Genomic DNA, 56965 nt, shown 5'->3' with positions numbered 1-56965 from the left:
AGCTTGTTATCTACCTTAATATAATCCTGCCCTACAGAAAAGCCCAGGCGGTATGTAATGCGGCTGAAATAATTGGTAGAAGCTTTAGGGTTGAATTGTCCACCTGCCTTTAATTTCCAGTTATCCTGCACCTGGTCAGGTTGGCCAAAAAATCGGTACTCACTCCATTTGCTGGTAGTATAATCCACACCCAGCAGGTAACCTCTTCCATCTGTTTCATAAGAGTTATAAACAAAACCTGCAGTGTAAGAAGAAGGATAGATCACCTGTCCTTTTATATCGTTTTGTTTATATACACTGTCTATTTGAATCGTTTCCCCGGCATTTCCCAGGGTAAATGTCTGGCGGGTCACATCCTGCGATCCCTTTATGGTTTGCTTCCAGTTGCCCGAAGCGCCCAGGCGTAAATAACGATTGCCTTTGAATTTAACGAGGTATTGAACACCGGCATCATAAAAAAGGCTGCCGAAGGAATAATTGGTGCTATGCTCTGAAGCTTTATAATGAACAGAATCATTGGCCAGTGCCCTGCGTGTATTTAATTCTTTCGTTCCAAAAAGGTAACCTGCATTGACACCAATACTAAAGTTGCCAAAACCTACACCAGTGCCGATTGAAGGAAGAAAGGTTCCACCCGATCCGCTGAAAACGGTCAATGCACTGTCAATGGGAAGATTGGTAACGGGATCCAATAAACGCTCATTGCGGTTGATCTTATAGCTTACTCTTGACAAAGGACGCAAGCCAAAGCTCAGTCCCCAGTTTCTTCGAAGAGGTAAGCCCACGCTTAGATAAGAAAAGTAAGCATCCGAAGATGTAAAGCTTTGAGGAGTATTAGGTGCAGAGATGGTACGATTCTCCAGGTTGAGGCCTGCATCCAGTATAACCCTTCCATATTGCAATTTGCTTGAGGTCTTTTCCTTCAATGCATAAAAGCTGGAATAAGATGCTGGATTGCTGAAGTTAACAGAGATGACATCGGCATAACCGGCGGATATACCTCCCATGCCTCTTGTAGTCATATTACTGTTGGGAAAAAGGTCGCCTAATCCATAACGTGAATAAGGAGAGTTGCTTTGCGCAGATCCCATTAATGGCGAAAGAAAAAGAACAGAGACCAATGCCTTCAAACCCACTGCCGAACTCTTAAGCATTATTGATTTGGCTAATTGCATACAGACCTTTAAAAATTAATTCAGGGTCTGCAAATATCTTATTTTTCAAATGGGGCTCAAATATTCGTATATCACCCCCGGTTAAAAGCACGTTAAAGTTCCCATACCTTTTTTCATATAATTCAATCATTCCATCAATCTCGGCAGCCATGCCCAAAACCACGCCAGACTGGAGGTTTGTCTTCGTATCATATCCAATTAAAGGCACATTCCAATCAGCTTCCACCAATGGCAGGCGCGCAGTGAATTGGTGCATAGCCCTGAACCGCATCTCCATTCCCGGCGATATGGAGCCACCCAGGAATTCATGATGCTGGTTAATAAAATTGAATGTGATGCAAGATCCTAATCCAATGGCAAGGTTGTTTTGCTTGGGAAATAAATAAACTGATGCGGCACAGATAGCTAACCTGTCTGCACCAACAGTCTCCGGCTTACCCACTGGAATGGTGAAGGGAATTTTGGAAACATTACTCAGCTTATGATACCTGGTAGTTGTTGCCAATAGTTGCTCAATTGAAGGATCGTGATTAATGACAGAGGAAAGAATAGACCTTTCGGGCTTGAATTGTTCAATGAGCTGCTTTAAATGGTCATGCACATTAGCATCCAGAATGGTCACTTCTTTCAGCCTGTCTTCTTGAAAGAAGGCTGCTTTCAGACGCGTATTTCCAAAGTCCAGGCAAATAGTATTCATGTAAGGTATCTGCGAAATGAGTTAATCTTAGTTAAGCGCCTAAATTAGGAAGAATGGCGCATCATTAAAAGCAAATGAATAAGTGGCAACCGAAAACTGGTTATTCAAAGTTGAAGGAGGAAAGGTTTTTAAAGTGCCCGTTCAGTTTCACTTTTTCTTTCAGTGACTCCATTTGAGCCACCATAGGAATGACACGGGTGAGGTGACGCTTAAGGTATTCCTGCCGTTGTCTTTCATGCATTAATCCCAGCAATTCGTACTCTTCCTGCAATGACATGCCTACATGATGGGCGATATCATATATGTTTAATTCTTCATCAGGTTTATTAAAATCCTTTTCCACCTTGAGCATCTTAAATAATTCCCTGATGCTGTTCACTACCCTGCGCATCACTTCCGCACTGCCTGTTTCGTTATTTGGCGGATAATTGACAATAGCCCCGCTGTACAATTTATCAGGCACTTCCTTGATAACTTCCAACACACGAAATACTTTATCTCCGCGGGTCTTGATGTCCATCTCGCCATTCTCGTCCACATGGGAAATTTCGGTTATGCCTACCAGTGTGCCATAATCCTGCATGCGGTTATCTATTACCGAAGGAATACCGAAGAACTTTTTTTCCTTATAGCATTCCTGTATCAATTGCTTGTACCGGGGCTCAAAAATGTGCAGGTTGAGCTGCTCACCCGGGTATACTACAATGCCAAGCGGAAATATGGGAATAAAGTTCGTCATGCTTTTGGACTGCAAATTTGATGCAAAAAGGCGAAAGATTCATGCTGGAATTGAATGCTAAGAAACCCATATTTCATTCCCTGTCTTTTGCATTCCCAAGTGCTGAGCCTTCTTTATTTTCCCAAAGCTCCTGTAATCGGGCATATTTTAAAAAAGTATAAAAGGCTGTCATGCGTGCCGCAGTATATCCTTGCCAGCCATCAAGGAAGCCCAGTTGCACAATGTAATGCATAAAAAAACCCAGTGCAGGTGAAACCCTTGTCTTTATAAATCCAGAGCGCTTTCCCTGCGCAAAATATTTCTCTGCATTGAGCAGGGCATACTGCACCATCTTATAGCTATAATCTGCCATGTCTTTCATAGTGTGGTGAAGAATACTTCCCTTTAGTTTTCTGATGCTGGTATCCTTAGGGAATAGCAATTCTTCGTGCACCACTGCATCATTCCAATTCACCTGCTTTCGGTTGAATAACCTGATATGATGATCTCCTCCCCACTCGCCCCATTTTAAATGACGGTTACCCAGGAAATTTTTAAAGGGCACATCAAAAACCTCCTTCTCATTTTGAAGATCCAATGCTTCTAATTCCTGTTGCAACTTTTCATCCAATGACTCATCCGCATCCAGGCTTAATATCCAGTCATGTTTTGCCAGGGCTACGGCCTCCCTTTTTGTTTTTCCAAAACCAAGCCATGGCCCCTGGTGTAGGTGCACACCTGCATCCTGAAGCAAGGCTACAGTGCCATCTGTGCTGCCATTATCATATACAACAATATCATCAGTTACTGATCGTACTGATTGCAGCAGCCGGTCAATGGCATTGACCTCATTTTTACAAACAACAACTATAGAGATCTTATTAGCCATCAAGGTCCGATTGATTCAGCCATTTCCACCACCATAGTGGTAAAAAGGAAAAAATAAATACACCAAACTGAGCTTCTATGCTCATATCGAAAACAAAACTGAAAACTACTATTGCATTTAAACAATACCAAAAAACAGCATCATGCTTTATGGGTATAAAAAAAGGAATAGCCAGGATTAGAATCAAAAAAATAATCGCTGCCCAGCCTGCCACGCCTCCAAATACAAGCAGTTCACTGCAGGGAAGAAAGCGTTCACCTGTACCTAGCATTGGCGAGTGTGTAGCATACCAGTGATGCACTTCGCCCTTCAGGTCGCCTGCACCCACACCCATTGGTGCTTCTTGTAGTATCTGCCATCCGGCCTTTAATGACAATACCCTTGCACCATCATTTGAACCAGGCAAATAATTTCCCGAGCGCACATTATTGAGGTCATAAAGAATGTATTTGATCCTGTTTTGAAAGGTGGGAACTGCAAACCATGCAACCAATGGAATAATAACGATCAATGATAATAAAGAAAGAGATATCCATTTTTCCCTTTGCTGCACTAGCCACCAGGCGGCATACATCACCAGCAGGATATACAGGCAGGCAAGTCCCATCCTGGCAGCCAGCAGGTGGAGGTAAAAGGCAAAGAATATTGCCAATGTCCCGAATAGTATCTTTTGTGTTTTAACTGAACTCTTTTGCCAAAGCAGCAGGGAAAGCAAAACTGCAGCACTAACCAGCCAGCTAAATCTTATATGATCATTCTCTAGCGGTGTAGCCATTAATTTGGCCTTTAAATAATCCTGGTTCCAGTCGGTGCTTTTCAAAAAATATTCAGTGGCACTCCAGGTGCATCCCAAAAATAGAAGTGTCAAAAAAGTATAAGCAACAACCAGCCATTGTTGTTTACTAAGCTGCCACCTGCCTGCGAATGCAATGGGAAAAAACAATAGTGGTAATTTAATTTGCATCACCGCCATCCATTCCTGCAGATCACTGCTCCACAGTGCTGAAACAAGTGGAACAAAAAACAACACCGAGAGTAAAACCAAATAGGTAGTACGGGTAAAAGATTGAAGTTGAACTTTCCAGTCTTTGTGTACAATGGTTAGCACCAAAAACAATCCCATGCTGATTGAGAGGGTGGCCCGCGAAATGAACAAGCCTGCCAGCATGAATAGCATGGCCAAAAAGATGCCTTTCTCTCTCCAACTGTTCTCTATAGGATTACCCATATTTTTGTACAGATAAGCTTGAGTGGTTTTGATTCAATGTTCTGCAAGATGCAGGATAAAAACGATATTACTTCATGTGGCAACAATGGCTCGCAGAATTGAAACAGGGAGATATAAAGGCTTTGGCCCGCAGCATATCATTGGTGGAGAATGGCGGCGCAGGTTATGAACAACTGCTGGAAGCCCTGCCCTATAATGACAAGGCCAGCGTCATTGGTATTACAGGTCCCCCGGGTGCGGGTAAGAGCACATTGGTGGACGCATTGATCGGGCATTTGGTAGGCAATGGCAAAAAAGTGGCGGTGCTTTGCGTTGACCCCTCTTCCCCTTTCAACCTTGGCGCTGTCCTGGGCGACCGCATACGCATGAGCAACTGGTACACCCATCCCAATGTATACATCCGTTCATTGGCCACAAGGGGTTCTATGGGTGGATTGAATCCGCGTATCATTGAGATCACCGAACTCGTGAAAGCTGCGGGTTATGATTATGTGATCGTAGAAACGGTTGGTGTAGGGCAAAGCGAAATTGAAGTAGCAGGCCTGGCAGATACGACTGTGGTAGTTATGGTGCCTGAGGGAGGAGACGAGATCCAGACCATGAAGGCAGGCCTGATGGAGATAGCTGATATTTTTGTAGTGAATAAAAGCGACCGCCCTGATGCAGATGCCTTCGTAAAGAACCTGCGGCTGATGCTGGCACCTGCCTTTCATACACATAAACACGAAATACCCATCATAAAAACAGTGGCCAGTTCAGGGGAAGGCATCGCAGCATTATATGATGCTATAAAGGGCAATGCGGAACATGAGAAAGTAAATGAAAAGAAGATTTGGCTTCTTACTGAAAAGGCCTGGCACCTGATACAACAAAAAAGAATGCAGGATATTTCTAAATATGACCTGTATAAAGAAATAGAAACAGGAACTAAACCATTTAACCTTTACCGGTTTGTAGAAAGCAAGGCATAAGTACCGATTATGAGCAGACAAAAAGATCTGTCACGCCTGAGTGACTGGCATGTAAAAACTAAAGACCCACACTATATTCACTATTATTTTTTGATCAGGGATATCCAGGATGCGGTAAACAAATATGCCAAAGGCAACTTCCTTGATCTTGGGTGTGGCAACAAACCATATGAGGGTCTTTATAAACCCGTAACATCAACACAGACAGGCTGTGATGTAATGCAAAGTGATAAGAATCGTGTAGATGTCATTTGTCCTGCTACCTGTTTAGATTTTCCGGATAATCATTTTGATTCCATCCTGTGTACGCAGGTATTAGAACATGTTTATGAACATGATAAAATGATGAGTGAAATATACAGGGTGCTCAAACCGGGTGGCAATATTATACTTACAGTTCCTTTTGCCTGGGAACTTCATGAAGAACCATACGATTTCTTCAGGTATACAAAACATGCCTTACAGCAACTATTTGAACTTAATGGGTTTAACGTTGACCATATCAAACCCAATGGCGGTAAATGGGCTGCAGTTTACCAATTACGAACCAACATGCTTTATCACTCCTTTAGAAAGAAAACCTTTCTGAATAAACTTAAGAAGATCCTTTTCATTGAATTGAGGCTGACCCAACTGAGGAACCATTTTGCTATCTGGCTGGATAAAAAATACAGGGATGAGATCTTTACGCTCAATTATATCGTGGTGGCGCATAAACCATCATGATGGGAGCTCCTCATTGCGAAACACCAGGTTCTCCCCTGCTATTTCCAGCGAGAAGTTGAAAGAATTCACTGCATTCAATAAAGACCTGCTGCAGCCTTTTTTCATACGGTCATGCACTTCCACTATCAGCACCCTTGTCTTTGGCAACCAGTTTTGATACCCCGAAGAGAATATTTCTTTCTCAGATCCTTCCACATCCAGTTTCAAAAGGTCAATATGTTTCCATCCCTGTTGAAGCATGATATCTTCAATACTTAATGCGGGGACTGAACCACTTATTTTCTTTTCAACCTCTTCTACTACAAATCCATTGTTACCCTTTCCTGTATCTTTTACTACAAGGTCAGCAGACCTCCACCAAATTCCCGAGTTAACAGCGGTGATGTTCTTATAAAGGGAAGTGTTTTTCTGCAGGAGAGAGAAATTTTCCCTGTCAGGCTCCAATGTGATAATGGACGCCTCAGGAAAACGTGTGGCAAAATAGGCGGCAGTTAAACCAATATTTCCACCTCCGTCAATGATATAACGGGGCGTAAAATCCATCTGTACATTATAGGTTTCTCTTAAGATCACTTCTTCAAATGTGGCAAAATCATAGGCATTACTTCTCATGCTAAATGGATATTTCAGCCTGGAAACCCTAAACCCCTCATACCTGTTCGACTTGATCCTCCGGTACATATTCAAAGCCTCACCCAGTGGCAAATATTTCTTAAGCAGGGAAAAACGTGACATCTTGCAAAAAAACTACTTTAGTTTTGAAACTTTGTATTTGAATCATGCCCTCTATTTTTTTTATCTCATTAATGAACGGTTTACCCTGGGGAGGCAGTGAAGAATTGTGGTACAGGTCAGCCTTATATGCTGCACAAAAAGGATGGAAAGTTGGTTGTGCCGTATACCATTGGAAAGAAAAAGAACAGAAGTTACAACTACTGGAAAAGGCCGGGTGTTCCATTTACTGGTTTCCTAATGAGGGCAGAAAAAAGGAAAAACTTGCTGATAAGATTCAATATAAACTTACAAAGTACAGGTTAAAACGCTTTATAAAATCCCTGCCGGTAAAAGACTATGATATGGTTGTGATCAACCAGGGCGGCTTTGAGATACATACTCGGGAATGGAGAAATTACTGGAAGTATTTGGATCGCTATGCTTTGCTGTTTCATAATTACAGCAAGAACGAGCAATGGGGCAGCTCTAAAAAAAAGGCTCTTGAAAACTGGGTCGGTAAAGCATACATTAACCTGTTTGCTTCTGAACAGATCAGGATCACCATGCAACAACAACTTGGCATTTCCATCACTAATAGCGCTACACTGATCAATCCTATTACCATTTCACCACCTGCAAATATTACCCCTTTTCCTACGAAAACTGGTGAATATATATTTGCCATGTTTGCTGCATTGGAAACAAACAGGAAAGCGCAGGACAACCTGGTCAAAGCATTATCCAGCGACAAATGGAAGAAAAGGCCATGGCAATTGCGGTTATATGGTGAAGGCAAGGACAGGACTGAATTGGAAAAACTGGTTAGGGAAAATAAGTTAGGCAATAAAGTATTTTTAAAAGGTCATACAAATAATATAACTCAGGAAATAATAGCTGCTCATCTCATCCTGCAGATAACTCATCAAGATGCCATGCCCATTACGGTAGTAGAAGCCCTGGCCTTCAGCAGGCCCGTTATAGTAAGTGAAGTAGGTGATATGCCAGTATGGATCATAGAAGAGATCAATGGTTATATAAGCAAGGATGCTTCCATTGAATCTATTGATGCAACACTGGAAAAAGCCTGGAATGATAGAGATAGGTGGCCTGAAATGGGTAAGAAAAGCTTTGAAATATTTAAAGAAAAATACCCTGCTGCTTTAGAAGAATCTTTTTTAAAACAATTAGGTTTTTAACCTTTTTCATTCTTCCTCCACCAGCGATATCCCATTATACCTACCATAGCTAAGGGAGTAAAGGCAAGATAGAGTATGCCTGCATTCAATCCGCGGGCTGGCTTTTCACCCAATTGTTCTGCGGTGCGTGTACAAACAGAACATTGCGCCTGTACCGTTGCAGATATTAAAAACAGGCAAAAGGATAAGATCAGGATTAAACGATACTTTTTCATGGCCTTAAGAGTAAGGCTGCAAGTTACAACCAAAAGTAAAATCCTCTTACAACCCTATGAAATCAACGGTTCCTTAACAGATTAAAGCTTATTATCATATTCATGGCTTTTCACTACGTGTATTTACCTTGACATGGCTGTTGTTTCTTCCTATTTTGCAATGGTTTCCCAAAGGCCATGCGTCCATATCCTATCATAACTGCTTTTGTCCTGCTGGGCGTGACACTGAACGCTCAAACCTCCATTAGTGGGGTTGTCAATAGTTATCATAAGGTTATTGATATTATTCCGGCCAAAGCCTGTGTACGTGTAGATAATGTTTCAGGACTTGCCTTTAATGACAGGGTCATGATCATACAGATGAAAGGAGCTACTGTTAGTACCACCAATACCACTGCATTTGGAACGGTCAGTTCATTGAACAACGCCGGCAACTACGAGATCGGCACCATCTGCTCTGTAAGGGGCGATTCAATATTTCTGTTCAAGCAGTTATTGCGTTCCTATACAGTTACAGATAAGGTACAATTGGTACGAATACCTCAATATAACAATGCCATAGTGGCTGACAGTTTAAAAGCATTGCCTTGGGATAGTACAACTGGTAAAGGTGGCGTGCTGGCCCTCTGGGTATCTGATAACCTGGTATTGAATGCGCCAATTTCAGCTTCGTCCTCAGGATATGCCGGTGGCCGTTATCTAACCAGCAATGGAACCTGCTCAAACTTTGCTGCACCGAATGGTTATTATTATAATGCCACTACACTCTCCCCACAGGATGGTGCCTACAAGGGTGAGTCAGTGGCAGATTTGGCAATAACCTATAGTGGTGGCAAAGGTGCGGTGGCCAATGGTGGAGGTGGTGGCAATAACCATAATAATGGAGGAGGTGGCGGGGCCAATAGCAGTGCAGGGGGTAGTGGAGGTGGCAATTCCAGTGCTTCAGGCTGCAGCACTGCCAATCCTGGCAAGGGAGGTTATGCATTGAGTAATAGCAGCGGGGCTAAACTTTTCCTTGGAGGAGGCGGTGGTGCAGGCCATGCTAATTCAGGCTTTTTCTCTACTGGAGGAGGTAATGGAGGCGGTATAGTATTCATACAAACCAATACACTTTATTCAAATGGTTATAAGATCCTTGCCAATGGACAGGATGGTGGAAACACTTTAGGAGATGGGGCCTCAGGGGGCGGAGGAGGCGGGTCCATTATTTTAAATATCAATAATTACGCTGATCCTGTTACTATAGAAGCCATTGGTGGTAATGGTGGTTCGGAAAACGATGATAATACCTCCGGCAAATGCTATGGAGAAGGAGGGGGAGGCAGTGGTGGTATTATTTATTTCAAAGGTTCTACCCCTGCAGGGATCAGTACTGTAACAGGCGGAGCTAAAGGCAATAAGCTCAATTCTCTGAACTGTGGTACAATAACAGCTGGCACAGCAGGCACGGCTGGCACAACCGTTACCAATTATTCTTTTGCAGAATCTTCTACGCTTTCGGGAGCATGTGGAACTGTTCTCGCTGTAGGGCTTTTGAATTTTTCCTGCAGAACTTCAGGGAATGATGTGATCGTTGAATGGAAGATAGCAACTGATGCTACCAGTATTAAATCATCACTGCAGCGTAACTCGAACAACAGTACATGGTCGGACATTCAATCTTTTGGAAATCCTCCTGAATCAGGTCAATATAGAGTTGAGGATAGGGATCTTCCGGAAGGCTTTTACCAATACCGTATAAAACTATTGTCAGCCAATGGTTCGGTTATCTTTTCAAATATCAGTACTGTTAATATTGCTAATAATAGCTCTCTAATTCTTTTCCCTAACCCGGTCCGCAGCCTGCTTACCATTGTACATCCTTTTGAAGCCGGAACTGAACTCAGTATCATGGATGCCATGGGGAAGCAGGTATTGAATAAAAAGATCCTGTCTTCAATGCCCAGGATCAGGCTGGATATATCCTTTTTATCCCCTGGTGTGTATAGGATGGCAACTGGCAAAACCTCCTCTTGTTTTGTTGTGCAGTAGTCAAAAAAAATCCCGCCGAAGCGGGATGTAGTATTATAAAGCCTGTGCGCTCATTCTTTTCTGTTGTTTCTTTCTCTCTTCTTCATCCAGTATCACTTTGCGCATACGGATGTTGTTGGGTGTAACTTCAATGCACTCATCCTGTTGAATGTATTCCATACATTCTTCCAGGGTCATTAACCTTTTAGGGGGAAGTGTTACAGTACCATCGCTACCAGAGGCACGCATGTTGGTAAGTTTCTTTCCCTCATTTGGATTCACTACCAGGTCGCCAGGCTTATTGTTTTCACCAATGATCATTCCACGATAAACTTCTTCTCCCGGGTCTACAAAAAAGAACCCGCGATCCTGTAATTTATCAATAGAATAAGCTGTGGTACTTCCGGCTTCCTTAGCTACCAAAACACCATTATTACGGCCGGGAATAGCGCCTTTCCAGGGTTTGTATTCGCTGAAACGGTGGTTCATTACTGCTTCGCCTGCAGTGTTGGTCAGCATGTTTGTACGTAATCCCAACAAACCTCTTGAAGGAATATCAAACTCCAGGTGTTGCATATCACCTTTTGTTTCCATTACGTGCATTTCACCTTTGCGGCGTGTAACCAGGTCAATTACTTTAGAAGCATATTCCTGGGGCACATCAACTACAAGGGTCTCAAAAGGCTCGCATTTCTTGCCATCAATTTCTTTAGTGATCACCTGTGGCTGTCCAATAGTAAGCTCATAACCTTCACGACGCATGGTTTCTATCAATACACCTAAGTGCAGGATACCACGGCCATAAACCATAAAGCTATCGGCACTGTCCGTATCATACACACGGAGCGCCAGGTTCTTTTCAGTTTCCTTCATCAGGCGGTCACGAAGGTGGCGGGAGGTAACAAATTTACCGTCCTTACCAAAGAATGGAGAGTTGTTAATGCTGAACTGCATGTTCATGGTAGGTTCATCTACGCTGATCACAGGCAGTGCTTCAGGATTATCAAAATCAGCAATGGTATCACCAATGTTGAAATCTTCAAGACCAACTACGGCACAAAGATCTCCGGCAACAACTTCTGTCACCTTCTTCTTTCCCATGCCTTCAAAAACGTATAATTCTTTTACTCTTGACTTACGAACGCCGTTTTCCTGGACCAAAGAAAAAGGCTGGTTTTCTTTAATGGTGCCACGGGCAACTTTTCCAATGGCAATACGGCCAAGGAAGGAAGAATAGTCCAGTGAAGTGATCTGCATCTGCAGGGTGCCATCACCCACTTTTGGAGCAGGTACATATTTAAGGATACCATCCAGCAATGGAGTGATTCCTTCTACTTCGGTTAATGAATCATTAAACCAGCCATTCTTTCCGGAACCATAAAAGGTTGGGAAATCAAGCTGCTCTTCTGTTGCATCAAGGTTGAAGAATAATTCAAATACAGCATCATGCACTTCATCAGGACGGCAATTAGGCTTATCAACCTTATTGATCACCACGATAGGTTTCAGATTCAGGTGCAGGGCTTTTTGCAACACGAAACGTGTTTGCGGCATTGGACCTTCAAATGCATCCACCAGCAATATAACACCATCAGCCATCTTCAATACCCTTTCCACTTCACCACCAAAGTCGGCGTGACCTGGAGTATCGATCACATTGATCTTAACTCCTTTGTACATAACGGCGGCATTCTTACTGAAAATGGTAATACCTCGCTCACGCTCCAGGTCATTACTATCCATGATAAGGTCACCAGTTTCCTGGTTGTCGCGAAAGGTTTTCGTTGCGTGTAGGATCTTGTCCACCAGGGTTGTTTTTCCGTGGTCAACGTGGGCAATGATCGCAATATTTCTGATGTCCATAGTTTAGTTGTAAGTTGAAAGAATGTCAGCCTTAACAAGGAATTAAGGCAAAGGCCACCTTCCAAAGCTTCCCCTAAGGGGCGGCAAAGGTACGGCAAAAGGGCGGGGCTACCCAGCCAAAAACCGGACTTTACAAAAACTTTTTGATGATATTTATGAGAATAGTCAGCAGCAAACTAAAAAGGATCATGGTGGTTATTGGGAAATAAAACCTGCTGTTTTCCTTTTCAACCCGTATATCCCCGGGCAAATGGCCTATCCAGTGCATCTTATCATGAAAGAAATAAATTATTACTCCAACTAATATGATCAATGCTCCGAATACTATGATGTATTTCCCGCTATTGCTATCCATACTTTAGCAATTTACAAAGTATATAGCCTGCCAAATTGAAATACATTTGGATATGAGGCTGATCATTACTCTTTTTCTTACCCTGCTTATCTCTTCTTCTCTTTTTGCCCAAAGCTGGAAGATCAGCACCAATGGGAAAACCCTGTTAAAGGCAAATGTTGAAAATGAAGAGAAGAACAAGATTAGTCTGAAAACATTAAACCTCTCCAAAAAAGGATTGAGCCTTTGCTATACTGAAGGAAAGGACCAGAAAAAAGGCTGGGAACGGGTCATCGCTGTTTATGATTCAACGGACAAAGAGCTGAAAGTACAAAAAGGAAACAGTTTACAATTAAGCAGGGACAGCCTTCGATCCTATTTCAAAAATTCCCCACAGATAAGAATCTATACCTGGGCACTCCCAACAGATCCTAAGCTCAAAGCACTGGTCAGGGTCAGAAGGATCCACCTGGCAACTATAAGCCAGTAGTATAGCTGTTTCTTGTTTATCGTTTATAGTTTCTTATTCTATAGGTCAAACATATAATAACACAAACTTTTACCTTACCTGGCAATATGTTATCCTGGCTTTCTCACCAGGCTACAGACTTAGGATTCATCTTGTCAACTTTTCAACTTGTTAACAACCTCCTGGTTTACTTTTGCCATCCATGCCGCGTCACTTCCTTTATATTATCAACCCCATTTCCGGTACTAAAAGCAAATCAGGGTTGGAAAACCTGATCCGTAAAAAAACCACGGCAACTGGATTTCCTTTTGCCATTTTTCCCTCCGTTGAAGGAGGAGATTATTCTTTCCTTGACGATTATATCAGGGAACAGAAAGTAACAGATATCATTATAGCAGGCGGGGATGGCACCATCAACCAGGCAATCAATTCCCTGCGCAAATGGAAACTTCCCTTTGGGATCATTCCCTGTGGCTCAGGGAATGGCCTGGCATTAACGGCAGGAATACCTAAATCGGCTGAGAAAGCAATTGATATTGTTTTCACAGGAGAACGGCAATGGACAGATGCCTTCACCATCAATGGAAAATTCGCCTGTATGCTTTGCGGCCTTGGCTTCGACGCACAGGTGGCCCACGATTTTGCGAATGACCCTAACCGTGGGCTCACCACCTATATCAAGCAAACTGTGAAGAATTTTCTCACTTCCAAATCTTACACTTTCGGCATCCGCACCAAGGGCAGAACATTCATCACAGATGCCTTCTTTATTTCTGTGGCCAACAGCAACCAGTTTGGAAACAATTTTAAGATAGCTCCCAAAGCCAGCCTTACTGATGGCATGCTGGATATAGTTATCATGACCAAACAAAATAAACTGAGCATGCTCGTCCAGGCCCTGAAGCAGGTTTCGGGATTTAATGAAGTGCAGGAAACCGCCCTGGTTGATGCGCAAAGCAGTGTGATTTATTTCCAGGCGCCTTCGCTTACCATCAATAATGCACTCGATGCTCCGCTTCATATTGATGGCGACCCGGTAGAAACAGAAAAGCAATTAAAATTCCAGGTACTTCCTTCCTGTTTCCAGTTATTGGTCAACAAGAGCTAAAAAGCATTCCTCCTTAATTCAAGCTCCATGATCATCAATAAGCAGCTCATTTAATGCAGCACTCATGCAAAACCTAGCCTGCATTATGTATGCTCCATATTATACCCTTTGCTTACCCATTGCGTGAAAAGAACGGGGATACTACGGATTTAGCATACTGCAGGCAGCAGGGATAACAGTAACTACCTGGGAGGAAATAGTCATAACCTTGAATTGTTTACTGGGTTACTACAATTGTTTCAGCCAGATGGAAAGAAGAATAGATAAATGAATAGGCTGAAGTGCGGATTGATATCCAGAAGGATAAAGTAGAACTACAATGTTTAAGTGTTAGTAGGGAATACTAATGTGATGCCTGGTTGCGGTTAAAACTGAGTTCCTGCTTTGGCTTTTCAACATTTAGCTTTGACTTGCCCAGGGAGTCTGTATTAAACAAATTGAGTAGTTTATCAAAACTCTCAACATTGTAAGAAGATTTGAGCGAGGCAGCAATATCAAGTTTCTCCCGTTGCGTGAGGTGAAAATTCAATGCAGCTTTATCCTCTTCTTTTTTAGGTATGTATTGAAAAGTGACCTTATGTATAGGAAATCCATTATTGTCCATGAAGTAAGTGGACATATCACCCTGGAAATATTCCATCATCTTATACCAGTTGTTCTGCAACAGGAATAAAGGTTTCACCGCATTTTCGGTAAGGTTATCATATTCATTTGGATGCTCCCATCCCCCGTCCATTCGGTCGCGGATCTGGATGACCACTACCCCTCTTGTATTTAGCTTTATCCATGAACGCATATGCGCAAGAAAACGAAGGGCTGTTGAAACACCATAGTTATCACGCAGTCCACCATCCATCACATCAATTACCGGGTTCGAAGGCAACCATACATTAGGCAACACTACAGGAAATGTTGCATTCATGCGCAATGCGGTCAGTATACGCAGGTTGTATGGGTTTTGTTTGGCAAAGAAGGTAGTGAAATCTACCGCATCAGGGGTCATCATACCTTCGGTAGAATCCTTTGGCGGTTCCATCATAAACCGTAATGGCTGAGTACTGATCAACATCATCTTGGCATCGCGGGTAATTACATTGTGATAGAACATCAATGGAATATTGGCCGCGGTTTCATCTGCCACATAGTCTTTCAGGCTTTTATTCAATACGCCACGCGTGTTATCATTCAGCGCCATCTCAAAAGCATAACCCCGATCGCGCAGGTAGGTATTATCGCCTATGGTAAATTTTTGCTCCGGGGCAAACAGGTCGCGGGCAATAAAAGAAGTAAAAGTTGGATTCAGCAGGTCGTCTGCTATGTTATCAACGTATTGATCTGATTGCAGGTTGATCTTTTTATCATACAGGCGTTCACGGTAAAGCTCCCGGAAATAGGTAGCACCAATCATCCCTCCCGAGGCACCTGTAATCAGGAAAGTTTTTTTCATCAGGGAGCCACCAGTGAGGCTATCAAGTTCCTGCATGACATTCATGGTAAAGGTGGCGCTGCGCGTGCCGCCACCACTGGTAGCAATCAATACCAGTAAAGGTTTTGTTTCATCCTGCTTTTGCTTCCAGCGATACATCACCTGCTCCATGTTCTTCATATCTGCCTCTATGGCCTTCGGATTGCTTAATTGCTCCAGGCTTTCCCTGGTGTACAATGGTGCTTCCTTGCGGTTGTTATAGTTCAACCCGTATGCCTTGTTGCGGGGATCAATCCATTCAAAACGATACAAAATATTGAGCATGAAAATAAAAATGATGAGTGCAGGCACACTCCAGCTCTGGAAGAAATAAACAAGAGAACCAATGACACCGATCAAAATGGCACAAAATAAAGTGATGCTGGCACCGGCCGGCAACTGGAAAAATTTTGAGTCAAGAAAAAAACCAATAAGGATAAGGAAAACGTAAGCGATCAGCAAACTGACTACCGCAGCGAAGTGGTGTCGCTTAAAGATCTTCTCCATCAGCTCATGTGAATAGTGAGATACATCCCGGCAACGGCGCACCCTGAAAAAAGAATCCAGGAACCATTCGGAATGAAGTAATGACAAATTGCTGGCTGCGATATTTTCAGGCTGAAGGTGTGCAAAATAATTACGGGCACTATTAAAGGCTGGCTGTAGTTTTTTAAATATGGTCTTATCAGCCCTGAAAAAATATAGGAAGGATATGGAAAGGATCAGGAGTAAACCCGCAAGAAAACCGGTGAACAGGAATACTATTTCTACATTAGGTATCAGTTCTTTATAATGAGCATATTGATAAGCCTTCAATAAATAAAAGACCAGGAATCCAAGTGGAATAGCTGCATTATTGATGCAATATTTCAAAAAAGGGAACTGGGTGGCTGCAAGGAATGTAAAATGCCGGCTGAATAAAATAAAAGTGGTAATGTTCCAACACATGATGAATACAGCAATGGACATCCCCATGATGCCAGCACCAATAGCATTGACATCACCCAGGTATTCAGGGCTCAGGAACAGTGCTTCTGTACCGAAGCTTTTCATAAAGCTTCCGTTAACGACGCTGAACAGTAATAACCAAAATATCAGCAGTACCTGGTATTTTCTAAAATGCAGGAAAAGGAGTTGTACGGGTAACGAATAAAAAACTCCCCTGAGGTAATCGAAGAAAGAATAGGTTGTTTTCAAATCACCTGTAAAATACTACTAAATAAGGTGAGGGTCAACGCCTTGGGCCAATTTAGTATTTTCTTTAGGCTTCAATATGTAATAAGTCATAACCAGTGAAAGCAATAGTAGTAAAGCCACAAACTGGTGCAATTGTGCATTCCACTCAAACAGGCCCCAGTGCTGGGGTACTTTTTTAGGACTGGTCAATACCGCAGCTATTCCTAATATTACCTGGCCCAGGACTAAAATAAGCGGTAGCCATTTGATGGAATCAAAAATGCCACTGGATCTTTCTTTCATTGCTTTTATAGTCCATATAATGATAAAGATAAATATCAGGTAGGCCAGGTTACGGTGAATAAAGTGGATGGTAATAGGGTTATTAATGATGGCAGAGAAAAAAGAAAAACTTCTGCCGCCATAGTTTGACATGTTTGGTGGGAAATAATCACCATTGATATCAGGCCACGTAGGTGCGTAGCTTGCACCTTTCAGTCCTGCCATAAAGGCACCATAGATCAACTGCAAAACCAACAGCCCGATGATAAAGACCATGGATTTGCGGAGTGTAGGTGAAAATATTCTTTGCCCGGGTGGCACCAGCAACTGCAAGGCAAACCAAAACGTATATACCAACAGTACCAATGCAGCCATAAAATGAATAGCAAGGCGTATATGGCTTACATAAAGGTTTTCATCATTAAGCCCGCTCATGACCATTACCCAACCTATCAATCCCTGCAAACCACCCAGTAAAAAGAGGATCACCATTGGCCTGATCATGTTTTTTGAAAAACGCTTTTGGATTATGAATACTAAAAAGGGGATAAGGAATACCACTCCAATCAATCTTCCCCAAAGGCGATGCATCCATTCCCAGAAAAATATGGATTTGAAATCCTCCAGCGTAAAATAGGAATGCAAGTGCTTATACTGGGCTATCTCTTTATAATGGTTGAAGGCCTCCATCCATTGTTTTTCATTCATAGGGGGAATGGTTCCAAGGATAGGTTTCCATTCAGTGATCGAGAGGCCTGAATCAGTGAGACGCGTAATACCTCCTAAAATGATCTGTACAATGATCATTATTACACCAACCAACAACCAGATAGCAACTGGCCTGGAGCGGTTAACAGCGGTTCTTTCCATTGGTGTGCAAAGGTAAGCCCGGCTATGAATCCATAGAAGGTAAAAGTTTTTTTGATAAGGCTTTTAATAATTCGTAGCTTTTAATATCCTCTATTTTTTTCATTTAAAACACTGTTATGGAAAGTAAAGACCTGAACTTTAAAACCCACCGGCGGGGCTTTCTTGGCACCCTGGCCACAGGTGCGGTAGCGTTGGGAGTAGGCACTATGGCCACTCCGCTGCAAGCGCTGGCAAAAAATGATTTTCAAGACACTCCCATTGCTGATGATGACCCGGATGCCTGGTTCAACAAGATCAAGGGCAAACACAGGATCGTTTTTGATGCTACCCGACCTCATGAGATCATGCCTTTTGTGTGGCCACTGGTATTTTTAAACACAAATGAAGCAACAGGAAGTAAGGACAACAGCGTAGTAGTAGTACTGCGGCACGATGCTATACCTTACGCTTTTGAAGACCGCATCTGGGCCAAGTACAATTTTGGAGAAGTTTTCAAGGCTGGTGAAATAGGCCCTGCATTCAAGGCTGCAGATTATAAAACCGCCGCTGCCAGCCGCAATCCTTTCTGGAAACCCAAGGCAGGAGACTTCCAGGTGCCTGGTATAGGGGCAGTGCCCATAGGTATTAATGAGCTACAGGAAAAAGGGGTGATGTTCTGTGTTTGCAATGCTGCTATGACGGTTTATAGTACAGCGCTTGCTTCAAACCTAAACATGAAACCTGAAGACGTGAAAAAAGACTGGCTAAGCGGGCTCATTCCAGGCATAGAAGTAGTGCCTTCAGGAGTATGGGCAGTGGGAAGGGCGCAGGAACATGGTTGCGCTTATTGCTTTGCAGGATAAAGTTTACAAGGAGCCTGGAGACAGAATCCTTCTACCCTCTTATTTCTTATTTACTTTCTTTTCTGACATTTCTTTCTCCCGGCTCTTTTTGATCTCTTCAAACGGCCCATATTTATGCTGTCGCTCTGAAAAAGGATCAGCATAAGGACCAAATGGATAATCCAGGGGCTTTTTACTGATATTCTTCCAATCTCCCGGGAAACTTTTTACAGGCCTGTTTTGAGAGGCTACATAGGCGGCCACATCCCAGGCATCTTCATCACTTAATTGTGGATTCTTCCAGTCGGCAATGCCAAAAGGCATATTGAATTTTATAAATCCTGCCAGTCGTGACAGTGAATACATGCCCGCCATTGCATTAAAACTATGGTCGCCCCATAATGGCGGGTAAATGAAGGCCGTTGAATCGTTATTGTATACACCACTGCCATTTTCTCCATGGCACCGAACACAGTTAGCTGAAAATACCCGTACCCCTCTTGCTGGATCTGCCGCCCTGGCAAGAAAAGGAAGGTCGCCTGTGGCTGCCCCTCTTGGTTTGAAACCCTTAGGCACATCTTTGCCTATCCATTCCAGGTAGGCCACATAAGCGCGCATTTCTGGCCCGGCACTATCTATAGCCTGACCATTGAGACTGCGTAACAGGCAATCATTCACCCTGAACTCTATGGACTCTACTCTTCCACTTCTTTCCCTGTACTTAGGATAGGTGGATGCAACAGCGGAAAATGGATTGGCAAAATTCCTGGTACCCGCATCCAAATGACAATTCTGGCAATTCATGCCATTAGAAACCGTATTTACAATCCCCCTGGGACCCAGGTATCTTGACGTATTGACAACAAGCTCCCTGCCATACCGGATAAGGTCTCCCACAGAATCCGAAGGGATCTCCTCTTCGCGAGGCGGCGTCCAAAGTTCATTTTCCGGAAAAGGATCACGTGCTGATTGAACGATGGTTTTATGAGGGGCTAATAAAAACCTGCCAAGAACAATACCCAGGAAAACGACTCCAAGTAAAACAGGAAACCATGCTGTTCGTAAATATTTCATAATAGCCTACCCTTTAAATTTACGAAATACATAGCGGTCCTGTATTCTATGGAAAAAGAAAATGCTGGCAGTCAGCATTTTGTATGTATTTGTCTTTTATTTTTGAACAAACAGAACCAATTGTTGCAGGCATATTACCAGGAAGAACTGATTGAGGCGGGATGTGATGAAGCTGGCAGGGGATGCCTCGCCGGGCCGGTTTACGCTGCCGCAGTTATTCTACCCAGGGATTTTTACCACCCCTTGTTAAATGATTCCAAACAATTGACAGAAGAAGAGCGCTACGAACTGAGACCCTATATCCAGGAGCGAGCCCTGGCCTGGGCAGTGGCTGATCTTTGCAACAAGCAGATAGATAAACTGAACATCCTGAAAGCATCCTTTAAAAGCATGCACCTGGCCGTAAAGCAATTAAATATACAGCCACAACTGCTCTTGATCGATGGCAACCGGTTTACTCCCTACAAAAAGATCCCTCATCAATGCATCATCCAGGGCGATGAATTGTATGCTTCCATTGCGGCAGCAAGCATTCTTGCCAAGACCTACAGGGATGATTATATGAAGACATTGCATAAAAAGTTCCCGAAGTACAACTGGGCGCAGAATAAGGGTTATGCAACTAAAGAACACCAGGCCGCATTGGACCAATATGGACCATGCAGGTACCATCGCCAAACCTTCAGGCTGGATTACACGCAGCCTGAAATTATGGAAGAAAGCATATTGTAATTAAACCAAAGCAGCGTTTCCCCATCTTATAAGTGTCTTTTTCATGTGTTCCTACCCTATTGGTTAAGGGTTTAATGATCTGCCGTAAAAGTATGGTTGAAGGTTAACAAAGCACCGTTTGTAGTACAAGCGGTGCTTGTTGTTTAAAGCGAACCTGGAAGTTGATACGTAGAAATGGTGACAGGTTAACAAGGAGAGGAAATTCAGTCGGTAGCCAGTAGTCATTAGGCTGAACTAAGTATCCTCAATAATCCTTTCCAATCAACTTAATCTTAGTTCCCTCTCCTTCATCATTCGAAATTCCTTGTTGGACATTCGATTTTCCCTAGGCTTCCCATGCTCCTGCTCCTTCACGTATTACCTCTGCCTCTCCTTTTGAGAAATCTATGATGGTAGAGGGCACCATTCCACCAATGCCGCCATCAATTACCAGGTCCACCAGTTTTTCAAACTTTTCCTGGATGATCTCCGGGTCTGTATATTCTTCTACGTACTCACCAGGGAGTGTGGCACTTAATATAGGATGTCCCAACTCTTTTACTATGCACCTGGCAATAGTATTGTCTGGCACACGTATACCTACGGTATCTTTTTTGGTCTTCAATATTTTAGGCACATCCTTGCTTGCTTCCAGGATGAAGGTATAAGGTCCCGGAAGGTGTTGCTTCAGGGTCCGGTATACAGAAGTTGTCAATTGTTTGGCATACTGGCTCAGGTCACTGAGGTCATAACACACAAAGGACAGATTGGCCTTTTGTGGTTGCACACCCTTTATCTGGCAGATTCGTTCTATAGCCTTGTGCTGGTATATATCGCACCCCAATCCATAAATAGTATCTGTAGGATATATAATAATACCTCCATTTTTCAAAACCTCAACTACCTGGCGTATCAGTCGTTCAGGTGGATTTTTCGGATGAATATGTATAAGCATACTATAGAAATAAAGGTGAAGCTAAAGCGAATATTACAGGCTATGCATGCAAATTTTAAACCTTACCTGTTCATAGTAAAGCTTCATATTGCATAAAAAAAGAAGACCGCGGTCTTCTTTCCTATTCTATTTTTTTATGATCATGCAATATTCCAAACTTCGTTACCCCTTAATAATTTATCAAGGTCAGCCACCTTCTTATCTTTTGCATGTTGAATTTGCTGCGTCAGCATATCCTCGTAAGTTGGCCTGATAGCCTGGTAGAATACACCGAAAGGCCTTGGCAGGTGATGTTCCAGTTTAGGATCATCAAACATGCGTGTCAGTATTTGTGCTTTATAAAGATCGCTTTCATCATGCACCCACAGTTCATCTACACTATGCCCTTCATTCAGGTTGACCACTATGAGGTTAAAACCATCAAGCTTAATACCTTTTTCTTTATTGGCACCAAAGACCAGTGGTTGACCATGCTCCAGGAATAAAGATTCATTTGCCTTGCTTGACTTTTCAGTAAAGACCTCGAAAGCGCCATCATTGAAAATGTTACAGTTTTGGTAGATCTCTAGGAAAGATGCCCCATGGTGAGCATGCGAACGGCTTAGCATGGTTTGTAAATGTTTGGGATCCCTGTCCATGCTCCGGGCAATAAAGGTGGCATCCGCACCCATAGCAAGCGCCAATGGATTAAAGGGATGATCAATACTTCCGTAGGGAGTGGATTTGGTGATCTTATTCTCTTCTGATGTTGGCGAATATTGTCCTTTGGTAAGACCATAGATCTGGTTATTGAACAACAATATGTTCACATCAAAATTCCTTCTCAGTAAATGAATGGTATGATTGCCGCCGATGCTAAGACTGTCCCCATCTCCTGTCACGATCCACACACTTAAATCCGGACGTGCCGCTTTTAGACCGCTGGCAATAGCCGTGGCCCTGCCATGGATAGAGTGCATACCAAAAACGTTCATGTAATAAGGGAAGCGCGATGAACAGCCTATTCCGGATATGATAGCAAAGTTTTCGCGGGGAATACCCAGTGTTGGCATCACTTTTTGCACTTGTGCCAATATTGAATAATCACCACATCCCGGGCACCAGCGTACCTCCTGGTCAGTGGCAAAATCCTTTGGTGTCAATGTTATGTTCGGCGCGGGAGCGGTAGTAGTTTCCATAATAAAAATAATTTTCAATGCTCAATATTCAACTCTCAATTTTCAAGTTTGGGAACCGACTTATTTTTTATTGCTGTTCCTATGCTTTTTGATTTGATCGCAATTAATTCTTCAGTTTCCTGGTAGATATCCTGGAGCTTACTAACAGGTTTAATCAATTCTTTTTTAATGATGATCTTCAAAGCCGTTCTGCATTCTTTTAACTCTTTAACGCAAATTCCAAGTTTATGAATGAAATCAGCTCTTGATTCAGCAGCCTGGGCTTCTCCATAATTAAATGTTGGCGAATGACACGACTTGATCAATTGGCTAGCTATATAATTTCCTGACCTGGTATTGGGTAAAGCTTCTACAACATCTATCATACGGCATGTAAAATCAACTAACCTGTCTTCAAGATCATATTTTCTCTCCATCCTTGAGCATTGAATATTGAAAATTGATTATTGAGCATTCCTAAGATAAGATTTCATTGCTCATTCACCAACTCCTCCCAGTATTCCGCCGCTCTTCTTGTATGAGGGATAACAATCGTTCCGCCAACAATGTTGGCTACTGCAAAGATCTCGTACATCTGTTCCGTGGTAACGCCAAGCTCATGGGATTTACCAAGGTGGTATTTTATACAATCATCACAACGAAGAACCATGCTTGCCACTAATCCCAGCATTTCCTTTGTTTTTTTGTCCAGGGCACCATCCTCGTACGTATTGGTATCCAGGTTCCACAGCCGCTTCATCACCAGGTTATTCTTGCTGAGTATCACATCATTCATCTTTTCCCTGTAGTCATTGAATTCCTCTACCAGTTTGGACATGCTGTCAAATTTAATCTTCCTGCAAAAATAACAAATGCAGAAGTGGGAAAGAAGCTTTGCATGTTAAGGCGGGATTTTTGTATAAATTCAATTAAAAATTTAACGCTTTATGAAAAAATCCTTGCTGGTGATCATTGGTTTTGTAGGAATTATCTCTATTTCACTTGCTTTTACTCCGCATGAGGACCCTACTTACAAAAACCTCAAGGTGCTTCCGAAGAATATCAACAAAGAGCAACTGGACAGCGTCATGCATCATTTTACCGGTTCATTGGGTGTCAAATGCACTTATTGTCACATGCGCAATGAAGAAACCAAAACCTGGAACTTTGCTTCGGATGAGAACAAACATAAGTTGGTAGCAAGGGATATGATGAAAATGATGGAAAAGATAAACGATAAGTATTTTGATGTGACGGGAGCCAAACATGACCTGAATGCAAAATTGATGGTCACCTGCTACACCTGCCATCATGGTTCAACTGAACCTGCTACAAAAACTCCCAAAAGGGAAGAGCCACCAAGGCGTGATAATGATTCTACAAGAAATAACCAGCAATAATATGGAAGGCAATTTTGATTTTGGAATGATCGGTATTGGGGTAATGGGCAGCAACCTGCTGCTGAACATGGCAGATCACGGTTATGCAGTGATAGGTTTTGACTTGAAGCAGGAAAGAGCAGACAAGCTCGTGGAAGCTGCAAAGCCAGGCACCACTGTGAAGGGCACTATTGATATCAAAGAAATGGTAAGTGCACTCAAAAAGCCTCGCAAGATCATGATGCTGGTGCCTGCAGGCAAACCCGTAGATGATGTGATAGAAAACCTGTTACCTTACCTCGAAAAGGGAGATATTGTTATTGATGGAGGAAACTCCTATTTCAAGGACACCCTAAAAAGGATCAGTTACCTGCAACCAAAAGAAATACATTTCTTTGGTATGGGCGTTTCCGGTGGTGAGGCCGGTGCCCGGTATGGCCCGAGTATGATGCCAGGGGGCGACCAGGAAGCCTATCAATACCTGAAACCTATTCTTGAAGCTATTGCTGCCAAATCAGGTAATGTTCCCTGTGTAGCCTACATGGGCAATAATGCAGCAGGCCATTATGTGAAGATGGTGCACAATGGCATTGAGTATGCCATGATGCAAATGATCAGCGAAGTATATGATCTGCTGCACCGGGCTGGCAATATGGACAACAAAGACCTTCACCAGTTATTTTTAAAATGGAATGAAGGCGAACTCCATTCCTTCCTGGTAGAGATCACAGCTGAAATTTTTAAAACCGGGGATGCAGAAACCGACAATCCCAACGACTTATTGGTAGATATGATCCTTGACCAGGCAGGTTCCAAAGGAACAGGCAAATGGACCTCGCAGGAAGCCATGGATCTGCCTGTTTCCATTCCCACCATAGACATGGCTGTGGCTATGCGGGACCTATCTGTTTATAAAGATCAGAGGACAAAAGCCGCACAGATCTTTAAGCCGCAGATCGGCACTATAGCATTAAACGAATCCTTTCTCACAGAATTGGAAGAAGCACTGGCTTTTTGTTTTACCATTGCTTATGCACAAGGGCTTAGCATGCTGGCCAAAGCTTCAGTGCAGTGGGAAATGAACATTCCTTTACCATCCGTGATACAGGTTTGGAAAGCAGGCTGCATCATCCGTTCTGCGCTACTTGGCAACTTTACAGATGCTTACCAGAAAGAACCTGCACTACCCAATCTTTTATTGGATGCAGACATAGCTATACTTTTAAAAAACAGGGAATCGAGTATCCGTAGCATAATTGCTGCTGCAGTTCAGGCCAAAATTCCGGTAGCAGGCATGAGTAGTGCTTTAGCATATTATGATGCCTACCTGAGTGATCGCCTTCCCGTAAACCTGATACAGGCACAACGTGATTTCTTTGGTGCACATACCTATAAGCGCATAGATAAGGAAGGAGTATTCCATACTGAATGGCAGCAGGAAGAATAGTCTTTCTTTAAAAATAATTGTAAAAGAAAGACCTGGAGCGTACAGATGATCAATAAATAAAGTTTTATGCAAGCACCTAAAAAGCAGCCTACAATCCTATTCATATTTGGCGGCAGTGGAGACCTTACCTACCGTAAGCTCATGCCAGCGCTTTATAATTTATACCTGGATAAATACCTTCCGGATCAATTCCGCATCATCAGTATCGGAAGATCAGACTTCAGTAATACCACCTACAGGAACTACATCAAAAAAGGCATCTCGGAACATTCCCGCAGAAAGGATTGCCTGAAGATTGCCTGGAAAGAGTTTTCTGAACTCATGGAATATTATAAGGCTGACCTGGAATCTGAAAAAACCTACAAGTCCATTGCCGGTTATGTAAAAAACTATGAGGATGAATGGAAGGCAAAGGCTACCGAGATTTATTACATGTCCATAGCCCCGCAATTGGCCCCTGTTGTAGCAGAAAGATTACACAGTGCCAAACTTATGACAGATCCGGCCAGGTCAAGGATGGTATTTGAAAAACCTTTTGGTCATGATTTGCAAAGTGCCACGGATTTAAATATCAGGCTGGGCCAGATTTTTAAAGAAGAGCAGATCTACCGTATTGACCATTACCTGGGAAAGGAAACCGTTCAAAATATCCTTGCGCTTCGTTTTGCCAATGCCTTGTTTGAACCCCTCTGGAACAGCCATTACATTGACTACGTCCAGATAACAGCTGCTGAAAATATTGGCGTGGAAGACCGTGGGGGCTATTATGAACAGGCTGGCGCATTGAGGGACATGGTGCAAAATCATATGCTGCAGCTATTGTGCATGTTGGCTATGGAACCACCCTTATCTTTTGATGCCAACGAAATACGAAATAAGAAGTTGGACGTACTCAAGGCCATACGCATATGGCATAAAGATGAAGTGCACCAAAACGCTGTTCGCGGTCAATATGAAGCAGGGTGGATAGAAGGCAAACAGGTAAAAGGCTACCGGCAGGAAAAGAATGTAGCACCGGATTCAAAAGTGGAAACCTTTGCCGCCGTAAAATTTTATGTAGACAACTGGAGGTGGAAGGATGTTCCCTTTTACGTAAGAACAGGAAAATGCATGCATTCCAAAAGCACAATGGTAACTATACAGTTCAAACCTGCACCCCAGTATGCTTTCCCTAATGAAGCTGCGGAAACATGGAGGCCTAACAGGCTCACTGTAAGCATTTCACCCCAAATGGATATCCGGTTGCGGTTCCAGACCAAGCAACCTGGACCCCAGATGGCCCTGCAACCTGTAGATATGATCTTTAATTATTCAGATGCCTATGGCGGGGAAGATAAACAGCCTGAGGCCTATGAAACCTTACTGGAAGATGTGATCGAAGGCAATGCCACCTTATTCATGCGCGCCGACCAGGTGGAAGCTGCCTGGGAGATCATTCAACCGATTTTGGAGGCCTGGAAAACACGTCCGCCTGTTGATTTTCCCAATTATGCACCCGGAAGCTGGGGACCTGAAGATGCAGAAGCACTCATAGCAAAAGATGGGTACCATTGGATCACACTGCCGGATAATGAAAAGAAAAAGCGATAACCATGCTGCTTCGTTCCGGGTCATTGATCCTGATGATACTTCAAGCATTGAATAACAATTTGTTGCCTACCTGAAAAGCTGTATTTTTTCGCCATGAAATTTCTGATAGGATTTGCTTTGATCTTTGGCCTTATATCTTGTAATGAGCATAAAAGTCAATCACCTCCCCGGCCTACCCTTGTGCCTAAAGATTCCAACCTGGTGAAGAAAGATACCGCTAATCCCTATGCGCCTTTGGATATATCACCTATGGACATGAGCTACTTCCCGGTTAACTATCCTATAGAGAAAATGTCAGGAAAGGCAGCAAAACTTCCCGTGGCAAGGGTCATTTACAGCCGCCCGCACAGGCAGGGCAGAAGGATCTTTGGAGCACTGCTAAAATATGGCGAACCCTGGAGACTGGGGGCAAACGAAGCAACCGAGATAGAATTCTTTCAACCTGTTACCATTCAGAATAAAAAGGTACCTAAAGGAAAATATGTAATGTATTGTATCCCCCAGCAGGACAACTGGCAAATCGTCCTTAATAAAAATTTGAATACCTGGGGATTGAAGACAGAACCTAAATATGATGCTTTCAAATTCGAGATCCCTATCCAGATCACCAATGATCCTATAGAATATTTCAGCATGGTCTTTCAAAAAACCGATAAAGGAGCCGACCTTGTAATGGCATGGGACACCGTGCTGGCCAGGTTACCCATCCAATTTTAGATAGATGTGTGGCATTGCAGGCATTATATCACATAATAAAGAACTTGTATCGCGGGAACGTATTACTGCGGCCACTAATACCCTTATTCACCGGGGACCAGAGCAGGAAGGTTACTATTTCAACAAGGAACAAACAGCAGCTCTTGGTCATCGCAGGCTATGTATAATTGACTTAGGACTTGAGGCTTCACAGCCATTTCATTATCTTGACCGGTACCATATTGTGTTCAACGGGGAGATCTATAATTATATAGAACTCCGGAAAGAATTAATTGATAAAGGTTTTCAATTCCGTACAGCTTCAGATACTGAAGTCATTGTTGCCGCTTTTGCAGCCTATGGTAAAGAGTGTGTGCATCAATTTGACGGTGCCTTTGCCTTTGCCATCTGGGATGAAAAAACCAGTGAGCTTTTTGCTGCGCGTGACAGGTTTGGCGAAAAACCGTTTTTCTTTTATTATGATGGGGAGCAACTTGCGTTTGCCTCTGAGATGAAAGCGCTTTGGAAAATGGGTATCGAAAAGGATGTGAACAGAACGATGTTGTATAATTTTCTTTCCATTGATTACACCACCAACCCCGGCGATCCTGCAGAAACGTTTTACAACAATATATATAAGCTTCCTGCTGCCAGCTCGCTGCATTATTCTTTGGAAAAGAAAGAACTGCAAACGGAAAAATACTGGAACCTATATCCAAATGTGAATGAAGAAGTAAAGGTAAAAGATGCTATTGACCAATTCACGGCACTCCTTACTGAATCAGTACGCAAGAGGTTGAGAAGTGATGTTGCCATTGGCACATCCCTCAGTGGTGGACTTGATAGTTCTTCTATTGTGTCTGTTTGTGAGGCATTGGTATCTAACCAGAATACGCATAAATGTTTTACTGCCAGTTTCCCGGGATTTGAAAATGATGAAAGCCACTACGCCCAAACAGTTGCTTCACAATTCGGGTTGCACCATTTTCTCTCCAGTGTTGATGGTAATGAAATACCCGGCCTCATGGATAAGGTAATGAATCACCAGGAAGAACCCTTTAGTTCGGCCAGCCTGTTGGTTCAATATAAATTGTACCAACTGGCAAAAGAACAGGGTGTCACCGTGTTGCTGGATGGACAGGGTGCAGATGAAATACTGGGAGGCTATCACAAATATTACAAATGGTACTGGCTCGAATTGTTTCGGCAGGGCGAGCTTAATAACAGCGGAGAGCTAAAGGCTGCCAGGGCCCTGGGTGTAAAAGAATCATTGCACATCAGGGAAAAAATAGCGGCTTACTTTCCTGAATTCTCCCTTAGCTTACTGCAATCCAAAAAGGCGAAACATTCATGGCGCCACCCTGATCTCAATGAAGATTTTGCTTTTAGTAATAAACGAAATCTTTACTACAGTACACCCGCTCGTTTTGATTTGAATAGTGCTCTCTATTTCAACACCTTTGTGCAAGGCCTTGAAGAATTGCTGCGATTTGCCGACCGCAATAGCATGGCGCATAGTGTAGAAGTGCGTTTGCCATTCCTGAGCCACCAGCTGGTAGAATTCTTATTCACACTGCCATCCGATTTTAAGATCAACCAGGGATGGACTAAATGGATACTCCGCAAATCGGTGGAGAAGAAATTACCTGCTGCTATTACCTGGCGTAAGGATAAAGTGGGTTTTGAACCTCCCCAGCAACAATGGATGGAAAACAGTGCCGTACAGGCGGAGATCAGAAAAGGAAAAGAACTATTGGTACAGGAAGGCATACTAAGGTCCGCAGTCCTACAAAAACCAATTCAGCCACATGGTTCACATGTAGCTGAAAACAGGGAATGGAAATACTGGAGTGCCGCTTACCTTTTCGGCAACTGATATCAGGCCTTTCTTAATTTCCTTTCAGTAAACATATTACCAAATGAATCAGATTGCACATGTATCCAGTTGGTAGCATCCTGCAAAATGATATGATAGATCACGTCAGTGTCTGTAGTGATTTCCGTTACACCATACACTGTTTTGTTTTCATATTTCTTTGACAGCTTTGCCTGAATAAAAATCGGCAATGTGGAAGCGAAATAATAGCGAATGCTTTTGACCACATTTCCTTCCTGGTCATACATGATACGGAAGGTGATATTGTTATCTTTAAAGTTGGCCTCGTACCTGTTATCTATATCCTGCCAGGTAACGTTCTTTACCTGCTGAAATGTTTTACTAAAAGCATCAAGTACCTTCTGGTTAGGGTCTGCTGCAAAAGAAGAGGTAATGAATAATACAACCGGGGCAACAAGCAATATTATCTTTTTCATGGCGAATGGTTTTGATTAAATAATACTGCGAAGCTAATCTGTACGAAAACTTTCGTCAAGGAGTTCTACTCCAGTGGTAAGAATATTTTCATGCTTCTTCAAATACCGCAATGTAATTATTTTTCAAACTGTATAAAATGGCATCTGAATGGTGATTTTATCACTATGAACCGTGTGTTTTTGATGTTACATGCATGGGGTTAAGCTCTTGTTAAACTGGAAATGCGGTTGATGAATGGTTATTGAACAGCTATCCTGTGGATTGATTCTTATTCAGCATCTTTGCACTCATAAAATTTCAGAATATGAAGCTTGGAACTAAATTCATTCATGCTGGAGTAGAGCCTGATCCTTCTACCGGTGCAATCATGACTCCTATATATCAAACATCAACCTATGTGCAGCAGGGACCTGCGGAAAATAAAGGTTATGAATATGCCCGCAGTCAAAATCCTACACGTACAGCGCTTGAAGCTGCCTTTGCAGCCATTGAAAATGGCAGGCATGGACTTGCCTTCAGCAGTGGCGTTGCTGCAACAGATGCGGTGATCAAATTGTTGCAACCAGGCGATGAAGTGATCACGGGTAATGACCTCTATGGCGGCACCTACCGTCTCTTTACAAAAGTGTTTGAAAAGTTTGGTATCAAATTTCACTATGTGAATACACAGGATGCGGCTTCACTGCGACAGCATGTCAATGAAAAAACAAAGTTGTTCTGGATTGAAACACCCACCAATCCATTAATGAACATCACAGACATTGCGACCGTAGCTTCCATTGCCAAAGAGGCTAAGGCATTGTTATGTGTTGACAATACATTCGCTTCTCCTTATTTACAAAACCCTCTTGACCTTGGTGCCGATATCGTAATGCACTCTGCTACCAAATACCTTGGTGGACACAGTGATGTGATACAGGGATGCCTGATGATGAATGATACTGCGTTAAGAGACCAGTTGTATTTCATCCAGAAAAGTTGTGGTGCTGTTCCTGGTCCCCAGGATTGCTTCCTTGTATTGCGCGGCATAAAGACCTTGCATGTACGCATGCAGCGCCATTGTGAGAATGGAGAAAAGATCGCGCATTTCCTGCGCAACCACCCAAAGGTTGCCAGAGTATACTGGTGCGGATTTGAAGATCATCCCAATCATGCTATTGCCAAAAAGCAAATGCGGGCATTTGGTGGCATGATGAGTTTTGAACTGAAAGATGACAGCATGGATGCAGTGAAGAAAGTAATGACTTCCACTAAAATATTTGCCCTTGCAGAAAGCCTGGGTGGTGTGGAATCATTGATCAATCACCCCGCTACCATGACGCATGCTTCCATTCCACGTGAGGAACGAATTAAAAATGGTTTATCAGATGCCCTCATCCGCCTTAGTGTAGGCATTGAAGACGTGGAGGACCTGATAGAAGACCTGGATAATGCTATAGGATAATATACTACGCCCCGCAATAGTTTAAAAAGCTCCTGACCGGGGCTTTTTTTATTATAACCTGTATTGATCTTCATCCTCCATTTTCCGTCATTCAGCAGGTATCATTTCTTCAGGGCATAGCTTCCATTCAATTTTGCAAGCTCAATACTTAACCAAAATTAATTATCATGAAAAAGTATTTACTGGCACTGGTCATTGTTTTTACCATTCCTTTTTCTCTATTGGCTCAAAACAGCCTACAGGCAAAATATGGCGCTGTACTCCCTAAAGGTGAAACCTTAAGAAATGCTTTTCAACCTTCCACTTCCATAGGCATTTCATTTCTTCATAAAGTTTCTAATGCCACATGGTATTATGGAGGTAGCATATCACATACAGCCCTTACTTCCAAAGACGATTATTTTAAGGACAGCTATCACACGAAAGTAGACCTTACTAATTACCTCTTTAGCCTGCGCAAGGATTTCAGTTTCAAACAGGCACACATATGGTATGTTGGACTGGATGCAGGTTTGAATCACCATGTGCAAAAAACAAAGAAAAACACCCTGGAAACGGAAGTGCATCACACTGGATTTACAACCGGGTTGGTGCTGGGTACTGACTGGACGATCAGCCAAAAATTTTCATTTGCAACGGAAGCCAATTATACACGATGCTATACCGGTAGTATTAATTACAACGATCAGTTCAGCAGTTCTTCATTGAAATACTATGGTTTGAACCTGGGCCTGGTCTATCATTTTTCTAACTGATCCTGGCTGTGAGTACCCTGCCGCATACCCGTGCTAAGGCATAAGTGTAGATATACCCGGTCCGTCAGGCATTATCCGTCATTCGTCAGCATTAAGTTTACCGGCATGCTCTCAATGTCCATTTTTGACTATCAAAGCACGCGAACATGAAGAAGATACTATACATCGTAAGTACAATCCTGGTGGTTATCCTTTTTACATCCTGCGGGGTCAAAACGGAAAAGGAAACAATGACCATAAAGGATCCAGTACTTATAGGCAATCCATTAATAGTTATAAACGGGTAGTTTATGTATTTCATTACATTGGTAACGCAATTGCTATTAGTGGCCTATCACCAGGCCACTACTTTATTCGATCTCTATCCTTTCAATAATGTCCGTGATTATTCAGTGAAGGAAAGACTCACTGAATGTCTTATCAATGGCATCACGATGATCATGCCTTTTATCGGGTTTTACTTCCATGTAGCCTGGATGATGATGGCCGCAATTATTATCTATCCAGCCTTACTGATAGCCGAATACTTCAACTGGTGGCAACCCTATTTGTTTGGCGCTTCCGAACCCTGGCAAAAAGTCTATGACCGCCTGTTCCGCTCCACCATTATTGTGCTGCCAGCAGTTAAAAAGAATCCCGTGCCCAACCTGGAGCACCTGATTTTACATGGCCTGACTTTAATAACCTGTATTGTTACCTACATTTCTTATTTTACGCAACCTTGAGAACTGCCAGCTTTTATAAGAACATCCATTTTATTTTTATTACAACAGGGTTGTTGCTCAACTTCCTGCTGGCCATCGTATACCGGTACATTAATATCGGCAGTCCTTTTATTCATTGGTCCGAGTTGCCGGGTTTCTATACACAAGGATGGCCCATCATGGTTCAGACCTTTGTGATCCTCTACCTCGTTTACTTTTCCATCAGGCACTTCAGCAGGCGTTATAAAGAAAATCCAAATGGCATTGAGCGCTTTGTCAGGGAGATATTGTTCATCATGTTGGCTGGCTTTGCTATCATGGAATTCTTCCGTTGGATATTTGTTACTTATATGGTTGTGCCAGAAAACGACATGGCTTTCCTGGACAGGAAACTGAAGATGATCCTGATGATTGACATCACTTTCCTGATTGTCATTTATTCTTTCATGACCTCGTTCCGCATCTTCCGCTACCTGCAGTTGAAGAACCTCGAAGTAGTGAAATGGCAAAGAGAATATACCCAGTCGCAATTCGAAGCCATGAAGAATCAACTGAACCCTCACTTCCTTTTCAACAGCCTCAATGCCCTAAGCTCCCTGGTGTATGTCAATGCCGACCTGGCAGAGACTTTTATTGAAAAAATCTCCCGCTCCTACCGCTATTTGCTGGAACAGCGCGATAAGACCACAGTACCTTTGTCGCAGGAATTACAATTCCTCGACTCTTTTCTATTCCTGATGGAGCAACGCTTTGGCAACAAACTGCAGGTACAATTGAAGGAGATCCAGGCTGCCAACTTTTATTTACCTCCCCATACTTTAATGATATTGTTGGAATACATCATTCAGACCAATTCCATGTCCGCAGCAAAACCACTCGTTCTCAACATAAAACAAAAGGAAGAGTTGCTGTTATTGAAATACAATGAACAATTAAAACCAGGCAATCCACCTGAAGAAGCAGGCAGCCAGCTTTCCAGGCTGAAAGATGAATTTCAATACCTGTTAGGACAGCCTTTAGTGAAAACACAGGAAGGAGAGCAGGTCACCATTACCATACCCTTATTACGCAAATAGTGAAGCAGGAACTGACCATACCAAAAACTTTATCTCCATTAAAGCTCACGCTTACCATCATACTGATCATAAGCCTGCTTTACCCTGTCTTCTTCGCCTATATTGACCGCAACTTCCAGTTACCCATCATCCTTCGCGAACTGGTATTTACCGCTGCACGATTGTGTGGCATTGCCCTGATCATTTACGGTGTCATTCAATTAAACAATTTTGTGTTCAGGGGGTTCAAAGCTGTATGGCTGCGTTATATAGTGGAGATCGTCCTGATCCTTTTTTGCACCTATTGGTTTCTCTCGGGCTTTGTCACCTTCATCGACCGGCCCTTGACCGGCAGCAATCCTGCAGATCCCAAACTCTGGACCTTCAGGCGCTATATAGGGCTGTACATGCTGGGAACAGTTTTCATCTATACCTTCCTTTCCGGCATGAATATCTACCTCGTAGCCAGGCAGAGAGAAGCTCAATCAGAAAGGCTGCAAAGAGAATATGCTCAGGTACGGCTGCAGGCCTTGAAAAGCCAGGTCAACCCGCATTTTCTATTCAACAGCCTCAGTGTCCTTTCATCATTGGTGCACGTGGATCCTGAATTGTCTGAGAAGTTCATCATTCATTTATCAAGAGCTTACCGTTATATACTGGAGCAAAAAGAGCTGGACCTGGTGAGTCTTGATGAAGAATTGAATTTCCTGGAGGCCTATTTCTTTTTGCTGCAGATACGGTTTGATAAAAAGATACGGCTGGAATCCGACCTGCCTGCAACAGCAAGGGGTTATAAACTTCCACCACTCACCCTGCAATTGCTGGTGGAGAATGCGGTGAAGCATAATAAAATGTCGCTGATGGAACCACTGGTGATACGACTGTACCAGCAAGGGGACAACCTGGTGGTGGAGAATACCATGCAGTTCCGCGAAAAGGATGGAGAGTCAACAGGAATAGGACTTGAAAATATCCGCAAACGCTATTCCATGGTTACTGACAAAAAGATAGCTGTAACTACTAACGATAAAACCTTTACGGTTCAAATACCATTGCTAAAATCATAACACATGAAAGTAGTCATTGTTGAAGATGAACACTTATCAGCACAGCGCCTGCAGGGCATGCTGAAAAAATATGACCCGGCCATTGAAGTGCTGGCCGAACTGCCCTCGGTTGCCGCTTCAGTAGACTGGTTCAAGAACAACCCTGATCCTGACCTGGTCCTGATGGACATTCACCTGGAAGATGGTCAAAGCTTCAGCATTTTTGAAACCATCAACCTGCAGGTTCCCGTCATCTTCACCACCGCCTTTGATGAATATACCATCAAGGCTTTCAAAGTGAATAGCGTTGACTACCTCATGAAGCCTTTAAATTACGAGGAGCTGGTGGCTGCCATAGAAAAATTCAAAAGGATACATGGAGAAGCCGGCGAAGAAAAAACATTGGGACTGGAGCACCTGCTGCAAAGCATGCAGAAAAAAGAGCCTGAATATAAAAGCCGCTTCCTGGTATCCATTGGTTCAAGGCTGAAAACAATTGAAACAGAGGACATACAATATTTCTTCAGTGCAGATAAGATCACTTTCCTTGTCACAAAAGAGAACCAGCGTTTTCCTATTGATTACAGCCTGGATAAAATGGCTGGCATGCTTGATCCAAAACAATTCTACCGCATCAACCGCCAGATGACCGTTAAGCTGGAAGCCATCAGGAATATTCATGTCTTTTCCAAAGGCAAGATCAAGCTGGACCTGGACCCTCCTACCAAAGAAGATGTATTTGTAAGCATGGATAAGGTGGTAGAGTTCAAGGAATGGCTGGGAAAGTAGGCATTCAGCCATTGTTTTCCGTTTCTCGTCCGGATTAATTTGAAAAAGGAGACTGGTTGATATCATTTTGTGCTGCAAAGACAAAGTATATGAAACCAATTTCCCTATTATCATTTTTACTGGGCTTTACGGCGCTCTTTACCTGCTACCATGCTGCTGAGTATATGATACTGTATATGAACAGTCCTGTTGGTTTCCTGGGACTATCAGCACTGTTTTTTATAGTGGCCTGGGTTGTTGCCCGCTGGCAGGGTTACAAGGGCTTGTCTGCCTGGGGAATGTCTTTTAAAAGAAGCCATCTGGTTTTCCTGCTGGCTGGTTTGCTTGCGGGTCTTACTGTCAATATGCTGGCCTTCCTGTCCAGCCTTGCCTTTCACCAGGAAGCAGTCAGCTTCATTCCTCCTGTACAACAATTCATCCCACAGGCCTCATTGCTCATATTTGGATGCGCTTTCTCTTCCCTTACGGAAGATGTGCTGACACGTGGTTATTTGTTCCGCCATTTGACAGGTAAAGTAAGCACCGGCCTACTGGTATTACTATCTGCACTTGTATATGTATTGAATCATATTCACCGGCTGGACGAACCCGTTTACCTCCTGTTCCTGTTCATCGTTGGCATACAGTTGATGATCCCATTGGTCATCTGCAGAAATATTTGGTATACACTAGGAATTCACTGGGCCGGTAATATTGTTTACCACCTCACCAATAATGTAATGCATACGGAGTCTACGACGGCTGCACCTGGTTCCTTATGGATCACAATTGCCTTCATGGCCCTGTTGGTACCAGTCAATTATATTCTTTGCAGGCAACTGGCCCGACCTGGCCTGGCAATAAAGTTCAACGGATACAGGCATTCATCACCTCCCTTCCGTCATTCATCTGAACTGGTTTGAAAAACCTATCCATTCATAATCTATTTGTACTGTAATTAACAACACAATGAAATCATTACTCCTGCTCATCGCTGTTTTCACACTTGGCACTACCTGTTTTGCCAGGGATGAACACTTCATGTTTACTACTTCTGACAGCGTTCAATTATATGTTCGCCTGGCAGGCCAGGGGAAGCCCTGCCTGTTTGTGCATGGAGGTCCGGGTTCTACCTCCTATTATTTTGAAGTCACTGACGCTGCACGGCTCATTGAACAAAAAATGCAAATGATCTATTACGACCAGCGTGGCTGCGGCAGGTCCACCTCACCTAAGAATAAAGATTACAGCCTGGCTCGCATGGAAAAGGATATGGAAGAACTGCGTCGATACCTGGGATACAAGCAGTGGGCTGTAATAGGACATTCATTCGGTGGCATCCTCATCACCAGTTACGCCCATGAATATCCATCTTCTGTTAACGCCTTATTTGTAGTACACGGCACTTTGAACATTCAATATTCCATGACCAGCCACCTTGACAATGGTTTGAAAATATTAGGCATTAAAGACCAGGGGCCTTACCGCGATACATCCATTGCTCTGAATGAAAGAGTATGGAAAGTGCATGATTCATTGACAAAATCAGGCTTATGGTATAAACTGATGTTCCGCAATGCCTATGAAAAAACGTACAACGATACGCTAACTAATGTGCTCGGACCTTTGAACCGGGATTATGCCAATGAAGTTTGGGGTATTGCTGATTACTGGAAAGACTTTACACCTATGACAAAAGATATCAAGTGTCCTGTGTTAATTATGACCGGCATGAAGGATTATGCCATTGGCCCAGATCATTACAAAAGCTTTCAATTTCCAAAAGCAACCATCGTTCATTATATCGGGGGCCATGCGCCCTTCCAGGAAGAACCACAGTGGTTTGCAGAAAAGATCATTGCTTTTATTCCTAAAATCAAATAACTACGTATCATGAAACAGCTATTCATATTACTGGCTACCTGCTTTTCATTGGCAGCCTTTGCACAGAAAAAGTTTGACTCTGCCACTTATGTACAATACAACGAGAAGCAATGGGAGCAATTTGACTTTGCCAGCTTCATGGCCCCGCATCCCGAACATGACCTGGTCTTGGAGGAAAAAATAGCGGGCCTGGGCAAATGCTGGTCAGAAGCCAAATACAACTTCGCCAATTTTGACCTGGTACCTTCATTGAACTGGGATAGTCTTTACCAAAGCTTTATTCCAAAAGTGATGGCAACGGAAACTACGCTGGAGTATTACCAGGTGCTGCAGAACTTTTACCAGCACCTGCGCGATGGACATACAGGCATCAACCTACCCTTCAGCTTTTTTAAGGATAAGAATGCCATTGTGCCCCTTGAAGTAAGGTGGATAGAGAACAAGGCCATTGTTATTGAAAACACATCCAATATTAAAGAAGAACAGGTCATTAAGCCGGGAATGGAACTGGTAGCCTTTAATGGCATTGAATTGAAAGAGTATATCCAAAAGAATATTAGCCCATACCTCCATTTCTCTACGCCCCAGGATAGCATTGACCGCATTTACAGGTACGAATTATTCCCCGGCACTGCAGGCAGGGAAGTGAACCTGACATTTAAAACTGTATCAGGCGTTACCATTACCAAAACACTGAAATATAAAAGCGTTGAGAAGTTTTGGGACCGGTTCCCCTTGGTAAGCTTTAAAGTGTTGAAAGGAAACATTGGTTACCTCCAGATCAATTCATTCAATGAACAAAAACTGGTGGCCCTGTTTGACAGCCTCTACCCTTCTATTGCAACCACAAAGGCGCTGATCATTGATGTACGCAACAATGGCGGCGGCAATGGCAATAATGGTTTTGAGATCCTCGGTTGTCTTACTGACAAGCCTTTTAACCAGGGCAAGTCAGCCATACGTCACTACAAGCCTGTAGGAAGGTCCTGGGGTGGAGTGGAAACTACATCCATTGAAACCTATGACTGGAAGCCATATAAGAAAACCATTTATACTGCACCGGTAGTGGTACTGACCAGCGCCGCCACCTATTCTGCAGCCGAGGATTTTACATCAGTGTACAAGTCAATGCACAGGGGTATGGTAATAGGTGAACCTACAGGCGGCAGCACCGGGCAACCCATCCTTTTTTCATTGCCTGGTGGTGGCATGGGTAGGGTATGCGCTAAACGCGATTTCTTTTACGACGGAACAGAGTTTGTAGGCGTAGGTATACAACCTGATATAGTAGTTCATCCAACCGTGAAAGGTGTAGCCGCAGGAAAGGATGAAGTGTTGGATGCTGCCGTTCAGTACCTCCAGGCGCAAAAAGCAATTGCCGTAACCAAATAAAGCATTCGCCACAGAACTGTTTAGTTTTGTCGCGTGAGCGATCAATTGAAAGCATTCCTTGATAAAAAAGTTGAAGAATACAACAGGCCTGAATTTATTGAAACTGACCCTATCGTTGTACCGCACCGGTTCACGAAAAAACAGGACATAGAGATCGCAGGTTTTTTTGCTTCCATATTTGCGTGGGGCAATCGTACCATCATCATCAACAAGACTACCCAATTGTTGCAACTGATGGACGATGCCCCACATGCATTTTGCCTGCATGCCAGCGAAAGAGAATTAAAGCGCCTGTTGGACTTCAAACACCGCACTTTCAATGCCACTGACCTTTATTACTTCATTGAGTTTTTGCACTTTCATTACCAGCAGTTCGACTCACTGGAGACGGCTTTTACCCGCTGGATGCAGCCCGGGGATGCACATATAGGCAATGCGCTTACCGGCTTTCACCATTATTTCTTTTCCCTGCCCTATGCTCCGCCAAGGACCAAAAAGCATATTGCCACGCCGCAAAGAGGTTCTACCTGCAAAAGGCTGAATATGTTCCTGCGATGGATGGTGCGCCTTGATGATAAGGGTGTGGACTTTGGTATCTGGAACACTATATCGCCTGCCCAATTGATCTGCCCCATAGATGTGCATGTGGCCCGTGTGGCCCGGCGTTTTGAACTCATTAGCCGCAAGCCTGTGGACTGGCTCACAGCGCTCGAACTTACCTCGCATTTGAAACGCTTTGACCCGGAAGATCCGGCCAAATATGACTTTGCCCTTTTTGGCCTGGGCGTGGTGGAGAAGTTTTAAAAAATAAATAAAAACCCGCCTCTCCTTTTCATCTTTGCATTATGGATGACAAAGCCATTGACAACTTGCTGGTGCAATATGCACAGGAAAGAACACCAGTACTAAGGCAGGAAAGACGCACACAACTTATAAATGCGATCAACTACCTTCTGGTTAATGACTTTCATAAACTGGTTGTCGTGCTCTATCGCGTAGATGTTTCGGAACCTAAACTAAAAAAGTTGCTCCAGGCCAATCCTCAAACCGATGCCGCAGTAATTATTGCTGATCTACTGATAGAAAGACAAGCGGAAAAAATTAAGACAAGAGACTCTTTCAAGGGAAAGCGTGATATCCCCGATGATGAAAAATGGTGAAAGAACTGGGATTAATAGGATTTTACGAGATTGGGGGGTTGAGGATGTAAACTACACATTAAATATTTGCAGTTTTTACAATAACCAGATACTTATAGACTAAGACCATATTGGATAAGTAAAAAGACAGTGAGAACCTACTTAAAGTAAGTATGCGCATAATAAAAAAATATGCGTATATTTAAATTATGAAAAACAGGTTGAATATTACCATTGATGAAACACTGATTGATGAAGCAAAACGTTATGCCGAGAAAAACAATAAATCCCTTTCACAAATTATAGAAGAAAGCCTGAAAAAACTCGTTGCCCAAGGACCGGGTAAAAAGCCGAATATTTTGGATCTCATGAAACAACTGCCCAAACCTAAGGGCAATTTTAAACATGATTCCAGTCAAACTTATTATGAAGAAAGAAAGGGCAAGTATGGGTTCTAAAGTTTTTTTAGATGCCAATTTCTTATTGGATCTTACTTTACAACGAAGCGGCTTTGAAAAGGCTTCAGTTATCATGCAAGCTGGGATTGACGCAGAATTTGATCTGGTAACGACGCCAGCTGTTTTACATATAACGAGCTACTTCCTTACTAAAGCATACAATTTCAAACAAGCTAAACAGATCATTTTAACCCTATTGAATCATATACTTGTTATCGACTGTAGTCATGCTACAGCATTAATGGCTATAAACTCAAGTATCGATGACATGGAAGATGCTTTACAATATTATACTGCACTTTCACATGGGGTTGATCATTTCATATCTGCAGATAAACGGCTTAAAAAAACTGCACTTCCGCAATTACCCGTTCTTACAGCTTCAGAATTTATTGACATGATAAAGTCTCGCAGTTAGAACTTATTACATCAATTGTTCCATTGATTTTTAAAAATTATGTTACATTATCATCGTATACCTCTTATACAACGTCACAACTTTAATAATCTTCCATCCCAGGCTGGTATATAGCCGTTTATTGATTGTCACTTCTATATTGTCGCCTTGCTTTATCAATACACTTTCCGGCATCGGAAACCTTACTTCATCAACCGTTGGATTTTCCGGCTTTACATTAAGTTGTTGAATAGCATTATCAAATGCAAAATATCTTGAAACCCCTTGATTAGCATAATGTATAACACTGTCCGGCACACCAGGAGAAAGATATACTTCAGGCCATGTTTGGATAAATACGTACTCACTGCCGATACGGATCTCAAGGAGTGAATTCTCCAAGTCAATCTCTGACAATAAATTAGTGGATGCCATTCCATCACCGTTCAGGTCCACAGCCTCACTTGACGAAACATTTACGATCTTATATTTCCCATGAAACCTTTCATATAAAGCCTTAACATCTTCATTTGCAGCTATCGCTGACTTTTTGCAGGAACTTATACATAACAAACTGAGTAAGGCAGAAAGTAAAGTAGTAAATCTCATAATGAATTTCATTTGCAGGGTATCAAATAAGCTCAACTGAAAAGCATTCTAACATTTTTTCAATGCACCATTTAATTCAGCCAGTAAGTTATATAAAGCAAGCAAGATTTAAAAGGCAAAGGTTGATACTTGTGCGCAGGTCATTTTATAAATGGTATTAACCTTGTAATCTGTATTTTAATATGGTAAAATAGAAAGTATTATTGAATGAAATAAATTGACAGGAATACTAAACTAAGATATATCCATAAGCCTGAAAATAAAACATGAACTGTCGTTTCAAATGTTTTCCCTTTCCAAAGTAATGATGAATAGCCAAAGAACTGGATGAACAATCTTGTCAACCAGAAAATGCCAAGACCAAGCGATATTCGTTTGCCAAATATTGTTGTAGTTAGTTCATTGGATGATGTCAAACAGAGAAGCCCCATAAGAAAAACTATTAAAGCAATGAAGAATGCATGCACATACATCATCTGGCGGTTGATGTTACTTACATTGCTTAATTCTGCTTTCCACTTGAAGTATCTTGGAAAGATTACATGAAGCAATGCCAAAAGCAGCAGCAAAACACCGATTATTTTAAGTTGCGGTTCCATTTTTTTCAAGAATGAATGTCGTAATAAAGGGAGTTATCTTTATTTCTTCTACAGTTTGAAAGCCAGATGAACGAAAAGTTCTCCTCCAGGCTTCTTTGGAGTAAAAATGAAAAAAACCAATGTTATATACAAGGAAATTGGCTGTATTTCTTAGATGTTCCGTTACGATAATCCTGCCATTTGATTTCAAAACACGATGCAATTCTTTAAAGAAAACTACTCTTTCTTCTTCATTTCTGATTTCATGTGCGGATAAGATGATGAAAATTTTGTCTGCTGAATTATCCTGGATAGGTAAATGCGTTGTACTAACCTGTTGAGTCTTTGGGAAGGGAGGATAAGCTTTTCTTGCCCTTTTGATTGAAATTTCGGTGTGCCTGGCTGAGTCGTAGAAGTCTGCTACAAATAATTCCGAGTTCTTGAACTTACTATTAAGCAGTATGCTGGTTTCGTCAAAGCCTGCGTTAATATTTATTATTTTTTCATTTTTTCCGGTAACCAAGTGGTTCAGCCAGGATAATTTATACAGGTCTGAAAAATCATAGATATAACATGAACCAGCTAAAGAAATAATAGTTGACCAAACAATAGTTAACACAAAAATATCACCTGTTACACCTAAAGAAATAAAGTAGTGCTCAATGAGAAAAACAAATAAAACTATGGATGCAGCAAAGGCATAAAAATGCCAATTAAAACGAATAATATTTATCACACCTTGAAATGGTTTTCTTATGCTGCTCTCCATGTTTCAAGTTTGCCTTTTTTCCAGTAATAAGGAATTTTTTCAATTACAAAAGCATTCGCCAACTTTATATCATTCAAGTTCATGTTGTCCAAAAACGAAAAGTTGTACTGATTAACATGTACTGGCCTAGGTATCCAGCTTTTCCTTATTCCTTCAATTATTAAAACTTTTCCACTTTCAGGCGAATATGTAAATGTAAATGGCAAAGGTCCTGCAAACCGCCTTGCTTCCTTCCAGTTTTGAAAAGGTGAACCATAAGGAAGGGCAATTTTTTCGGTATCATTTGTGTCAATTTCAACCATGAAACCAGATTTAACTGAGCTGATTTTTAAAGTGCCCTTTTGCCTTATCTGTTGAATATCTGTGGTTGTGTACTTGTAGTGAGTAAAAATATTTCCCAAAAACTCCATTTTTTTTCTGTCAGTCTCTGATTTAAGAATATACAAGCCCCTCAATCGCTTTCCTGCAGTATTTACATACCTAACAAATACACGATACCCGATAAGAAAAAAGTCATTCCCGAATATGCTTGGAAAACCTTTTGGCTTTAAATTTTTTGTTTGAACCATTGCTACAGCAATGAATGCAAACTGGTCATTGAAGGTGTCTAATTCTAAGCATGCTGGTATAAGGTTTTGGATATACTTTTTGGGAACAGCAAAGGTAAAAACAAGAGAACGTTCAAAAAAAGCTTCAACAGCAAAAGGATGATTTCTCAAAAAGTGTAACATACTATGACTGTAAAGCTAATTTTTGATTGATATGAAATTCATTATAGTAAATTACAAGGATAAACAGAATTGCAAAAAAAGCGTTTGCTTTTCCCCAAAGCAATAAGTCTGGCACAAGGAAAAATTCTAAAGTATTCATTGTACCTATAACGACAATCTGAGTCACTGTATTAAGCCGTGTCCAGATGCCGCTTAAAATCCAGATTGCCATTCCTATTTCCGAAACCCCGATTAATGTTGTTAACAGTCGGGCATGCTCGTCACCTAATATCCTTGTAACAATTTCCTGATGTCGTGGTACAAGGTTCAAAACCTTGCAAACAAGCCCGTTAATAAGCCAAACTGTAGCAATAAAGCTTGTTAGTATTTGATGTTTTCTTTTCTGTTTCATAGTAAGTACTATCAAATTAGATTTGCCAATAACCCCTAAATTTATACGCTACCCTTTAACTCTTCAAGAAAAACAGCAATTGATTTCCAATTCTTTATTGCTATGCTTTTTTTATTGTCCCTGGCTGAATTGATAGCAATACTGTAAAATGCATTGAAATAGCTTTGCAGCCTGCTTAGAAGCTCTCTATCTTCTATATGACAATTATCAAGTGTAATAAAGCTTTCCCTACATACACCAGCAAGAGCCCTGCACCATTGACCGGGCAGCAGATAACAGTAAAAAAATAACCAGTGAGAATAGAGTTTTCCAAACTGCAGAAAGATAAGATTGATGACTGCCAGGATTTTGTTCTTTAAGAATCGATTGGCTTTTGTAACTGCTTTTTCCCATGTATGCCAACCATTTTGTTCCTGATAGAAGACACTTCCCTTTACAATGCGCATTGCATAAACGGAGCTGATTATTGTGTTCATAAGATACTGGATTTAGCTTAGCAAATTACTAATATTATTAGCATTGGGCAAGTATTTATCTTACAATATTTATCCACAACTATCTTTCTATGATTCCATTTTAAACCCTTATTTCCAAGAAACCAACCTGCGTTATGCAACGGCTATGTACCGCCTATGTGCCGCCTATGTAACGGCTTTGTAACGGCTCTTTAAAGAGGCGGTATAAAGGCATTACATACCCATTTTGTAGACTACATGAAGATGGATATCAAGGTAACCAGGATGCCTGGTCTTATTATTTCTTTTTTCTTTTCATTAAAAACTCTTCTTCCTCTTCAGGTACACAATACTTCCGTTATCGGAAGAAAAATTAGCAGGCCGTGGACCCTCATCAAACACTTCCCATTGCAAGGTGTCATTGTTAAGGAATAATAACAGGCTTTTTAAGGTGATAGAACTATCACGGTCTTTGATCACAAAATTGAACCAGCAAGGCGTTTTGCTGAAATCTGCTGTATAAGAAATTATAGGCTTTTTTTCTCCCTGGTACAACAGGAATAATTTTGTGCTGTCCCTGGCCTCAAGGGCTCCCCCATCATTAGACTCCCAGTACCCTAGCAGGTTTTGAAAATTATACTTCTGCCCATGGGATGTAATAATGATCCCTGGAATGAATAGAACAGTTAAGAGCCATCTTTTCATAGAAAAGACATTAGATCTTTTACCCACATAACTTATGCCACAAAGATCAGGCGCGAACCTGCGGCATTATTTTTTTGCTACTGAATGAAATGTCTTTATATGCTAAGAGATGGTGCAGCGATAAGCTTATGGCAAAACGCAATTGAACCTTTCCAACCAAAATACAAAACACTCCCAACTCAACAATTTGATGTGATCATTGCCGGAGCTGGTGTAACAGGCATCAGCACAGCATTGCAACTGCAAAAAGCCGGGAAAAAATGCCTGGTGGTGGAAGCCCACACTCTATGTTTTGGCACTACGGGGGGTACAACGGCACATCTCAATACCTTCCTGGATACTTCGTACAAACAGATCAAAAAGGATTTTGGGGAAGATGGTATACACCTGGTGGCCAGCGCCACTCAAAAAGCCCTGGATCTTTACAAGCACAACATTGAGACTTATAATATTGATTGTGGCTATGAGCAAAAAGATGGATACCTGTATGCTATAGAAGACGACCAGGTGAAAGAACTGGATGAAATATTCCTGGCATCCAAAGAAGCCGGGGTTGATGTGGCCTATACCGACCGCATACCAATTCCGATTTCATTTCAAAAAGCCATCATTTACCGGGAGCAGGCACAGGTGCACCCTACAAAATATGTGTATGCGCTGGCGAAAGCTTTTGAAGAAGCAGGAGGTGTGATACTGGAGAACTGCAGTGTGCAGGAGGTGGTGGAAGATGAAGGCAGGGTGGTGGTTGCTACCACACTGGGAGGTGTGCAAGCCAGCTACCTCGTTTATGCCACGCATATTCCTCCCGGCATCAACCTGTTGCATTTCACCAATGCTCCTTACCGTAGCTATGCCATTGCAGTTACCTGCAAGGAAAATGCTTATACAGAAGGACTTTGCTATGATATGTATGACCCCTACCATTATTACCGCTCACAGGAAATAGATGGAAAAAATTATTTAATAATAGGTGGGGAAGACCACAAAACAGCACACGAAAAAAATACAGATGCCTGCCTGAATAAACTGGAAGCGCATGCAAGAGCACATTTCCCGGTTGAACAGGTGCTTTTTCGATGGTCATCTCAATATTTTGAGCCTGCTGATGGCCTGGCCCAGATAGGGCTGTTGCCCGGAAGTAAAGGCAATATACTGGTAGCAACAGGCTATGGTGGCAATGGCATGACCTACAGCCATATTTCAGCATTGCTGTTGACAGACCTGGTCATGAAAAAAGAAAATGCCTATGCTGCTTTGTTTAGCCCTGGCCGTATAAAACCAATGGCAGGCTTCACAAACTTTATCAAAGAAAATGCAGACGTAGTGGCGCAGTTTATAAGCAAGCGCATATCGGCAGAAAAAATAAAGGAACTGGCAGAGCTGGCACCAGGTGAAGCAAAGCTGGTGAAATATGAAGGAGAGAAGCTGGCCATCTATAAATCGGAAGAAGGTAAGGTACATGCATTGAACCCTGTATGTACACATGCCAAATGCGTAGTCGGTTGGAACAGCGCGGAAAAGAGCTGGGACTGCCCTTGTCATGGTGCCCGGTATTCGGTTGATGGAAAAGTGTTGACAGGTCCTGCCAGCAAAGACCTGCAGGCGGTGCAACTGATAGACCTTATATTGAAATAACAAATAGGACTATCCTTTTATTGGGCTGAATAGGAAATTTGAGTATTACTATTTACCTGTTACACCCGGATAGTTTTTAGACCGCAGGAAGTAAAAAAAATAATGTAATTTGTATGCTATACATTGTTTCTCCCATATCAAGACTGCTTAAATAAACGTTCATGGATTTGCAAAAGCCTTTTATTGTTGTTGTAGATGATGATGATGAAGACCGTTATCTTTTAAACCATTCCTTCATAGAAATAGAGCTTGATGACAATGTGAAGTTTTTTGGAGATGCCTTGCAGTTCATCAAGTACACAGAACTGATCAGCAGCCTGAATGTGAAGCCCTCCCTGATCATACTGGATTACAAAATGCCCTATATGAGTGGAAAGGCGGTACTGACCTACCTGAAGTCAAGTGAATTTTTCAGGGAAGTGCCCGTGGTCATTTTATCAGGCTCACTGAATGAAGAAACGCAGGCTAAACTATTTGAATTGGGCGTGAGCGCCTGCTATCAAAAAGGCAGCGAGTTCAAAGTGCTGATAGAAGACCTGAAGGAGATAGTAAAATATGCGGCACCCGTAGAGAACAAATAACTCCCAGCTTTCTGAAACTATCCTTCTACTTGTATTTAATAAGATAACCGCGGTTTCGGGGTAACTGTTTTTTGCCTAATAATTATACAGGCAGACAATTGGCATGTTTCATGTTTTATTCTTCTATAAGAACAGCTGTTCCGGATGTACTTGTGGTATGAGTATTGAAAGTATGCAGAGTAATATGGAATTTGTTTTAAAAATGAATTATGTCTTCAAGGAATGGTCCTATAGTAATAGTGGAAGATGATGTGGATGATAGGGAGATCCTTGCTGAAGTGTTGTATGACCTTGATCTTGACAATGAAGTAAAGTTCTTTACCTGCTGCCAGGATGTGATCAGCTACCTGATGGACACTACAGATACGCCGCTCATGATAATTTCTGACATCAACATGCCGGTTATGAATGGCCTGGAAATGCGACAGGCTATTAACGAGAATGACTACCTGAGGAAGAAAAGTATTCCATTTATTTTCCTTTCCACATCCGGCAAAAAGGAATCTGTTGATAAAGCATACGAGTTGATGGTGCAGGGTTATTTTCAAAAGCCAAATAATTTAAAAGAATTAAAGGATACACTATTGATGGTGATTAATTACTGGAAGGTTTGCCTGCATCCGAATGTGAAATGATGAACCCACGAAGCGTACCTACGGCACGCTGTTCTTTCCGACTTTTTTTGCTACCGACCAGATGTCCCTATGGGACATGAAGAGGTGATCCCCTACTTTGATTTTATCTCCAAACTTTTTAAGGGTATTAATCAAAAGAGATTGCACATTGTTGCGATAATATTCATAGTCAGCAACTTTGTCCCGTAGGGACATTTGGTGGGTAGAAGAGAACAGCAAATAATCAGAGCGTGCCATAGGTACGCCTTGTGGAATAAGTCAATCAATGATTTATTATTTAAAACTGTACATATGGCATTCTTATATTTATCCCTAACTTCTATAAATATGAAAAAAATAGCCTTATTAGCATTTTCAATTTTGTTTACAATAATTAAGGGCAATTGCCAGCTCACAAAAGGAAATTGGCTGTTAGGTGGAAATGCAAGCTTTACTTCAACTAAATATAATAGAGGTCCCATTTCTGATCAAGACTTAATTGAAGTGCGGGTAAATCCAAATATTGGTTACTTTTTTATTGATAAGTTTTCTGGAGGATTAAAAACAAGCATATTATTTAGACATGCTGTAATAGATTCCGATACAGAAAATTCTTCTGTGTTGAAAGTAGGACCTTTTATTCGATATTATATTTTGTCCGTCAACAATAGTGTAAACATTATGGCAGAAGGCTCCTATCAGTTTATAACTGGAAATGGTTCTCTTAAAGGGAATACCTTATCTTTTTTTACAGGGCCTGTGATATTCTTAAATAATATAATTGGCTTAGAATTCCTGGCTGGTTATTCCTCTGAAAAATATCCTAAAGCAGAGGGTGTAAACAATTCAATACAAATCAATATTGGATTACAAATTCATTTGGAAAAGGATAATTAAATAAGCTTCACGCTAACGGCAGAAATATTGGGTTGTGTTAATTAATTAAATTGAATAAAGAGAAAGCAGGAATTATAAAATTTACTGTACTGCTTGGTATTCCGCAATGGGAATCCAAAAACACGAAAAAAGCTCGTAAGCCTGGCAATCTCAGTCACTTACGAGCTTAAAACACACATGAAATGCTGTAGGGGGAGGAGTCGAACCTCCACGGGGCAGTTAGCTTGAAAGCAAAGATTTAGTGGTCAACCCTGGTCGGCCTTACCTGAGTAACGTCGGCTCTACTTTCTGTTTATCCTGTGATCCCCACCCCCGAGACAAGGGGGCATGTCTGCCTAAGGTTTCATCACCCCACAGTATAATTTTTGGGTTTCTGGTTTATTTGCTCTTCCATACTTCCCTTTCAATGAACTTGACAAGTCAAAGATAGGATGCCTTCAATAATATTCAATCAGAATATCAAAAGTTTAGATAACATTCAATATATTGCCATACAGTTAGAGATTATTCATTTAAAGCCCCCAGAATGACACCTGATTTGAATATTGACAAATTGGATCTGCAGATCATCCAGCAATTGATACACGATGCCGGCCTCTCTTACGCCGAAATGGGCAAAAAGCTGTTTGTTTCCGCCGGCACCATCCACGTGCGCATCAAAAAACTACAGGATGCAGGTATCATCCAGGGCCAGCGCTTCCAGGTGGATCTGAAAAAACTGGGCTATGATGTCATTGCCTTTATAGGCATCTACCTGGAGAAAAGCTCGCTGTATGATACAGTAGCCAGGGACCTGAAGAAAATACCTGAAATTGTAAGGATGAACTATACAACCGGCAACTACAGCATCTTTGCTGAGATCGTGTGTAAGGACATTGGCCAGCTTCGCACCGTGCTGCATGACGAACTGCAAAAGATAAAGGGCATAGAACGGACGGAAACATTTATCTCTTTGGAAGAAAGCCTTAACCGGAGCGTTAGCATCACCTCCTGAACTTATGAGATCTAAACCATTCTTTAAAGGCTTGTCCTGGTTGCTGGCGCTGAACCTGCTCATTAAACCCGTATGGATTTTCTTTATTGACCGCAATGTGCAGAACGCAATTGGTCATGAAGCCTACGGCAGTTATTTCGCCCTGCTGAATCTTTCTCTCATATTCCTTTTTATTGCTGATGCAGGCCTTTCGAATATGATGAATCAAAAGCTGGCCAGTGAAAACCCGGTGTCTTTGAAACAATATGGAAGCATCAAACTGGTAATGGGCATTTTGTATGTGTTTGTCATGATCACGGCAGGCCTGTTAACAGGCTTAAAAGAATGGACACTGTTGCTATACATCACAGGAATCCAACTGCTCAATTCCGTTTTTGTTTTCCTGCGCAGTGTAGTCAGCGCGAGGCAATACTTTACTACAGATGCCTGGTTGTCTGTATTGGATAAAACACTCATGATCCTTTTATGCGGAGGGTTTTTATATTTCCCACTTCTGTTTGGCCGCATCAGTTTGTTGCTTTTCCTGCAGGTACAATTGGCAAGCACAGGACTGGCTGTACTGGCCGCACTCATGGTAGTGACAGTGAAGCAATGGTGGCAGGGGGGAGAAAAAGAAAACATATGGCTTTTGCTCAAATCTATTGCACCGTTTGCACTGGTCATCTTGCTGATGTCGATGCACAACAGGCTGGATGGATTTTTATTATTGCGGCTTCACGCCAATGGCAGTTATGAAGCTGGTATTTATGCCTCGGCCTACCGGCTGCTGGATGCATGTAATATGGTTGGTTATCTCACGGCAGTTTTCCTGGTGGCCTTTGTGGCCAGGCACCAGCAGCAAAGAAAAGAAATAGAAACAGTGGTAATCAACCTGCGTCATCTCTTGTTATTCTTTGGTATTGGTGTGGCTTGTTTTAGCTGGCAATATGCAGGGTGGATACAGGAGTTGTTATACCATTCGGATGCTTCCTATCATTCAGAGGTGATTCAATTATGCCTGGGAGTATTGCCCGCCTATTTCATCATGCATCTTTATGGATCTGTGCTTACAGCTACCTTAGCCTTCCGACCGCTTTTACAAATCATACTAATGGCAGTAGTGATCAATACTGTATTGAACTTGTTACTTATTCCCTCGTATGGAGCAACGGGTTGTTGCCTTGCTGCCATAGCCAGTCAATACTTCTGCGCTATTGCCTGCTGCATGGTAGCCCATAAAAAGCAGGGCATACCCGGACATGCAAGATCATGGATCATGTACCTCCTTATTGCCTTTGCCTTAGTGGCATTCTTTTATACTGCCCGGCAAGTGATGCTAAATGTTTGGCTTACTTTAGTGCTGGCAGCCTGCCTGGTGGTAGCCACGCTGCTAACACAACTGGCTAATGCCAAAAAACTATTTACCCGATTACAATCATAACTGATGCCCGACCTGCTTATTATTTTATCCAGATGGTGGAAGTTTATTCTTGGCCTGACTGCTGGCGCCGTTATCCTGGCATTTATCATCACCTTGCTATTGCCAAAGCAGTACCTGTCAACAGCTACTGCGCTTCCTGCCAATTCATTGGTTGCAGATAAAGCCCGCATATTGAATGCTAACATAGAAGCGTTGTATCCAGAGATTGGGTTGCCTGATGAACTGGACAAGCTGGAAGGAACTGCGGCCCTGGATACTTTATTCATCGCGGTAGCTAATGAATTCAAGCTGGATGAACATTACCATATTCATGCTTCTGACGAATCCATTGATAAGGCAGTATTAAAGCTTAGAAAGAACAGTAATATTTCAAGAACAGGTTATGGTGAGCTACGGGTAAAAGTTTGGGATGTTGACCGCAACATAGCAGCCGCCATGGCAAATAGCTTTATGAACAAGCTGCAGGCATTGCACCAGCATCTGCAGAATGAGAACAACCTGACAGTGCTACAACGATTGAAAGAAGCCTATGCTTCCAAAGAAAAGCTCTTTAACAACTATTCAGATTCCGTTGTAAAAACAGGTACAGCGCAGGAATTAATGGTTGCCCGAAAAGCAACTATACTGGAGCAGTTAAAGCAATACCAGTTGGCTATGGATCAATATGAACTGGCCATTAAAACCAATCCACCTGTGCTGCTGTCAGTGGAAAAAGCCAGGCCTGCAGTATGGTCAGACAGGCCAAAGATCTTTCAAATACTCATACTTACTGCTATAGCTGCGTTCTTGTTTTCTTTCCTGCTGGCTGTATCATTTGAAAGCAGAAATAAAAAACTGTGATCACCACATCTGCAAATAAGGTATGGAAAGGTTTGCTATCCTTGCTGCTGTTAACATTGGCAGGACTGTCAACCTGGGAACAACAACCATTATGGATCTTTATTCCTGTTGCCTTGCTATCCGTGTACCTGCTGTTGCAATACCCCATTGTTTTATTTTATGTATTGGTAGCCAGTATTCCCTGGTCTGTAGAATATCATTTCAGCAATGCATTGGGTACTGACCTGCCTGATGAGCCATTGATGTTGCTTGCAGCTTTTGCAGCACTCACCCTATTGGTAATGCACAGAAAGACCATTACTATAAAGCCTGTACATATGTTACTGTTGCTGGTTGGGGTGCAACTGGCATGGACACTGGTAACTGTTATATGCTCTACAGACTGGCTGCTTTCGGTTAAATACTTTCTTGCCAAAAGCTGGTACATACTTGCATTCCTGGTATTGCCCTTATTTCTATCCCCGGATAAAAAACTGGTACGCAATACGGCTATCATTTTGACCTTATCGGTATTACTGTCTGTGTTGTTTGTTTTGTACAAGCATGCAGCGTATGGCTTTAGTTTTGAAAAGGTAAATACAGCACTTGAGCCTTTTTACCGCAACCATGTTAATTATTCTGCCTTGCTGGTATGTATTACACCCATTCTAATCGCTTTTATAAGGTCTAAAACTACTTATCGCATTTGGCTGGTAGCAGCATTCCTTATAGTGCTGGTTGCCTTATACCTTTCCTATTCAAGAGGTGCATGGCTGGCTTTTGTTATCGGTAGGATAAGCTATGTTTTATTGAAGAAGAATTGGATGGTTGTTGCATTTGGGTTGTTTATTACCGTTACCATAGGAAGTATATTTTACCTGCAGCATAATGACCGCTACCTGCAGTATGAACCTCATTACAGCACTACCATCTTCCATACTAATTTCGAAGAACACCTTGTAGCCACTTACAGGATGAAGGATCTTTCAACAGCAGAAAGATATTTCCGGTGGATCGGCGGTCTGCGCATGACAAAGGATAGCTGGCTGACAGGCTTTGGCCCGAATACTTTCTATGATAACTACAAGCCCTACACCATCCCTGCATTTAAAACATATGTTAGCAGGAACGAAGAACACTCCACGGTACATAATTATTTTCTTTTGCTGATCATTGAACAGGGCGCCATAGGATTAGCGCTCTTCTTAGCTACGATAGCCTGTGCTTTCTGGCAGGCTCAGAAAATGTACCACAGGACAAGCGATCTATTTTGGAAAAGAACCATAGCGGCTGTAGTGTCTATATTATCCATGATCTGCACGGTGAACTTCTTAAGTGACCTTATTGAGAGTGATAAGGCAGGACCCTTGTTTTATCTCTGCCTCGCTATTTTGATCATCGCTGATCAACACACCAGGGTTGAACAAGAAGCATAGCCTATAATTTACCCCTTACATTTAGTGCATCGCGAAGACCATTACCAAAGAGGTTAAATGCAAGCACTAAAATCATGATGGCAAAACCTGGCGCCAGGGCCAGCATGGGATTCTGTGTAATAATGAAATTGTAGTTCTCCTTGATCATCAATCCCCAGCTGGGCATAGGCGGCTGCACTCCTACACCTAAAAAGCTCAGTCCTGCTTCTATGACAATAGCAGATGCGAAGTTGGAAGCTGCTATGACCAGTATAGGGCCCATAATATTGGGTAATATATGCCTGATGATAATGCGTGAATCAGAAAAGCCCAGCACCCTGCCCGCTTCTACGTACTGCAGCTCTTTAGTTACCATCACCTGGCCCCTGACAAGGCGGGCTACATTCACCCACATGGTGAGTCCAACGGCAATGAATACCTGCCAAAATCCTTTCCCCAGCAGCAGGGTAATGGCAAACACCAATAATAAAGTGGGAATACTCCAGATGACGTTGATCAGCCACATAATGATTTCATCTGTCCTGCCTTTATAATAGCCGGCAATAGCCCCCAGGGCCATACCTACGGAAAGAGAGATCAACACCGTGATCAGCCCTACACTGAGGCTGATCCTGGTACCGATGATCAACCGGCTCAGGATATCCCTGCCATACTTATCTGTACCCAGGTGGAATGTCCTGCTGATAACAGGAACCGGGGCAGCTTTTGACCTGCTTACAGCCAGTCTTTCACTGACACCTTCATCTATGAATTTTTGAACGATAATGCTATCTTTTGTTTGTCGCCAGGATGCAATAGGAATATGTTCATACAGATCGGGCTTGCCGTATAACATGCGCTGAAAAAATCCTGTTCCGGACGTACCTTCTTTTCTTACCAACAAGAACTCCCGTTGATAGCCCGGTTTCTCCCCTCCTATTTCCAAAATGATGCGGTTGGCAAAGGGAGAAGGATCGGGTGCAAGGAAGTACCCGAACAGGGCAATAAATATGGCCACAAGGATCAGGAACAAGCCCGCCATTGCGCCTTTGTTCTTTTTCAGGCGCTTCCATGATGATTGCCAGAAGGTTTGAGAGCCGCTGTTCATGCGAGGAAGGTAAAATTTATTTGGTTCTCCTGCCTTTCCATTCATAACTGCCCAACTGGCTGCTGAAACCAACAACCACGGTATAGATAATATGCAGGGGCTGGAACAAGGGGAAATATTTCATTAAGGGCTGCTCACTATAAAACCTGGCCACCGAACTAACAAATGGCCATTCAATGAGCGTCTTTACTATCAAAAATCCAAGCGCATACAATGCATTGACAGGATGCCAGGCGGCCGTGATCAGTAAAACAATGAACAGGCAATTTAACAGGTATATAAATGCCAGCACGGCGAGTATCCTGTAATCCTTATATACCATTGTCTTGCTGGCCCAGCGTTTACGTTGGTTGTAAAAAGATCTTATTGAAAGCATTGGCTGTGTGCTTACAATGGCTTCACGGGATTTTAAATAATAAACGCCCCGGGGGTCTTTCTTCCATATCTTATACATCAGCAACATATCATCGCCGGAGGCCACCTGGTCGATGCCATCAAATCCATTTACATCTTTAAAGCTTTGTTTACGATAGGCCAGGTTGGCGCCATTGCACATATTGTGAAATCCCGAACTGACACTGGCAGCTGTGATGCCTTGTAGGGTCATAAAGTCAAGGGCCTGGAATATTTGTAAAAAACTGTTGTTGTGTGAAAACTTTACAGGAGCTGCAATGAAAGAAGCCTTTTTATCATTATAAAAACTGCTGATGGTGCTTAACCAGTTTTCCGGCAGCTGGCAGTCTGCATCTGTAGTGACGATCAATTCGCCTTTGGCCTGCCTGATACCTGCTTCAATGGCTTTCTTCTTAGATGAATTGTTGTTTGTTAACTGCGGTGCAGACAAATGAAGGTTGGGCAATTCAAAGCTTCTTACTACAGAGGCGGTGTTATCTGAAGAATAATCATCAACCACAATGATCTCAAACAGTTCCTTTGGATAAGACTGTTGTTGAAGGCTAAGAAGTAATGAACCAATATTTTTTTCTTCATTCCTTGCGGGAATGATTACTGAAATGAAAGTTTGGTGCCCTGTCCCATCCATAACATAGTCATCTGCATGCTCCCATGCCTGCTTATAAAAAAGCAACAGTACTCCATAAGCCAGTAAAAAAACAATAGTGATCCACAATAACATGCAGGACAAAACTAACAGGTGCCCTTTATACTTTTATATCTTTCTATTCAACGGAGAGAAACAAGCCAGTGAACCGTTATTGTTTTACCAGGTTCAATTGGCCATTCCACTCTTTCATAAATGCTTTTAAAATATAAGCGCCTTTAGGCAGTTTACTAAAGGGGATGTTTGTTGTTAAAGATTGTCCATGCTTTTCCACCTCTGTTTGTTGCACCAGTGCACCGTTCATATTGTATAAACTTAATTTCACTGTTCCTTCATAGGCGTTAATGAGGCGTATAGTACCTTGTATGGTTACAGGATTAGGGAATATATAAAAAGATGGTGTTGTAACCGTTTCTTCAGCTACCGGAGCATTAGATTGACGGGCAAGGGTCAGTGAACTTGCAATGATCTCCAGCCAGTTGATATTCCATCCGGCACCGGTTGTTGACTGTAGTCTTATAGTTTGAGTACCGGCTGCCAGGTTTATGGTAGCAGTGGTTGTCTGCCAGGACTGGAAGCCACCCGTAGTGGGTACATTCACAGTGGCAAGGACAGCACCTCCGCTGTTCTTTATCTGGAACTGCGCACCTGTATAAGGTGTAGCCAGTCTTAATTTGAGGGTATACGCACCAGTGGATGCAACATTCACAGTATAATCCATCCAGTCATTCTGATCTATCCAGCCCACATCAAGTGTACCTCCCGCATCAGAGCAATTCTCTGTCATCACACCGCTCATGGCGTTCCATTTTTCAGCCTCGATATGTATGGTACTACCTGGTGCTGGTTGTGCATTAACGGTGATCATCACATCATCAAAACCAATAGCACC

The 56965-nt window shown here is 42.4% G+C and carries 62 protein-coding genes (1 of these 62 cut by a window edge); 35 read left to right on the top strand and 27 right to left on the bottom strand.

The features are described 5' to 3' along the window. From BUA53_RS19120 to BUA53_RS19100, 5 genes are all read right to left on the bottom strand, one after another. A protein-coding gene (locus BUA53_RS19120) for a BamG family beta-barrel-assembly machinery protein (RefSeq protein ID WP_084080285.1) crosses the window boundary here: on the bottom strand, window positions 1-1154 show its 5' portion. Its footprint begins 202 nt before the window's first position; the window shows 1154 of its 1356 coding nt (coding positions 1-1154); its start codon is at window positions 1152-1154; its stop codon lies off the left edge, out of view. Further along, a complete protein-coding gene (locus tag BUA53_RS19115; RefSeq protein WP_072837002.1) occupies window positions 1147-1872 on the bottom strand; it encodes a type III pantothenate kinase in 726 nt (241 codons plus the stop codon). Before BUA53_RS19115 ends, BUA53_RS19120 begins: the two co-directional genes overlap by 8 nt. A gap of 100 nt (window positions 1873-1972) precedes the next feature. Next, the gene (locus BUA53_RS19110; protein ID WP_072837001.1) at window positions 1973-2611 is read right to left on the bottom strand and encodes an LON peptidase substrate-binding domain-containing protein; all 639 of its coding nucleotides are present in this window, start codon (window positions 2609-2611) and stop codon (window positions 1973-1975) included. Window positions 2612-2684: 73 nt separating this feature from the next. Continuing rightward, window positions 2685-3479, bottom strand: a complete 795-nt coding sequence (locus BUA53_RS19105; protein ID WP_072837000.1) for a glycosyltransferase family 2 protein — start codon at window positions 3477-3479, stop codon at window positions 2685-2687. After that, the gene (locus tag BUA53_RS19100) at window positions 3472-4707 is read right to left on the bottom strand and encodes a hypothetical protein (RefSeq protein WP_072836999.1); all 1236 of its coding nucleotides are present in this window, start codon (window positions 4705-4707) and stop codon (window positions 3472-3474) included. Before BUA53_RS19100 ends, BUA53_RS19105 begins: the two co-directional genes overlap by 8 nt. Window positions 4708-4781: 74 nt before the next feature. Here BUA53_RS19100 and meaB point away from each other — a divergent pair, with 74 nt between their 5' ends. Continuing rightward, window positions 4782-5678, top strand: a complete 897-nt coding sequence (meaB, locus tag BUA53_RS19095) for a methylmalonyl Co-A mutase-associated GTPase MeaB (protein ID WP_072836998.1) — start codon at window positions 4782-4784, stop codon at window positions 5676-5678. A 9-nt stretch (window positions 5679-5687) separates the two neighbouring features. Continuing rightward, the gene (locus BUA53_RS19090) at window positions 5688-6404 is read left to right on the top strand and encodes a class I SAM-dependent methyltransferase (RefSeq protein WP_072836997.1); all 717 of its coding nucleotides are present in this window, start codon (window positions 5688-5690) and stop codon (window positions 6402-6404) included. On the opposite strand, the gene BUA53_RS19085 is transcribed toward BUA53_RS19090, so the two are convergent. Continuing rightward, a complete protein-coding gene (locus BUA53_RS19085; RefSeq protein WP_072836996.1) occupies window positions 6399-7139 on the bottom strand; it encodes an FkbM family methyltransferase in 741 nt (246 codons plus the stop codon). The two genes, BUA53_RS19090 and BUA53_RS19085, sit on opposite strands and share 6 nt — an antisense overlap. Before the next feature lie 44 nt (window positions 7140-7183). Here BUA53_RS19085 and BUA53_RS19080 point away from each other — a divergent pair, with 44 nt between their 5' ends. Next, complete coding sequence (locus BUA53_RS19080; protein WP_072836995.1) at window positions 7184-8314, top strand: glycosyltransferase; 1131 nt, start codon at window positions 7184-7186, stop codon at window positions 8312-8314. Here the strand turns inward: BUA53_RS19080 and BUA53_RS19075 are convergent. Beyond that, entirely contained in the window at window positions 8311-8529 is a 219-nt protein-coding gene (locus tag BUA53_RS19075; RefSeq protein ID WP_072836994.1) for a hypothetical protein, read from the bottom strand. The two genes, BUA53_RS19080 and BUA53_RS19075, sit on opposite strands and share 4 nt — an antisense overlap. A 177-nt stretch (window positions 8530-8706) precedes the next feature. Here BUA53_RS19075 and BUA53_RS19070 point away from each other — a divergent pair, with 177 nt between their 5' ends. Next, window positions 8707-10560, top strand: coding sequence for a T9SS type A sorting domain-containing protein (locus BUA53_RS19070; protein WP_072836993.1), 1854 nt, complete (start codon window positions 8707-8709; stop codon window positions 10558-10560). A 33-nt stretch (window positions 10561-10593) separates the two neighbouring features. Here BUA53_RS19070 and typA read toward each other — a convergent pair whose 3' ends face one another. Continuing rightward, a complete protein-coding gene (typA, locus tag BUA53_RS19065; RefSeq protein WP_072836992.1) occupies window positions 10594-12402 on the bottom strand; it encodes a translational GTPase TypA in 1809 nt (602 codons plus the stop codon). A 130-nt stretch (window positions 12403-12532) separates the two neighbouring features. Then, a complete protein-coding gene (locus BUA53_RS19060; RefSeq protein ID WP_072836991.1) occupies window positions 12533-12757 on the bottom strand; it encodes a DUF2905 domain-containing protein in 225 nt (74 codons plus the stop codon). 52 nt (window positions 12758-12809) lie between these two features. Here BUA53_RS19060 and BUA53_RS19055 point away from each other — a divergent pair, with 52 nt between their 5' ends. After that, window positions 12810-13226: a hypothetical protein gene (locus BUA53_RS19055; protein ID WP_072836990.1), complete on the top strand. Its 417-nt coding sequence runs from the start codon at window positions 12810-12812 to the stop codon at window positions 13224-13226. 181 nt (window positions 13227-13407) lie between these two features. After that, the gene (locus BUA53_RS19050) at window positions 13408-14313 is read left to right on the top strand and encodes a diacylglycerol/lipid kinase family protein (protein WP_072836989.1); all 906 of its coding nucleotides are present in this window, start codon (window positions 13408-13410) and stop codon (window positions 14311-14313) included. A gap of 343 nt (window positions 14314-14656) precedes the next feature. Here BUA53_RS19050 and BUA53_RS19045 read toward each other — a convergent pair whose 3' ends face one another. Both BUA53_RS19045 and BUA53_RS19040 read right to left on the bottom strand, forming a co-directional pair. Further along, entirely contained in the window at window positions 14657-16975 is a 2319-nt protein-coding gene (locus tag BUA53_RS19045) for a patatin-like phospholipase family protein (protein ID WP_139256501.1), read from the bottom strand. Window positions 16976-16993: 18 nt separating this feature from the next. After that, window positions 16994-18106: a COX15/CtaA family protein gene (locus tag BUA53_RS19040; protein WP_072836987.1), complete on the bottom strand. Its 1113-nt coding sequence runs from the start codon at window positions 18104-18106 to the stop codon at window positions 16994-16996. A gap of 116 nt (window positions 18107-18222) precedes the next feature. Here BUA53_RS19040 and BUA53_RS19035 point away from each other — a divergent pair, with 116 nt between their 5' ends. Next, window positions 18223-18948, top strand: a complete 726-nt coding sequence (locus BUA53_RS19035; RefSeq protein ID WP_072836986.1) for a twin-arginine translocation signal domain-containing protein — start codon at window positions 18223-18225, stop codon at window positions 18946-18948. 39 nt (window positions 18949-18987) lie between these two features. On the opposite strand, the gene BUA53_RS19030 is transcribed toward BUA53_RS19035, so the two are convergent. Beyond that, window positions 18988-20001: a c-type cytochrome gene (locus BUA53_RS19030; RefSeq protein WP_245793227.1), complete on the bottom strand. Its 1014-nt coding sequence runs from the start codon at window positions 19999-20001 to the stop codon at window positions 18988-18990. Window positions 20002-20049: 48 nt separating this feature from the next. On the opposite strand from BUA53_RS19030, the gene BUA53_RS19025 reads away from it, so the two are divergent. Continuing rightward, window positions 20050-20733: a ribonuclease HII gene (locus tag BUA53_RS19025; protein ID WP_139256500.1), complete on the top strand. Its 684-nt coding sequence runs from the start codon at window positions 20050-20052 to the stop codon at window positions 20731-20733. 325 nt (window positions 20734-21058) lie between these two features. On the opposite strand, the gene BUA53_RS19020 is transcribed toward BUA53_RS19025, so the two are convergent. The 4 genes from BUA53_RS19020 to BUA53_RS19005 form a co-directional block, all read right to left on the bottom strand. After that, window positions 21059-21667: an L-threonylcarbamoyladenylate synthase gene (locus BUA53_RS19020; protein WP_072836984.1), complete on the bottom strand. Its 609-nt coding sequence runs from the start codon at window positions 21665-21667 to the stop codon at window positions 21059-21061. A 140-nt stretch (window positions 21668-21807) separates the two neighbouring features. Further along, complete coding sequence (locus tag BUA53_RS19015) at window positions 21808-22845, bottom strand: 2-oxoacid:ferredoxin oxidoreductase subunit beta (RefSeq protein WP_072836983.1); 1038 nt, start codon at window positions 22843-22845, stop codon at window positions 21808-21810. 35 nt (window positions 22846-22880) lie between these two features. Beyond that, window positions 22881-23261 carry a four helix bundle protein gene (locus BUA53_RS19010; RefSeq protein ID WP_072836982.1) on the bottom strand — a complete coding sequence of 127 codons (381 nt, stop codon included), beginning with the start codon at window positions 23259-23261 and terminating at the stop codon, window positions 22881-22883. Between the two features lie 53 nt (window positions 23262-23314). Further along, complete coding sequence (locus tag BUA53_RS19005) at window positions 23315-23662, bottom strand: carboxymuconolactone decarboxylase family protein (RefSeq protein WP_072836981.1); 348 nt, start codon at window positions 23660-23662, stop codon at window positions 23315-23317. Window positions 23663-23771: 109 nt separating this feature from the next. Here BUA53_RS19005 and BUA53_RS19000 point away from each other — a divergent pair, with 109 nt between their 5' ends. The 5 genes from BUA53_RS19000 to asnB all read left to right on the top strand — a co-directional run bounded on the left by BUA53_RS19000 (window position 23772) and on the right by asnB (window position 29812). Beyond that, on the top strand, window positions 23772-24224 hold the full coding sequence (locus BUA53_RS19000) for a c-type cytochrome (protein ID WP_072836980.1): 453 nt from the start codon (window positions 23772-23774) through the stop codon (window positions 24222-24224). Further along, on the top strand, window positions 24196-25650 hold the full coding sequence (gndA, locus tag BUA53_RS18995; RefSeq protein WP_245793225.1) for an NADP-dependent phosphogluconate dehydrogenase: 1455 nt from the start codon (window positions 24196-24198) through the stop codon (window positions 25648-25650). The genes BUA53_RS19000 and gndA overlap by 29 nt, the downstream gene beginning before the upstream one ends. Window positions 25651-25716: 66 nt before the next feature. Next, on the top strand, window positions 25717-27240 hold the full coding sequence (gene zwf / locus BUA53_RS18990; RefSeq protein WP_072836979.1) for a glucose-6-phosphate dehydrogenase: 1524 nt from the start codon (window positions 25717-25719) through the stop codon (window positions 27238-27240). Between the two features lie 93 nt (window positions 27241-27333). Further along, the gene (locus BUA53_RS18985; protein ID WP_072836978.1) at window positions 27334-27957 is read left to right on the top strand and encodes a DUF2911 domain-containing protein; all 624 of its coding nucleotides are present in this window, start codon (window positions 27334-27336) and stop codon (window positions 27955-27957) included. Window positions 27958-27961: 4 nt separating this feature from the next. Continuing rightward, window positions 27962-29812, top strand: coding sequence for an asparagine synthase (glutamine-hydrolyzing) (gene asnB / locus BUA53_RS18980; RefSeq protein ID WP_072836977.1), 1851 nt, complete (start codon window positions 27962-27964; stop codon window positions 29810-29812). 2 nt (window positions 29813-29814) lie between these two features. On the opposite strand, the gene BUA53_RS18975 is transcribed toward asnB, so the two are convergent. Further along, entirely contained in the window at window positions 29815-30249 is a 435-nt protein-coding gene (locus BUA53_RS18975; protein WP_072836976.1) for a hypothetical protein, read from the bottom strand. Between the two features lie 305 nt (window positions 30250-30554). Between BUA53_RS18975 and BUA53_RS18970 the strand changes: the two genes are divergently transcribed. From BUA53_RS18970 to BUA53_RS18910, 14 genes are all read left to right on the top strand, one after another. Continuing rightward, a complete protein-coding gene (locus BUA53_RS18970) occupies window positions 30555-31694 on the top strand; it encodes a cystathionine gamma-synthase (RefSeq protein ID WP_072836975.1) in 1140 nt (379 codons plus the stop codon). A 167-nt stretch (window positions 31695-31861) separates the two neighbouring features. After that, window positions 31862-32449, top strand: coding sequence for an outer membrane beta-barrel protein (locus BUA53_RS18965; protein ID WP_072836974.1), 588 nt, complete (start codon window positions 31862-31864; stop codon window positions 32447-32449). A 146-nt stretch (window positions 32450-32595) separates the two neighbouring features. Then, window positions 32596-32736: a hypothetical protein gene (locus BUA53_RS21335; RefSeq protein WP_175546118.1), complete on the top strand. Its 141-nt coding sequence runs from the start codon at window positions 32596-32598 to the stop codon at window positions 32734-32736. A gap of 3 nt (window positions 32737-32739) precedes the next feature. Then, a complete protein-coding gene (locus BUA53_RS18960) occupies window positions 32740-33174 on the top strand; it encodes a hypothetical protein (RefSeq protein WP_072836973.1) in 435 nt (144 codons plus the stop codon). Further along, window positions 33171-34229: a sensor histidine kinase gene (locus BUA53_RS18955; protein ID WP_072836972.1), complete on the top strand. Its 1059-nt coding sequence runs from the start codon at window positions 33171-33173 to the stop codon at window positions 34227-34229. The genes BUA53_RS18960 and BUA53_RS18955 overlap by 4 nt, the downstream gene beginning before the upstream one ends. Next, window positions 34229-35275 (top strand): sensor histidine kinase, encoded by a 1047-nt coding sequence (locus BUA53_RS18950; protein WP_072836971.1) that lies wholly within the window; start codon window positions 34229-34231, stop codon window positions 35273-35275. Before BUA53_RS18955 ends, BUA53_RS18950 begins: the two co-directional genes overlap by 1 nt. 3 nt (window positions 35276-35278) lie before the next feature. Continuing rightward, the gene (locus tag BUA53_RS18945) at window positions 35279-36043 is read left to right on the top strand and encodes a LytR/AlgR family response regulator transcription factor (protein ID WP_072836970.1); all 765 of its coding nucleotides are present in this window, start codon (window positions 35279-35281) and stop codon (window positions 36041-36043) included. Between the two features lie 89 nt (window positions 36044-36132). Then, window positions 36133-36945, top strand: coding sequence for a CPBP family intramembrane glutamic endopeptidase (locus BUA53_RS18940; protein WP_072836969.1), 813 nt, complete (start codon window positions 36133-36135; stop codon window positions 36943-36945). A gap of 46 nt (window positions 36946-36991) precedes the next feature. Next, entirely contained in the window at window positions 36992-37906 is a 915-nt protein-coding gene (locus BUA53_RS18935) for an alpha/beta fold hydrolase (protein ID WP_072836968.1), read from the top strand. 9 nt (window positions 37907-37915) lie between these two features. Beyond that, complete coding sequence (locus BUA53_RS18930) at window positions 37916-39298, top strand: S41 family peptidase (RefSeq protein WP_072836967.1); 1383 nt, start codon at window positions 37916-37918, stop codon at window positions 39296-39298. A gap of 33 nt (window positions 39299-39331) precedes the next feature. Further along, window positions 39332-40102, top strand: coding sequence for a TIGR02757 family protein (locus BUA53_RS18925; RefSeq protein ID WP_072836966.1), 771 nt, complete (start codon window positions 39332-39334; stop codon window positions 40100-40102). Window positions 40103-40143: 41 nt separating this feature from the next. After that, entirely contained in the window at window positions 40144-40458 is a 315-nt protein-coding gene (locus BUA53_RS18920; RefSeq protein ID WP_084080283.1) for a hypothetical protein, read from the top strand. Between the two features lie 188 nt (window positions 40459-40646). Next, entirely contained in the window at window positions 40647-40895 is a 249-nt protein-coding gene (locus BUA53_RS21330; RefSeq protein WP_072836965.1) for a DUF6364 family protein, read from the top strand. After that, window positions 40864-41313 (top strand): type II toxin-antitoxin system VapC family toxin, encoded by a 450-nt coding sequence (locus BUA53_RS18910; RefSeq protein ID WP_175546117.1) that lies wholly within the window; start codon window positions 40864-40866, stop codon window positions 41311-41313. The genes BUA53_RS21330 and BUA53_RS18910 overlap by 32 nt, the downstream gene beginning before the upstream one ends. 42 nt (window positions 41314-41355) lie before the next feature. On the opposite strand, the gene BUA53_RS18905 is transcribed toward BUA53_RS18910, so the two are convergent. From BUA53_RS18905 to BUA53_RS18875, 7 genes are all read right to left on the bottom strand, one after another. Continuing rightward, window positions 41356-41901, bottom strand: a complete 546-nt coding sequence (locus BUA53_RS18905) for a hypothetical protein (protein ID WP_139256499.1) — start codon at window positions 41899-41901, stop codon at window positions 41356-41358. A 200-nt stretch (window positions 41902-42101) separates the two neighbouring features. Beyond that, window positions 42102-42500, bottom strand: a complete 399-nt coding sequence (locus tag BUA53_RS18900) for a hypothetical protein (RefSeq protein WP_072836962.1) — start codon at window positions 42498-42500, stop codon at window positions 42102-42104. Next, entirely contained in the window at window positions 42484-43248 is a 765-nt protein-coding gene (locus BUA53_RS18895) for a methyltransferase domain-containing protein (protein WP_072836961.1), read from the bottom strand. Before BUA53_RS18895 ends, BUA53_RS18900 begins: the two co-directional genes overlap by 17 nt. Further along, the gene (locus tag BUA53_RS18890) at window positions 43233-43967 is read right to left on the bottom strand and encodes a DUF2071 domain-containing protein (protein WP_245793223.1); all 735 of its coding nucleotides are present in this window, start codon (window positions 43965-43967) and stop codon (window positions 43233-43235) included. Before BUA53_RS18890 ends, BUA53_RS18895 begins: the two co-directional genes overlap by 16 nt. Window positions 43968-43980: 13 nt before the next feature. Beyond that, the gene (locus BUA53_RS18885; protein ID WP_072836959.1) at window positions 43981-44370 is read right to left on the bottom strand and encodes a DoxX-like family protein; all 390 of its coding nucleotides are present in this window, start codon (window positions 44368-44370) and stop codon (window positions 43981-43983) included. Window positions 44371-44411: 41 nt separating this feature from the next. Then, the gene (locus BUA53_RS18880) at window positions 44412-44846 is read right to left on the bottom strand and encodes a hypothetical protein (RefSeq protein WP_072836958.1); all 435 of its coding nucleotides are present in this window, start codon (window positions 44844-44846) and stop codon (window positions 44412-44414) included. 297 nt (window positions 44847-45143) lie between these two features. Beyond that, window positions 45144-45530 (bottom strand): hypothetical protein, encoded by a 387-nt coding sequence (locus BUA53_RS18875; RefSeq protein ID WP_072836957.1) that lies wholly within the window; start codon window positions 45528-45530, stop codon window positions 45144-45146. Window positions 45531-45629: 99 nt separating this feature from the next. On the opposite strand from BUA53_RS18875, the gene BUA53_RS18870 reads away from it, so the two are divergent. The 8 genes from BUA53_RS18870 to BUA53_RS18830 all read left to right on the top strand — a co-directional run bounded on the left by BUA53_RS18870 (window position 45630) and on the right by BUA53_RS18830 (window position 53926). Continuing rightward, on the top strand, window positions 45630-47165 hold the full coding sequence (locus tag BUA53_RS18870; protein WP_072836956.1) for an FAD-dependent oxidoreductase: 1536 nt from the start codon (window positions 45630-45632) through the stop codon (window positions 47163-47165). A 161-nt stretch (window positions 47166-47326) separates the two neighbouring features. Next, a complete protein-coding gene (locus tag BUA53_RS18865) occupies window positions 47327-47746 on the top strand; it encodes a response regulator (protein WP_072836955.1) in 420 nt (139 codons plus the stop codon). 209 nt (window positions 47747-47955) lie between these two features. Then, window positions 47956-48381: a response regulator gene (locus BUA53_RS18860; protein ID WP_072836954.1), complete on the top strand. Its 426-nt coding sequence runs from the start codon at window positions 47956-47958 to the stop codon at window positions 48379-48381. 327 nt (window positions 48382-48708) lie between these two features. Further along, window positions 48709-49257, top strand: a complete 549-nt coding sequence (locus BUA53_RS18850) for a hypothetical protein (RefSeq protein ID WP_139256498.1) — start codon at window positions 48709-48711, stop codon at window positions 49255-49257. Between the two features lie 526 nt (window positions 49258-49783). Next, entirely contained in the window at window positions 49784-50251 is a 468-nt protein-coding gene (locus BUA53_RS18845; RefSeq protein WP_072836951.1) for an Lrp/AsnC ligand binding domain-containing protein, read from the top strand. 4 nt (window positions 50252-50255) lie between these two features. Further along, window positions 50256-51671: an oligosaccharide flippase family protein gene (locus BUA53_RS18840; RefSeq protein ID WP_072836950.1), complete on the top strand. Its 1416-nt coding sequence runs from the start codon at window positions 50256-50258 to the stop codon at window positions 51669-51671. A 3-nt stretch (window positions 51672-51674) separates the two neighbouring features. Beyond that, complete coding sequence (locus tag BUA53_RS18835) at window positions 51675-52511, top strand: GumC domain-containing protein (RefSeq protein WP_072836949.1); 837 nt, start codon at window positions 51675-51677, stop codon at window positions 52509-52511. Beyond that, window positions 52508-53926, top strand: coding sequence for an O-antigen ligase family protein (locus BUA53_RS18830; protein ID WP_072836948.1), 1419 nt, complete (start codon window positions 52508-52510; stop codon window positions 53924-53926). The genes BUA53_RS18835 and BUA53_RS18830 overlap by 4 nt, the downstream gene beginning before the upstream one ends. A gap of 1 nt (window position 53927) precedes the next feature. Here BUA53_RS18830 and BUA53_RS18825 read toward each other — a convergent pair whose 3' ends face one another. From BUA53_RS18825 to BUA53_RS18815, 3 genes are all read right to left on the bottom strand, one after another. After that, entirely contained in the window at window positions 53928-55058 is a 1131-nt protein-coding gene (locus tag BUA53_RS18825) for an ABC transporter permease (RefSeq protein WP_245793221.1), read from the bottom strand. Further along, on the bottom strand, window positions 55030-56148 hold the full coding sequence (locus BUA53_RS18820) for a glycosyltransferase (RefSeq protein ID WP_072836947.1): 1119 nt from the start codon (window positions 56146-56148) through the stop codon (window positions 55030-55032). Before BUA53_RS18820 ends, BUA53_RS18825 begins: the two co-directional genes overlap by 29 nt. A gap of 76 nt (window positions 56149-56224) precedes the next feature. After that, window positions 56225-56965: carbohydrate-binding protein (locus BUA53_RS18815; RefSeq protein WP_139256497.1), on the bottom strand; the 741-nt coding region annotated here is incomplete at its 5' end.

The sequence above is a fragment of the Flavisolibacter ginsengisoli DSM 18119 genome (assembly GCF_900129295.1).
GTDB classification, from domain to species: domain Bacteria; phylum Bacteroidota; class Bacteroidia; order Chitinophagales; family Chitinophagaceae; genus Flavisolibacter; species Flavisolibacter ginsengisoli.
The sequence above is the reverse complement of the archived record's forward strand: the minus strand, read 5'-3'. Positions and strand labels throughout refer to the sequence as shown.

Bases quoted from the DNA above. Each gene is read 5' to 3' on its own strand.
- BUA53_RS19115 (WP_072837002.1), bottom strand. From the start codon at position 1,872: ATGAATACTATTTGCCTGGACTTTGGAAATACGCGTCTGAAAGCAGCC.
- BUA53_RS19110 (WP_072837001.1), bottom strand. From the start codon at position 2,611: ATGACGAACTTTATTCCCATATTTCCGCTTGGCATTGTAGTATACCCG.
- BUA53_RS19105 (WP_072837000.1), bottom strand. From the start codon at position 3,479: ATGGCTAATAAGATCTCTATAGTTGTTGTTTGTAAAAATGAGGTCAAT.
- BUA53_RS19100 (WP_072836999.1), bottom strand. From the start codon at position 4,707: ATGGGTAATCCTATAGAGAACAGTTGGAGAGAGAAAGGCATCTTTTTG.
- meaB (WP_072836998.1), top strand. From the start codon at position 4,782: ATGTGGCAACAATGGCTCGCAGAATTGAAACAGGGAGATATAAAGGCT.
- BUA53_RS19090 (WP_072836997.1), top strand. From the start codon at position 5,688: ATGAGCAGACAAAAAGATCTGTCACGCCTGAGTGACTGGCATGTAAAA.
- BUA53_RS19085 (WP_072836996.1), bottom strand. From the start codon at position 7,139: ATGTCACGTTTTTCCCTGCTTAAGAAATATTTGCCACTGGGTGAGGCT.
- BUA53_RS19080 (WP_072836995.1), top strand. From the start codon at position 7,184: ATGCCCTCTATTTTTTTTATCTCATTAATGAACGGTTTACCCTGGGGA.
- BUA53_RS19075 (WP_072836994.1), bottom strand. From the start codon at position 8,529: ATGAAAAAGTATCGTTTAATCCTGATCTTATCCTTTTGCCTGTTTTTA.
- BUA53_RS19070 (WP_072836993.1), top strand. From the start codon at position 8,707: ATGCGTCCATATCCTATCATAACTGCTTTTGTCCTGCTGGGCGTGACA.
- typA (WP_072836992.1), bottom strand. From the start codon at position 12,402: ATGGACATCAGAAATATTGCGATCATTGCCCACGTTGACCACGGAAAA.
- BUA53_RS19060 (WP_072836991.1), bottom strand. From the start codon at position 12,757: ATGGATAGCAATAGCGGGAAATACATCATAGTATTCGGAGCATTGATC.
- BUA53_RS19055 (WP_072836990.1), top strand. From the start codon at position 12,810: ATGAGGCTGATCATTACTCTTTTTCTTACCCTGCTTATCTCTTCTTCT.
- BUA53_RS19050 (WP_072836989.1), top strand. From the start codon at position 13,408: ATGCCGCGTCACTTCCTTTATATTATCAACCCCATTTCCGGTACTAAA.
- BUA53_RS19040 (WP_072836987.1), bottom strand. From the start codon at position 18,106: ATGGAAAGAACCGCTGTTAACCGCTCCAGGCCAGTTGCTATCTGGTTG.
- BUA53_RS19035 (WP_072836986.1), top strand. From the start codon at position 18,223: ATGGAAAGTAAAGACCTGAACTTTAAAACCCACCGGCGGGGCTTTCTT.
- BUA53_RS19030 (WP_245793227.1), bottom strand. From the start codon at position 20,001: ATGAAATATTTACGAACAGCATGGTTTCCTGTTTTACTTGGAGTCGTT.
- BUA53_RS19025 (WP_139256500.1), top strand. From the start codon at position 20,050: ATGGAAAAAGAAAATGCTGGCAGTCAGCATTTTGTATGTATTTGTCTT.
- BUA53_RS19020 (WP_072836984.1), bottom strand. From the start codon at position 21,667: ATGCTTATACATATTCATCCGAAAAATCCACCTGAACGACTGATACGC.
- BUA53_RS19015 (WP_072836983.1), bottom strand. From the start codon at position 22,845: ATGGAAACTACTACCGCTCCCGCGCCGAACATAACATTGACACCAAAG.
- BUA53_RS19010 (WP_072836982.1), bottom strand. From the start codon at position 23,261: ATGGAGAGAAAATATGATCTTGAAGACAGGTTAGTTGATTTTACATGC.
- BUA53_RS19005 (WP_072836981.1), bottom strand. From the start codon at position 23,662: ATGTCCAAACTGGTAGAGGAATTCAATGACTACAGGGAAAAGATGAAT.
- BUA53_RS19000 (WP_072836980.1), top strand. From the start codon at position 23,772: ATGAAAAAATCCTTGCTGGTGATCATTGGTTTTGTAGGAATTATCTCT.
- gndA (WP_245793225.1), top strand. From the start codon at position 24,196: ATGATTCTACAAGAAATAACCAGCAATAATATGGAAGGCAATTTTGAT.
- zwf (WP_072836979.1), top strand. From the start codon at position 25,717: ATGCAAGCACCTAAAAAGCAGCCTACAATCCTATTCATATTTGGCGGC.
- BUA53_RS18985 (WP_072836978.1), top strand. From the start codon at position 27,334: ATGAAATTTCTGATAGGATTTGCTTTGATCTTTGGCCTTATATCTTGT.
- asnB (WP_072836977.1), top strand. From the start codon at position 27,962: ATGTGTGGCATTGCAGGCATTATATCACATAATAAAGAACTTGTATCG.
- BUA53_RS18975 (WP_072836976.1), bottom strand. From the start codon at position 30,249: ATGAAAAAGATAATATTGCTTGTTGCCCCGGTTGTATTATTCATTACC.
- BUA53_RS18970 (WP_072836975.1), top strand. From the start codon at position 30,555: ATGAAGCTTGGAACTAAATTCATTCATGCTGGAGTAGAGCCTGATCCT.
- BUA53_RS18965 (WP_072836974.1), top strand. From the start codon at position 31,862: ATGAAAAAGTATTTACTGGCACTGGTCATTGTTTTTACCATTCCTTTT.
- BUA53_RS21335 (WP_175546118.1), top strand. From the start codon at position 32,596: ATGAAGAAGATACTATACATCGTAAGTACAATCCTGGTGGTTATCCTT.
- BUA53_RS18960 (WP_072836973.1), top strand. From the start codon at position 32,740: ATGTATTTCATTACATTGGTAACGCAATTGCTATTAGTGGCCTATCAC.
- BUA53_RS18945 (WP_072836970.1), top strand. From the start codon at position 35,279: ATGAAAGTAGTCATTGTTGAAGATGAACACTTATCAGCACAGCGCCTG.
- BUA53_RS18940 (WP_072836969.1), top strand. From the start codon at position 36,133: ATGAAACCAATTTCCCTATTATCATTTTTACTGGGCTTTACGGCGCTC.
- BUA53_RS18935 (WP_072836968.1), top strand. From the start codon at position 36,992: ATGAAATCATTACTCCTGCTCATCGCTGTTTTCACACTTGGCACTACC.
- BUA53_RS18930 (WP_072836967.1), top strand. From the start codon at position 37,916: ATGAAACAGCTATTCATATTACTGGCTACCTGCTTTTCATTGGCAGCC.
- BUA53_RS18920 (WP_084080283.1), top strand. From the start codon at position 40,144: ATGGATGACAAAGCCATTGACAACTTGCTGGTGCAATATGCACAGGAA.
- BUA53_RS21330 (WP_072836965.1), top strand. From the start codon at position 40,647: ATGAAAAACAGGTTGAATATTACCATTGATGAAACACTGATTGATGAA.
- BUA53_RS18910 (WP_175546117.1), top strand. From the start codon at position 40,864: ATGAAGAAAGAAAGGGCAAGTATGGGTTCTAAAGTTTTTTTAGATGCC.
- BUA53_RS18905 (WP_139256499.1), bottom strand. From the start codon at position 41,901: ATGAGATTTACTACTTTACTTTCTGCCTTACTCAGTTTGTTATGTATA.
- BUA53_RS18900 (WP_072836962.1), bottom strand. From the start codon at position 42,500: ATGGAACCGCAACTTAAAATAATCGGTGTTTTGCTGCTGCTTTTGGCA.
- BUA53_RS18895 (WP_072836961.1), bottom strand. From the start codon at position 43,248: ATGGAGAGCAGCATAAGAAAACCATTTCAAGGTGTGATAAATATTATT.
- BUA53_RS18885 (WP_072836959.1), bottom strand. From the start codon at position 44,370: ATGAAACAGAAAAGAAAACATCAAATACTAACAAGCTTTATTGCTACA.
- BUA53_RS18880 (WP_072836958.1), bottom strand. From the start codon at position 44,846: ATGAACACAATAATCAGCTCCGTTTATGCAATGCGCATTGTAAAGGGA.
- BUA53_RS18875 (WP_072836957.1), bottom strand. From the start codon at position 45,530: ATGAAAAGATGGCTCTTAACTGTTCTATTCATTCCAGGGATCATTATT.
- BUA53_RS18870 (WP_072836956.1), top strand. From the start codon at position 45,630: ATGCTAAGAGATGGTGCAGCGATAAGCTTATGGCAAAACGCAATTGAA.
- BUA53_RS18865 (WP_072836955.1), top strand. From the start codon at position 47,327: ATGGATTTGCAAAAGCCTTTTATTGTTGTTGTAGATGATGATGATGAA.
- BUA53_RS18860 (WP_072836954.1), top strand. From the start codon at position 47,956: ATGTCTTCAAGGAATGGTCCTATAGTAATAGTGGAAGATGATGTGGAT.
- BUA53_RS18850 (WP_139256498.1), top strand. From the start codon at position 48,709: ATGAAAAAAATAGCCTTATTAGCATTTTCAATTTTGTTTACAATAATT.
- BUA53_RS18845 (WP_072836951.1), top strand. From the start codon at position 49,784: ATGACACCTGATTTGAATATTGACAAATTGGATCTGCAGATCATCCAG.
- BUA53_RS18840 (WP_072836950.1), top strand. From the start codon at position 50,256: ATGAGATCTAAACCATTCTTTAAAGGCTTGTCCTGGTTGCTGGCGCTG.
- BUA53_RS18835 (WP_072836949.1), top strand. From the start codon at position 51,675: ATGCCCGACCTGCTTATTATTTTATCCAGATGGTGGAAGTTTATTCTT.
- BUA53_RS18825 (WP_245793221.1), bottom strand. From the start codon at position 55,058: ATGAATGGAAAGGCAGGAGAACCAAATAAATTTTACCTTCCTCGCATG.
- BUA53_RS18820 (WP_072836947.1), bottom strand. From the start codon at position 56,148: ATGTTATTGTGGATCACTATTGTTTTTTTACTGGCTTATGGAGTACTG.